Genomic DNA, 57671 nt, shown 5'->3' with positions numbered 1-57671 from the left:
GGATCAAACCCGACGATATCTACGACATGATTCTGTGGGCCCTGCCAGCGGCGTTGATTGCCGCCCGGACCTATTACGTGGTTTTTGAATGGCCCTATTATGCTAAGCATCCTGGTGAGATCATCGCCATTTGGGATGGTGGTATTGCCATATATGGGTCGCTCATTGGGGCTGGTCTGGTCGTCTTCTTCTTCTGTCGGTCACGGTTCATTCCGACGTGGCTGATGTTGGATATCGCGGCACCAACCGTGATTTTGGGTCAAGCCATCGGCCGCTGGGGGAACTTCATGAACCAGGAAGCCTTTGGCCGAATTACCAGTCTCGCCTTCTTACAGGGGTTGCACTTGCCAAGTTGGATCATTAATCAAATGTTGATTAATGGGGCCTATCGACAGCCAACATTCCTGTATGAATCGACGTGGGATTTGTTAGGGTTCATCGTTCTCATGAGTTTGCGTCACGTCCCAGGACTCTTCAAGCAAGGCGAGGTGTTCCTCGGCTACGTGATGTGGTATTCATTGGGTCGATTCTTTATCGAAGGGATGCGGACGGACAGTCTATGGTTATTCCACATTCTTCGAATTTCTCAAGCGTTATCTGTCGTCCTATTCGTGGGGGCACTGATTATCTGGATTTATCGCAGACGTCAGTCAGCACCTCTCGATTACTTGGCGGGCAACCCATTTCAAGAAAAAGCAAAACTTACTAAATAAGGAGAATCCATTACTATGTCAGAGAAAATTGCAGTACTCGGTGCCGGTTCTTGGGGATCAATTCTAGCGAGCGTCCTTGATGAAAATGGCAATGACGTGCGCTTATGGTCCTACAATCCCAAGCAGGTTGAAGAGTTAAATACCGAGCATACGAATTCGCATTATATTAAGGACTTCAAGTTTTCTCCATCGTTAGTCGCTTATTCTGATTTGGCAAGCGCATTGAAGGATGTTCAAACCATTCTTTTCGTTGTTCCAACTAAGGCGATTCGCTCGGTTGCCGGTGAAGTGGCCGAAATTTTAAAGAAGACTGGCCTGCAACCCCAATTGATTCATGCCAGCAAGGGAATTGAACAAAATACTTATAAGCGGTTGTCACAGGTCTTAGCCGAAGAGATTCCAGCTGAGAACCGGCAGGCCATCACGGTGCTGTCCGGTCCTAGTCATGCCGAGGATGTTGCTCGTCATGATTTGACCTTGATTACCGCAGCCAGTGAAAACCTGGACGCCGCAAAGCACGTTCAGAAGCTCTTCATGACGCCATACTTCCGGGTTTACACGAACCCCGATGTGATCGGTGTTGAAATTGGAGCGGCTCTGAAGAATATCATTGCGCTGGGTGCCGGGGCCTTACATGGTCTGGGCTATGGTGACAATGCTAAGGCCGCACTGATGACCCGAGGCTTGGCCGAAATTTCTCGGTTGGGCACGTCATTCGGTGCTGACCCCATGACCTTTATCGGGTTGTCTGGGGTGGGGGACATCATCGTTACCGCCACGAGTTCCAATTCACGGAACTGGCGGGCCGGTGATGAACTCGGCCGTGGTGAGGCACTTGACGATGTTGTGAGCCACATGGGCATGGTGATCGAAGGGGTTGCCACAACTAAGGCCGCATACGAATTATCTAAGGAACGTGGCGTTTCAATGCCAATTACGGAAGCCATTTACCAAGTCTTATATGAAGGTAAAGACATTAAGCAGGCTATCTCAGAACTGATGCAACGTGAGGGCCGTTCCGAGTTTTAAATTTTGTAGGGAACCAGGGAGGATATTTAAAGATGAGAAAAGTTAGAAAAGCAGTCATTCCGGCAGCGGGTTTGGGAACTCGCTTTTTACCAGCAACGAAGGCCTTGGCCAAGGAAATGTTACCCATCGTGGACAAGCCAACGATTCAATTTATCGTTGAAGAGGCTCGCAAGTCTGGGATCGAAGACATCGTGATCGTTGATGGCAAGTCAAAGCGTTCCATCGAAGACCACTTTGACTCCAATCCAGAATTGGAAGCCAATCTGGCTGCTAAGCACAAGGACGAGATGTTACGCCAGGTTCAAGAAACCACGGGCATGAATCTCTACTTCATTCGTCAACCCTACCCACGTGGGTTAGGGGACGCCGTTTTGACCGCCAAGGCCTTTATCGGGGATGAACCCTTTGTGGTCATGCTCGGTGATGATATGACCTCTAGCAAGGTGCCTTTGACGAAGCAACTGATCGACCGTTACGAAGAAACCGGTGCCTCAACGCTGGCCGTTATGCGTGTCCCTCACGAGGAAACGTCCAAGTATGGGGTGATTAATCCCTCCGAAGAGACGGCTCCCGGCTTATACAACGTGACGAACTTTGTTGAAAAGCCAGAACCAGCCGATGCTCCCAGTGATCTCGCAATCATTGGGCGTTACCTCTTCACGCCAGAAATTTTCGAGGCTTTGGAGAATACCCCAGTCGGGTTAGGAAATGAACTTCAACTGACTGATGCGATCGACAATCTCAACAAGACACAGCGCGTCTTTGCCCACGAATACACAGGCAAGCGTTACGATGTCGGTAACAAATTTGGCTGGATTCAGACCAATATCGAATACGGACTGAAGCATCCCGAAACCAAGGCTCCTTTGCGTCAGTACATCAAAGAGCTTGGTCAGAAGTTGGCCAAGGAAGATGAGAAACCTTCCAAGTCGAAATAGGTGACAAACTTCCTTTTTACTAGTAAAGTATCCTAAAGGCTAAGAGCAGAAAGGAGCGTTAACTTTGAAGAACTATGATGTGATTGTGATTGGAGCGGGTCCCGGCGGTATGACCGGTGCGTTGTATGCCTCCCGTGCCAACCTCTCGGTATTGATGTTAGACCGCGGAATTTACGGTGGTCAGATGAACAATACCGCCGCTATTGAAAACTATCCGGGGTTCAAGTCGGTTCTCGGACCAGACTTATCCAAGGACATGTATGATGGTGCCACCCAATTTGGTGCCGAATTTGCATACGGTAGTGTGGAAAACATTGAAGACCATGGTGATTACAAGATCGTCAAGACTGACGATGGTGATTACAAAGCAGGTGCCGTGATTATTGCGACCGGATCTGAATACAAGAAGCTGGGGGTTCCCGGCGAAGATAAATTTGGTGGGCGTGGTGTTTCGTATTGCGCGGTCTGCGATGGTGCGTTCTTTAAGAACCGTGAAGTCGTAGTTATCGGTGGCGGTGACTCAGCCATCGAAGAAGGCCTATACCTCGCGGGGTTAGCCTCCAAAGTAACCATTATTCACCGGCGCGACCAACTGCGGGCCCAAAAGATTTTACAGGACAGAGCGTTCGCTAACGACAAGATTGAATTTGTCTGGAACACAAATGTTACTGAAATCTTGGGTGACGACATGAAGGTCACTGGTGTTGCCACTAAGAACAATCAAACCGGTGAAACCGGCGAGATTGCTGCTAGTGGGGTCTTCATTTATGTGGGGACTTTACCAATGACTTCTTCCTTCACCACCATGGGGATTACCGATGATGCTGGCTGGATTAAGACCGACAACGACATGGCAACCGCCGTACCTGGTGTGTTTGCGATTGGTGACGTTCGGCAAAAGACACTGCGGCAGATTACGACTGCCGTTGGTGATGGTGGGATTGCCGGCCAAGAAGCTTTCAGTTATCTGGAAACTTTGAAGGACAAAACGGCTTCCGCCCAATAAAGGTTAAAGTTAGCGGAAACAACCCTCGAGGTCGTTTCCGCTTTTTTGCGAAATTAAAACTAGAAGGAGTGTCGCAAACATGGGGATGAATCAATTTTTACAGAGTCTGAGTGATTTGGAAACGATTGACCGGGCGCCGGGCTATTTCAAGTTTGAACAACATTCGGTGGCGGCCCACTCGTTTAAGGTGGCCGAGGTCGCGCAGTTCTTGGGAGACGTCGAGGAAAACGCCGGCAACCAGATTAACTGGCGCCTACTTTATGAGAAGTCATTGAACCACGACTACACGGAACGCTTTATCGGGGACATTAAGACCCCGGTGAAGTATGCCACACCACAATTACGCCAGATGCTAGCCGACGTCGAGGATTCCCTGACCGCTAACTTTATTGAAAATGAAATTCCGGAACAGTTTCAGGCTGCGTATACCCGGCGGCTGGGCGAGGGGAAAGACGCCACGTTAGAAGGGCAGATTCTTTCCGTCGCTGACAAGGTTGACCTCTTATACGAATCATTTGGCGAAATCCAAAAGGGTAATCCCGAACCCGTCTTTACCGAGATTTACCGAGAAAGTCTGAGCACGGTGCTGAAGTTCAAACAGTTGGCCTGTGTGCAGTACTTCTTAGCCGAAGTTCTACCGGAAATGCTGGCGGCGGACTTCAGTGATCGACAGAAACTGGCAGCGTTAACCAATGAGTTATTGAAACAGGAGGACTAACATGGCATTAGCAACAGTGTGGAATCAACGATTGAACGGGGTTACGGCCCGGGAGTTAACCCATGACGATGATGAGTTAATTTATGCCTTTCAGGCAGCTCATCCGGCCTATTTTGACCACTTCCAGGATCACCCGGTTACCCGGCAAGAAGCCATTCAGGATGTCACGGATATTCCACTCAACGCCGTGCCAGAACAGAAAGCCTATCTGGGTCTGTTCCAGGACGATGAATTGAAGGTGTTGGTGGATCTTATCGTGGATTACCCACTACCCAGTCTCGCTTGGCTGGGGATGTGGATGGCGGCTAAGGATGTCAGCACTGACCAGTCGGCAGCGTGGTATCGCAGTCTGACCGCCACGCTTCAGGAAGCGGGAGCGGTACAACTTCAGCTCAGCGTCTTCATGGGTGACCGCGTCATGAAGCCATTCTGGGAGGATCTTGGGTTGACTTCCGTTCAGACAACGACGGTTATTAAGGGCGACCGGACCGCCAATGTGACGATTTACCAGGATAAGTTTTAACCTGCAAGCAGGCTACTGGCGAAAGTATGTTCGGTATGGTAAAATATTCGAGCGTGATGGGAAGCGGATCGCTTCCCATTTTTCTGATGAAAAAATAATTTGGTAGGGAGGTTATGCCATGATCGATCGACAAACGGATCGTAAGTTTGACCTGGTGTCTAAGTATCAGCCAACGGGGGATCAACCCGAGGCCATTGCCCAGCTGACAAAGGGCATTAAGGAACACGAGAAGGCACAGATTCTGTTAGGGGCCACCGGGACGGGGAAGACGTTTACGATTTCAAACGTCATCCAGCAGGTGAACAAGCCAACCCTGGTGCTTTCCCACAACAAGACGTTGGCGGGACAACTGTACGGTGAATTTAAGCAATTCTTCCCGAACAACGCGGTGGAATACTTTGTTAGTTATTATGATTATTATCAACCGGAAGCCTATGTGCCTTCGAGTGATACCTATATCGAAAAAGATTCATCAATTAATGATGAAATCGACAAACTCCGACACTCCGCGACGAGTTCCTTGCTGGAACGAAACGATGTGATCGTGGTGGCCTCCGTCTCCTCAATCTTTGGGTTAGGGGATCCAACTGAATATAAGAATCATGTGGTCTCACTACGAGTGGGCCAAGAGCTCGAACGGGATGCGTTGTTACGTAAGCTCGTTAATATTCAATTCGAACGCAATGACTATGACTTCCAGCGGGGCCGGTTCCGGGTTCACGGTGACGTGGTCGAAATCTTCCCAGCTTCCCGGGATGATCGGGCCTTGCGGGTTGAATTTTTCGGCGACGAGATTGACCGGATTCGTGAAGTGGATTCGCTGACGGGTGAAATTGTTGGCGACCGTGAACACGTGGCGATCTTCCCGGCGACGCACTTTATGACCAACGATGACGTCATGACGAAGGCCACGGCCGGCATCGAAGGGGAACTCAAGGATCGTGTCGATGAATTGGAAGGGGCCGGTAAGTTGTTGGAGGCCCAACGGCTTAAGCAACGGACCACTTACGATTTGGAAATGATGCGTGAAATGGGTTACACCAGCGGAATTGAAAACTACTCGCGTTGGATGGACGGTCGTAAGGCCGGGGAACCCCCATACACGCTGTTAGACTTCTTCCCCAAGGACTTCTTGATGGTAGTCGACGAATCTCATGTCACTATGCCGCAGGTTCGGGGGATGTATAACGGTGACCGGGCACGGAAACAACAGCTGGTGGACTATGGTTTCCGTCTGCCGAGTGCTCTGGATAACCGGCCATTAAAGTTAAATGAAGTGGAACAACACATTAATCAAGTGATTTACATGTCGGCGACGCCTGGTCCCTACGAACACGAGCAGACCGATCACGTGGTTCAGCAGATTATCCGACCTACTGGATTACTGGATCCGACGATTACCGTGCGGCCAATCATGGGGCAAATGGATGACCTGGTCGGTGAAATTAACGCGCGAGTCGACGCTAATGAACGGACCTTTGTCACGACGTTAACCAAGAAGATGTCGGAAGATTTGACCGACTACCTGAAGGATTTGGGAATCAAGGTCGCCTATCTCCATTCCGACATCAAGACGTTGGAACGAACCGAAATTATGCGGGATCTGCGACTTGGCAAGTATGATGTCTTGGTCGGGATCAACCTGTTACGGGAAGGGATCGATATCCCCGAAGTCTCGTTGGTGGCGATTCTTGATGCCGACAAGGAAGGGTTCTTGCGTAACGAACGGTCGTTGATTCAGACGATTGGTCGGGCCGCTCGAAACTCTCACGGGTCCGTGATCATGTATGCAGACTCTGTGACGGATTCAATGCAGGCTGCCATGGACGAAACGGCGCGGCGTCGTGAAGTTCAGATTGCCTACAATAAGAAACATGGAATTACCCCAACCACGATTATCAAACCAATTCGTGATCTGATTGCGGTCACGAAGACTAATGATCACGAAGGCGAGAAGGATGACTTCGTGGCAAGTGACTTTGAAGATATGTCCAAGGAAGACCAAGAGAAGTTGATCTCACGGCTTGAGGATGAAATGCGAGCGGCTGCCAAGAAGCTTGATTTCGAACAGGCAGCTTCCTTGCGGGATACTGTCATGGACATGAAGACCGAGATCGGGGACTAGTGAGGAGAATGTTATTTGGCAAACGATAAAATTATCATCCATGGGGCACGAGCCCATAACTTAAAGGATGTTGACGTGACGATCCCCAAGAACAAGTTGGTGGTCATCAGTGGCCTCTCTGGTTCAGGGAAGAGTTCCCTAGCCTTTGACACCTTGTACGCCGAGGGCCAACGCCGTTATGTGGAGAGTCTCTCCTCTTATGCGCGTCAATTCTTAGGTCAAATGGATAAACCGGATGTCGACTCGATTGATGGGTTGAGTCCGGCCATTTCCATTGACCAAAAGACGACGTCCAAGAATCCCCGGTCAACGGTGGGGACGGTTACGGAAATTAACGACTACCTCCGCCTCTTGTGGGCACGAGTTGGCACGCCTATCTGTCCCAATGATGGGACCAAGATTACCAGCCAAAGCGTGGAACAGATGGTTGACCAGGTCTTGGCCTTGCCTGAACGGACAAAGCTCCAAGTCTTGTCCCCGATCGTGCGGGCCAAGAAGGGCCAGCATAAGAAGATTTTTGAAAAAATTCGGCGTGAAGGTTTCGTTCGTGTTCGGGTTGATGGCGACATCTTAGACATCGACGACGTCCCAGAATTAAATAAGAATCAGAGCCATGACATTGCGATCGTGATCGACCGGATTGTGGTGAAGTCGGGGATTCGTTCCCGCCTCTTCGATTCTTTCGAAGCGGCTCTGCGGTTGAGTGGCGGTTACGCCATTGCTGACGTGATCGGCGGGGATCCCTTGGTCTTCTCCGAACATTATGCCTGCCCGGTCTGTGGGTTTACAGTGGGGGAGCTGGAACCACGACTCTTCTCCTTTAACGCGCCATTCGGGGCTTGTCCCGATTGTGACGGGCTTGGGGTTAAGTTAGAGGTCGACTTGGACCTTGTCGTGCCTGACAAGTCCAAGACCCTCCGTGAGGGCGCCTTGGCACCCTGGAATCCAATCAGTTCGCAATACTACCCAGCTCTGCTGGAACAGGCCTGTGCGGCATTTAACGTCGATTTAGACACGCCGTTTGAAGACTTGACACAGGATGAACAGGACCTGGTTTTATACGGTTCCCACGACAAGACCTTCCATTTCCATTATGAAAATGACTTTGGTGGGGTCCGTGACGTGGACGTGGCCTTCGAGGGCGTTGTGCCCAACGTTGACCGGCGTTACAAGGAAACCAACAGTGAGTTTACTCGCGACGTGATGCGGAAGTACATGGCCGAATTGACCTGCCAAACCTGTCACGGTTATCGGTTAAACCGCAAGGCCCTGAGTGTTCAGATCAACCACCAACACATCGGTGCCGTCTCTGACTTACCCGTCGACAAGGAACTGAGTTTCTTTATGGATCTCAGCTTTGGCGAACAGGACCAGGTCATTGCCCAACCAATACTAAAGGAAATTCGTGACCGATTAACGTTCTTACGTAACGTGGGTCTGGATTACCTGACATTGAGTCGTTCCGCTCGGACTCTGTCCGGTGGGGAAGCCCAACGGATTCGCCTGGCTACGCAGATCGGGTCAAACCTTTCTGGTGTGCTCTACATTCTAGATGAACCTTCGATTGGGTTGCATCAACGGGATAACGATCGGCTGATCGCGTCCTTGAAACAGATGCGTGATCTTGGAAACACGCTGATTGTCGTTGAACATGATGAGGATACCATGCGGGCCGCGGACTACATCGTCGATGTGGGGCCTGGTGCTGGGGAGAATGGGGGCCACATCATGGCTGCCGGAACCCCCAAGCAGGTCATGCGTTCGCGGAAGTCTCTGACCGGGCAGTACCTGGCTGGGAAACGATATATTCCAGTGCCATTGGAACGTCGATCCGGCAACGGAAAGATGATTCAAGTGACTGGAGCTGCCGAAAACAACCTCAAGGACATCACGGTTGACTTTCCGTTGGGTGAGTTTGTCGTGGTGACCGGAGTTTCCGGTTCCGGCAAGTCAACGCTGGTCAATACCATTTTGAAGCGGGCGTTGGCACAAAAGTTAAATCGTAATTCGGAGAAGCCTGGGAAGTATAAGACTATCTCTGGCATTCAAAATATCGAACGCCTGGTTGATATCGACCAAAGCCCAATTGGTCGGACCCCACGGAGTAATCCAGCGACCTATACGGGTGTCTTTGATGACGTGCGGACCTTGTTCGCGCAGACCAACGATGCTAAGTTGCGGGGCTACCAGAAGGGCCGGTTTAGCTTTAACACCAAGGGGGGCCGTTGTGAGGCCTGTCATGGTGATGGGATCTTGAAGATCGAAATGAACTTCTTGCCCGATGTCTACGTGCCGTGTGAGGTTTGTCATGGGACGCGGTACAACTCCGAAACCTTGGAAGTTGAATATAAGGGGAAGAACATTGCCGACGTGCTTGACATGACGGTCAGTGAAGCCTTGAAGTTCTTTGAAGCCATTCCTAAGATTACGCGGAAGCTTCAGACGATTCAGGATGTTGGTTTAGGTTACGTCAAATTGGGGCAACCCGCGACAACCTTGTCTGGTGGGGAAGCCCAACGGATGAAGTTAGCAGCCGAACTGCATAAGCAACAGAACGGGAAGAACTTCTACATCTTAGATGAACCAACGACTGGGTTGCATACCGATGACATCAAGCGTTTGTTGGCGGTTCTACACCGGTTGGTGGACAAGGGCAACACGGTCCTGGTTATTGAACATAACCTGGATGTCATCAAGACAGCGGACCACCTGATCGACCTCGGTCCAGAGGGTGGGGAAGCTGGCGGTAACGTTGTGGCTACTGGGACTCCCGAAGAACTCGCTGAGGTCAAGTCGAGTTACACAGGTCAGTACCTGAAGCCAGTTCTGGAGCGGGATAAAGCCCGTACAGAAGCCGACGAGAAACCCGCGTCATCGAAACGTTAACAAATTGTCATTAGTAACGGCTGAACCGGTCTTTCACGGTTTGGCCGTTTTTTTAGGACCAGCAGTCCTTGTGAGAATCCCGCAAAACCAGTACAATAGATAAAAACCGGTCGCCACTTGACCGGAACTGTGAGGAGATGCAGTCAATGTTTAATATGAATCGGACGCGCTGGGGGTTTGACTGGGGAGAGTTCATTCTCGGTATTTTATTCCTGGTGGCTGCTTTTGGCCTGGTACGGTCGCCTAAGATCGGTTTAACGGGATTAGCCATTATCTTTGCCTTTATGGCGCTACTGAGTGGGTTGACCACGATCGCGGGTTACCGTAAGTTACATGAGGTGACGGGGATGCGCGCCAACTTTGCGTTGGTTCTCGGTATCCTGGATATCCTGATTGCGGTCGTGTTCTTTTTTGACATGAACAGTGCCATTGTGACCCTGGGTTATTTGTTTGCCCTCTGGTTTATTCTGGATTCGATTGAACGTCTGATCGTGGCGAGTCACCTGCGTTCCTTCGGTGGTGGCTTCTTCTGGTTCTCCATCATCCTGGACGTCTTGAGTCTAGTTGTGGGGATTCTCCTGTTCGTGCATCCCGTGGTGGCAGCCTTATCCATTAACATGTTGGTTGCCTTGTTCTTTGCCGTCTTCGGGGTTAATGCGATCTGGATCGCCTTTGCTCGAAGCCGTCAGTAAGGTTACTTAATCATCAAAGTAAGGTCTCCGGAATTCTCCGGGGGCCTTTTTCATTGGTGGTAGGGGCATCAATGACTGATATTTCGGGCGAACATCGAATAAATTAGGAAAGACACGCCCGGTGTGTTATACTGCTTGAAGACGTTTTTTCAGGAAGCTGGAGGAGAACCATGACAGAAGAGATTCATTTCGTCATTATTACGGGAATGAGTGGTGCCGGGAAGACCGTGGCCATGCAGAGTTTTGAAGACTTAGGCTACTTCTGTGTCGATAATCTCCCACCCACATTGTTACCAAAATTTTGGGACCTGATCCGTGAATCCGGCAAAATCTCTAAAGTGGCGTTGGTCATTGACCTCCGTTCACGTGCGTTTTACGACGAGATCGTCCGGATGTTAAATGACGTGGCGGTTCATGGCAGCATGAACGCTCAGGTGCTCTTCTTGGACGCTTCCGATGAGGAACTGGTCTCCCGTTACAAGGAAACCAGACGCTCCCATCCACTGGCCCGTAATGGTCGTGTGATGGAGGGGATTCAACGGGAACGGACCCTGCTCGCTTCCATTCGGCAGGCCGCTCAGCTGGTGATCGACACCACGAACCTGAGCCCCCGGAAATTACGTGAAGAAATTTTCCATAACTATGAAACAGAATCGGCGCAAGTCTTCCACATCGAAGTGATGTCGTTTGGTTTTAAGTATGGGTTACCCATCGATGCCGACATCGTAATGGACGTCCGATTCCTTCCAAATCCTTACTATGTTCCAGAATTAAGACCCCAGACCGGGTTGGACCAACCTGTCTACGATTACGTCATGAGTCAACCGCAGACGGAGGAGTTCTATGGCCAATTTCTGAAGTTGCTCACGACGATTGTGCCCGGCTATAAAAAAGAGGGCAAGGCCAATCTGACCATCGCGATCGGCTGTACGGGCGGGCAACACCGTTCCGTGGCCCTGGCGACGCGCATTGGGCAGGCACTAGGGAATACTTATCCCGTACATGTGACCCATCGTGACATCAACAGGCGAAAGGAGTCCACCAACCGCTCATGAGAGATCCGTTACGTACCCGCCGGCCCAAGATTGTGGTGATCGGCGGAGGGACGGGACTGCCGGTTATTTTAAGAAACCTACGAGATCAAGACGTCGACATCACGGCCGTGGTTACGGTTGCCGATGACGGGGGTTCTTCAGGCATCATTCGCCACTATGTCAACGTGGTGCCGCCTGGAGATATTCGAAATGTCATGGTTGCTTTGGCCGAAGTTCCCGCCATTTATAAAGAGTTATTTCAGTATCGCTTTGAAACAACGGACGACTTTTTTGCGGGCCATGCCATTGGCAACCTCATTATTGCCGCCTTATCCGAGATGCGGGGCGGTATTTTTGATGCCGTTCAAGAGCTGTCGCAGTTGATGCGCGTCAATGGGCATATTTACCCAGCTTCTGATGAGCCTCTGGAGCTTCATGCGCAGTTCGCCGACGGGTCTACCCTGAGTGGGGAATCCGAGATTACGGCGGCCCACAAGCTGATTAAGCGGGTCTGGGTTGAGACCAGCAACCATCACGAGCAACCAACGGCGGTGCAACCCGTCATCGATGCCATTATGGATGCCGATCAGATTGTCTTGGGACCCGGGAGTCTGTTTACCAGTATCCTGCCAAACCTGATGATTGATAGTGTCGGGCAGGCCGTTCGTGAGAGTCCGGCCGAAGTCGTCTATATCTGTAACATCATGACCCAGAAGGGGGAAACCCAGAACTTCACCGACGCCGACCACGTTCGCGTCTTGAATCAACATTTACACACGAATTTCATCGATACCGTCCTGGTTAACACCCGGAAGGTACCAGATAAATACATTGATTATCAGCGCTGGGACGAAATGTCTCAGCCAGTTCGTCATGACTTCCAAGGCTTGCGTGATCAAGGCTGCCGGGTGATTTCGACGGACTTTCTTGAACTAAGGGATAACGGGGCGTTTCATAATGGGCAGGAGGTCGTACACGAACTCCTGAACCTGATTGGCCAACCCCGTTACCGGATGAAACGGAGGCCGTAACACATGTCGTATGCCAGCGAAGTCAAAAAAGAACTCACGACGCTCGAAGTTCATCGGGAGAATGCCAAGGCAGAATTAGTTGCCTTGATCCGGATGAATGGGGCGCTGGGGTTGGCAAACCACCATTTTGTCTTGAACGTTCAAACTGAAAATCCCGCCATTGCGCGACGGATGTACCAGCTCTTGAAACAGTTCTACGATTTGGAAAGTGAACTGTTAGTTCGACGTAAGATGAAACTTAAGAAAAACAACCTATACATTGTGCGGGTTAAGACTGGCGCGACGGAAGTTCTGTCCGACCTGGGAATCTTTGACGGGATGCAACTCTTAGAGTCCGTCCCCGACAATATTCTGAATTCCGACATGTCGGTGCGATCATACCTACGAGGCGCCTTTTTGGCCGGCGGGTCCGTGAACAATCCAGAAACCAGTCGTTATCATTTGGAGATCTACTCACTATATGAGGAACACAACCAGATGATTGCCGAGATGATGAATCGTTATGACCTGAATGCCCGGACCATCGTTCGGCGTTCCGGGTACATTACGTATCTGAAGAGTGCCGAGGAAATTGCCGACTTCCTATCCCTGATCGGGGCCACGACGTCGATGCTAAAATTCGAGGATATCCGGATCATGCGTGACATGCGGAATTCCGTGAACCGGCTGGTCAACTGCGAGAATGCCAACTTAGACAAGGTGGCTAACGCCTCGACTCGGCAAATCGATAACATTCAGTTCATTGATGCCACAGTCGGGCTCAGTCAGTTGCCCGTTAAGCTGCGTGAGGTGGCTGAGACGCGGATGGCGCATCAAGAAGTCAGTCTAAAGGAATTGGGCGATCTCGTTCCTGGGGGTCCTATCTCCAAGTCGGGGATCAATCACCGTTTACGTAAAATTAATGATTATGCCAAGCAACTGCGGGGAGAAGCTTCCGCGTAGTTGACCAGCAAGGGCACCGTGACCTCCAGTTGGAGATTGCGGTGCCCTTGTTTGATCAAAAAAACCACATCGCGGCAAGCGTGATGTGGTTCCAAATTAACTTACTTCTTTTGTTCACTACTGTTGGTCATGATGTGGTCGATTAAACCATAATCGACGGCTTCTTGAGCACTCAAGTAGTTGTCCCGTTCAGTATCTTGGTTCAGACGTTCAACGGGTTGACCGGAATTGTCAGCCAAGATTTGGTTGATTAATTGCCGAGTCTTCAAGATCTCACGAGCAGCAATTTCGATTTCAGTCTGTTGACCTTGAGCACCACCGGATGGTTGGTGAATCATCACTTGGGCATGTGGTAAGGCGAAACGCTTACCCTTAGTCCCGGATGAAGCCAAGACACTGGCCATGGAAGCAGCCATACCTAACGTAATGGTTTGTACGTCGGATTGGATGAAGTTCATGGTATCGTAGATTGCCAAGCCGGAAGAAACAACCCCACCTGGTGAGTTGATGTAAAGCGAAATGTCCTTAGTGGAGTCTTGGGCGTCCAAGAAGAGCAATTGCGCAATGATGGCGTTTGCCATGTCATCTTCGATTGGACCAGATAACATGATGATCCGGTCCTTTAAGAGTCGTGAATAGATATCATATGCCCGTTCGCCACGGGATGATTGTTCAATAACTGTTGGTACTAAATTCATGACAAGATAGCCTCCCTTATTAACGTTTGAATGGCTAGCGTTTCGCTAACATATTGTTAGTGTACCGCTATGGTCAAAACAGGTCAAACGATTAGACTCTGTTAATTCCCGCAACCATTTGACTAGAACTATCATACCAGAGTTTGCCCAAACGTCACGTATTCTGTCACGGTATTTTCTGGCGGGAAGCGTCTGGGTAACTGTTGTTGACTAACCACTTGCGGAGCAAACGTGACCGGTTACGGGGAACCTATTTTATTTCTACACACAATATGGTTTACTAGGATTAACGAAAGGGGGTGAGTACTTGAAGATTCGAGTTGAGGTTGATGATCAGTTGGCAGAACCGGAGATTACGATTCGAACACCCGTGGACGTGGGCGTTGATCAACTCGTCACCGCCATTCAAGGGGTAGGAGCCACGGCAACCCGCATGACCTTTAGTCAGCGCGGGGAGAACTATCAGGTGATCTTACGTGACGTCTTGTTCTTTGAGGCCGCAGACCACCAAGTGATGGTGCACACGTCAACTGAGGTATTTTCCACGCGACAGCGGTTGTATGAACTGGAAGAAACGTTACCGGCTAGCTTCCGTCGGGTCTCCAAGTCCGCCATCCTAAATTGTGATCAGGTCTTCTCACTCACGAAGTCCGTCACAGGTAATCTCGTTAAATTTCAGAATTCACACAAGCAGCTCTACGTGTCGCGCCGCTTTTATAAGGGACTCAAAGAAGCGCTAGAGCGAAAGGGGTAATTAAAATGCATAGAAATTGGTTTTGGGGGACATTCTTCGTGCTCGCCGCGGGAATTCTCATCGCAAGTCAACTCGGGGTGCTGAGCTACCACATTGGGTTTTGGACACTCCTGATCGCGATGTTTTTAGTAGCAACGTTTGTTGGGAGTCTCATTCAGGTCAGTGTGACTGGGATGATTTTCTCACTGGCATTTCTGGCCATCATCTTCGCTAAGCCGCTAGGTATCGTGGCCTTAGTTCCCTGGACAATTCTGGGGGCCGCTCTGCTATTGTCGATTGGACTATCAATGATTATCAAGCCCCGTTGGCGTTGGCATCGCAACATCGCCGGTTGGGAAGGCCATCATGGTCGAGGCTGGGATAAGAACTTCCACCACGGCTATGACGACATTAAAACCGTCAATGAATCCGAAACGATCGTTGACGTGAACATGAGTAGCAGTATTCGTTATTTACAATCAACGGATTTTAAGCAAGCCATGATTAAGGTTTCCATGGGGAATGCCAAGGTTTACTTTGATAACGTGGTCTTAGATGAGGGCGGGGCAACCATTGTGGTTGATGGTTCCTTAGGTGGAATTGAGTTGTATCTGCCGCGGACCTGGAAGGTGACGTCGAACGTTAATACTAGCCTAGGTGTTGTCGAAGAGAAGGGCATTCAGGAGTCCGCTGAAGACGGTCCGCAGGTGACGATTCAAGGGGACATTTCACTGGGAAGCTTGAACATTATCTACATTTAGAGCCAAGAGAATACGAGCGATCGTGTTCTTTTTTTGGCAAAAGAAAAGGTCCTAGGCAAACTGCCTAGGACCAACCATTGGTGACGATGATGCGCCCGGAGGGAATCGAACCCCCATTTCAAGAACCGGAATCTTACGTGCGATCCATTACACTACGGGCGCAAATAATGTGAAACAATACCTTAACTACTATAACTGATTATGGATAAAAATACAAGGCAGGATCGGGTTTTATTCGGCAGAAACATGCTATAATAACGGCACTAACTTTTTGTGGAGGTTCTCAGAATGACGCGAGAGAAGACTTTTCGCCTGGTAGTTGATGCCTTATTAATGGCGATCGTGTTACTTCAAAATATTGTCCCATTTTTGGGCTACGTGCCCCTAGGTCCCTTTAGCATGACCTTAATCGGCTTGACCGTGATTGTTGCCGGAACTGCCTTAGATGTCAGAGATGGGGCCCTCATTGGGGGATTCTGGGGATTGATTACCTTTGTACGGGCCTTTGCTTGGCCTTCCAGTCCCGTGGCCCCCTTGATTTTTACGAATCCACTGATTTCGATCGTTCCCCGGTTACTAATGGGGATGGTGGCCGGACTGGTCTATCGTTGGGCCCGGCAGCGCTGGTCAATGCGGGGAGCTATGCGATTGGCAGCGGCTACTGGTGCAGTGATTAATAGCGGTTTAGTTTTGGGCCTGGTGTACATCTTCTACCAAACACCAGCCGTGGCGACAGCCTTTGGGGCCCATGGTAGCCAGACGCTGGGCTATGTCCTTCTAATTTCGGTGGCGACGAATGCGGTGCCCGAGTTGATTTTAGATGTGCTTGTTGCGCCACTCTTGGCAGAACCGTTACGGCGGCGTTGGGATCACATGACCGCTTCAAAATAGGGTAAAAGAAAAGGTCCTAGGCAGCTGCCTAGGACCGACCATTGGTGATGTGATGCGCCCGGAGGGAATCGAACCCCCATTTCAAGAACCGGAATCTTACGTGCGATCCATTACACTACGGGCGCATTGCGCTTGCTCTTCTGAGCACCTAACTACTATACCCGAAGCTGAATATAAATTCAAGGGGCCAGTGAGATTTTTCTGAAAAGGCCGTTAAACACTGGGAGTAATCACGGGGAGACCTGGCTTGCATTGTCCATTGTGAGGGCTTATACTATCAAAGGAAGGTTGGCATTAGTTGACCTCGATTTTTTTGACCAGGGTGGGTCTTGAATAGCCCTCGCTGGTCGATCATCGTCCCACTAGGAGGTAAGCAGGATGCGTGAAGACTGGCAGTGGGTCAATGCAATTGTACCCAAGATGGTTACTAAGCTGACCAGCCGCTTCCGTGTTCTCCAGGCCATTGCGAGTCTGCAACCCGTTGGGCGGCGGACGTTGGCAACCAGCCTAGATTACTCCGAACGGGCCGTGCGAACGACTACGGATGCCTTAGCGGAGCTGGGATTTATCCAAATGTCGGCCAAGGGGATGCAAATGACCCGGGCTGGCCAACAGCTCTTGCACGGTTTGGGACCTGTTATGGAAGAACTCTTGGGGCGTCAGCAACAAGAGGCTGCCTTAGCGAAGAAGTTAGGGATTGCCCATTGTACGATTGTGGCCGGTGATAGCACCGCTCCAACCGGATCACTGATGGGCCTCGCCCGAGCGGCACGACAGGTTTTGGCGGATCAACTGCCCTTAGGCGGAAGTACCGTGGCTGTAATGGGCGGCCATACATTGGCGACCGTTGCCTCGGTGCTAACCCCATCACTAGCGGTGAACCGACACCTGTTGTTTGTTCCTGCTCGTGGGGGCGTTGGCGAGTCACCGGCCATTCAGGCCAATGCCGTCAGTGCCCAAATGGCGCAGCGAACGAACAGTGATTTTCGATCATTGTTTATTCCCGAGCAACTCAACACGGCCACCTACAAACCTTTGTTTGCAGAACCGGCCATCCATGAGGTTCTGGAACTCATCGCGCATAGCAACGTGGTGATTCACGGGATCGGACAGGCATTGGTCATGGCGAAGCGGCGAAACATTGCCCCGCACGTGATTGATGACTTGACTGCGGCCCATGCGGTTGGAGAGGCCTTCGGGTACTTCTTCGACGCCGAAGGGCACGTGGTTAGTAAGTTTCCACGGATTGGCGTGGAGATTGAAGATTTAGCCGCTAAACAGCTCGTTATTGCCGTTGCGGGTGGCGCCGAAAAGGGCGCTGCAATCGCGGCATACATGCATTTAGCGCCAGCTTCGACTTGGCTCATTACCGATGAAGGAGCTGCTGACTTTGTTTTAAAAAAGTGATACACTTAACATGTACTGCTTTTTAAAAAAATTATTCTTTATTTGCTTCCTGAAGGAGGAAATCACAGTATGACTGTAAAGATTGGTATTAATGGTTTCGGACGTATCGGCCGTTTGGCTTTCAAGCGGATTCACGAACTCCACTCAAGTGACATCGAAGTAGTTGCTATCAACGATTTAACAACACCTTCAATGTTAGCTTACTTGTTGAAGTATGATTCAACTCATGGCCGTTTCCCTGGCGAAGTTTCAGCTACGGACAATGGTATCGTGGTTGACGGCAAGGAATACCCTGTATACGCTGAACCTAAGGCACAAAACATTCCTTGGGTTAAGAACGATGGTGTTGACTTCGTCCTTGAATGTACCGGTTTCTACACTTCCGAAGAAAAGTCACAAGCTCATATTGATGCTGGTGTTAAGCGGGTCTTAGTATCTGCTCCAGCCGGTGCCGTTACGACCGTCGTTCCAGGTGTTAACTTGGACGTCCTGAGCAAGGATGACGTGATCGTTTCTGCTGGTTCTTGCACGACCAACTGCTTGGCTCCAATGGCATACTTCTTGAACAAAGAATTTGGCATTAAGGCCGGTACCATGACCACTATCCACGCCTTCACTTCAACTCAAATGATCTTGGATGGACCTCGTGGTAAGAAGATGCGGAACAACCGTACCGCAAGTATCAACACGATTCCTCACTCAACTGGTGCCGCTAAGGCTATCGGTTTAGTAATCCCTGAATTAAAGGGTAAGTTACAAGGCCATGCACAACGTGTTGGTGTTGTTGACGGTTCCTTGACTGAATTGGTTACTGTTCTGGACAAGAACGTTACGGCCGACGAAGTTAACGAAGCTATCAAGAAGCACACTGAAGGTAACGATGCCTTTGGTTACAACGGTGACGAAATCGTTTCAACTGATATCATCGATGACCCTCATGGTTCCGTATTTGACCCAACTCAAACGGAAGTTACCACTGCCGGTGACACCCAATTAGTTAAGACTGTTGCTTGGTACGACAACGAATGGGGCTTCACTTGTAACATGGTTCGGACGTTATTGCACTTCGCTACCCTTTAATAGAGAGTTAGCGGCGTAACGCCAATAAAATTGATTAACAAAGACGCGGCGGAGGAGGGAATTCTCCGACGCGTTTTTCATTGACACAAAGGACAGAAGTTCTTTGAAATTCCCGTGGATTTACGGTATATTGTGACCGTAATCTGATAAATTATTTGAGCACTCAAGGAGGTTTTTCTAAATTGGCTAAATTAACAGTTTCTGATTTAGACGTTAAGGGCAAAAAAGTCCTGATGCGTGTGGACTTCAACGTCCCAATTAAAGACGGTGTGATTGGTAACGACAACCGGATCGTGGCAGCTTTGCCAACGATCAAGTACGTTATCGAAAACGGTGGTAAGGCAATCCTTTTGTCTCACTTAGGCCGGGTCAAGAAGGAAGAAGACAAGCCAGGTCTGTCCATGCGTCCAGTCGCAGAACGCCTGTCTAACTTGTTGAACAAGCCGGTTACCTTTGTCCCAACGACTGAAGGTAAGCAGCTTGAAGACGCTATTGATGGCTTAAACGACGGTGATGTTTTAGTTATGGAAAACACCCGTTATGAAGACGTCAAGGATGGCGAATACGTTAAGCGTGAATCCGGTAACGACCCAGAATTGGGCAAGTACTGGGCTTCATTGGGTGACGTCTTCGTTAACGATGCCTTCGGTACGGCTCACCGTTCCCACGCATCTAACGTTGGTATCGCTTCTAACATGGCCCAAACTGCTGCTGGTTTCTTAATGGAAAAGGAAATCACCTTTATCGGTGGCGCCGTGGACAACCCTGAACACCCATTCGTTGCTATCTTGGGTGGTGCTAAGGTTTCCGACAAGATCGGTGTTATCGATAACTTGTTAGCTAAGGCTGACAAGATTCTTATCGGTGGTGGGATGACCTACACCTTCTACGCTGCCAAGGGTATGAAGATCGGGAACTCTTTAGTTGAATCCGACAAGATTGACCTCGCCAAGGAAATCTTGGACAAGGCCGGCGACAAGCTGGTATTGCCTGTTGACTCAATCGTTGCTGAAAAGTTTGACAACGATGTTGCTCACAAGACGGTTGAAGGCGACATTCCTGATGGCTACATGGCCTTGGATATCGGACCTAAGTCCGTTGCTGAATTCGAAGATGTTCTGAAGGACGCTAAGACCGTCGTTTGGAACGGACCAATGGGTGTCTTCGAAATGAGTAATTATGCAGAAGGCACGTTGGAAATTGGTAAGTTCTTAGGGACCTTGAAGGATGCTAAGACGATCGTCGGTGGTGGGGACTCCACTGCTGCCGTTCAACAACTCGGTGTTGCTGACCAACTTTCCCACATCTCAACTGGTGGTGGGGCTTCCCTCGAATACCTCGAAGGTAAGACTTTACCCGGGATTGCTGCAATTTCTGATAAATAACTTTATAAAGAGCTGTGGTGCCTGTCATCGCGGCTCTTTGTTCTGAGCACGGTCACCGTTGAAGCGTCTTCGCTGGCTTATCTGCCCCCAATTCGGTAAGATGATGATCGTAGTCAATTTATTTTTAGAGAGGGTGGAGTAGGTTGCGAATACCACTCATTGCAGGTAACTGGAAAATGAATAAGACGGTGGCGGAGGCGCAAAGCTTCATTACTGCCATCCAAGGTAAATTACCAGCAGCCGATACCGTAGAAACGGCGATCGCTGCCCCAGCATTGTTTTTACAAACTATGTTGGACGTCAATCAGGAAAATGTCCTGCGTATTGCGGCTGAAAGCTGTTATTACGAGGATGAAGGGGCCTATACGGGCGAAACCAGTCCCAAGGCCCTCCACGCGATGGGGATTCCCTATACGATCGTGGGCCATTCCGAACGACGTCGGTATTTTAACGAAACGGATGATGTGATCAATCGTAAGGTTCAGGCCGTCTTTCGCAACGGTATGACCCCGATTATCTGTTGTGATGAAACGATGGGTCGCCGTGAATCTGGTGAAAGAATTCACTGGGTTGTCAACCAAGTTTCGGCCGCGTTGAAGGGTGTCAGTCCTGAAGATGCCGCGAAGATTGTCGTCGCCTATGAACCAAGTTGGGCGATTGGCAGTGGCACCACAGCCTCATCCGATCAAGCTGAGGAAGGTTGTTACCTGATCCGGCAGACGTTAGCCGACATCTACTCAGATGATTTGGCTAACGGCGTCCGGGTGCTCTATGGTGGGAGTGTTAAGCCAGATAACATTGCTGGTTTAATGAAAAATGCGAACGTCGATGGGGTACTGGCCGGGGGTTCTAGCCTCGACGAACAGTCCTTTGTCGAATTAGCAAACTACCAAAATATGTAAATAGGTAAAATTGTGATTGAAAGTTCAAAGTTAAACTTATAAAATAAAGCATGGGATGGTTGTCTTGTTCCCGTGAAGCCAAACTTTCATAAGGAGAGAATACAAAAAATGTCTATTATTTCTGATATTTACGCACGCGAAGTCCTAGATTCTCGTGGTAACCCAACTGTTGAAGTTGAACTCTACACCGAAGCCGGTGCAATGGGCCGGGGGATCGTTCCTTCTGGTGCCTCTACTGGTGAACACGAAGCCGTTGAACTTCGTGATGGCGACAAGAGTCGTTTCATGGGTAAGGGTGTTACTAAGGCCGTTGACAACGTTAACAACTTAATTGCCAAGGAAATCATTGGCTACGATGTTACCGACCAACGTGCTATTGACCAAGCCATGATCGACTTGGACGGTACGCCAAATAAGGGTAAGTTAGGTGCCAACGCCATTTTAGGTGTTTCCTTAGCCGCTGCCCGTGCCGCTGCTGACGAATTGGGCCAACCATTGTACAACTACATTGGCGGGTTCAACGGTCACGTATTGCCAACGCCAATGATGAACGTTATCAATGGTGGGAAGCATGCCAACAACAAGGTTGATTTCCAAGAATTCATGATCATGCCTGTTGGTGCTAAGTCCGTTAAGGAAGCCGTTCGGATGGGTTCAGAAACGTTCCACAACCTGAAGGCTTTGCTCAACGAAAAGGGCTACTCAACTGCCGTTGGTGACGAAGGTGGTTTCGCTCCTGACTTGAAGAACAACGAAGAACCATTCGAAATCTTAGTTGACGCTATCAAGCGTGCCGGCTATGTTCCTGGTAAGGACATTGCTATTGCCTTTGACTGTGCCGCTTCCGAATTCTACAATGCTGACACCAAGAAGTACGAACTTAAGGGTGACGGCAAGGATTACACGGCTGACGAATTCGTTGGTTTGTTGGAAGAAATCGTTGACAAGTACCCAATCGTTTCCATCGAAGATCCTTTGGACGAAAACGAATGGGCTGACTGGCAGATGGCTACTGAACGCCTTGGCAAGAAGGTCCAAATCGTTGGTGACGACTTATTCGTTACGAACACGGACTACTTGGCAAAGGGTATCAAGATGGGTGTTGCCAACTCTATCTTAATCAAGCTGAACCAAATCGGGACTTTGACTGAAACTGTTGAAGCCGTTGAAATGGCTAAGCAAGCTGGTTACACGGCCGTTATCTCTCACCGTTCTGGTGAAACTGAAGACACGACTATTGCTGACTTGGTTGTGGCCTTAAATGCTGGCCAAATCAAGACTGGTTCAATGAGCCGTGGCGAACGGATCGCTAAGTACAACCAGTTAATGCGGATCGAAGACCAATTAGGTAAGACTTCCGAATACAAGGGGATTCACTCCTTCTACAACTTGGACGAAGATGCCCGTTTGGCCATCATCAACAAGTAATTCAAATTAAGCTTTCGAAATCGGTCGACCTTTAGGGGTTGACCGATTTTTTTGATCTCGCGTCGAATTTTTCCAATTGTTTTCCGGAGTTAACTTTAACGAAGGGGGAATTGGATGATGAATTTACGGGTAAAGCTGGCTCTAGGAGCTATGGTGATTGGGAGTCTTGGTGGCAGTGTTGTGACAGGGTATGCTGCGGCTGGGGAGCCAGTTACGGCGAAGGTGCGACATATCGTTGGCGCAACCGATGATGACGGTAATCACGTGGATTGGCTTTATCAACAAGAATCACAGAGCGGAATGATTGGTGAAGCTTTACATCCCAATGCTGAGTTGTCGTCATTCTTGCATTATTCATTCCGTTTTTTCGGTGAGGATTCGGAGGTTGACTGGGGTTATCGCAGCAGTGTACCAGCTCATGTATTAGTGACTTACATTGCTGATGGCCAAAAAGTTGGCGGATACGAGTCTACCGGTAAATTAACGAAAGGCGGTCGGGTGAAGTTGGTCGCACCAGCGGGTTACGCGTTGTTGTCTGGTAAAGCAGTATTGAAGATGGCTACAAAGAAAGATGATAGTTGGACGATTTCTGTCGTGGCAATTGGAGGTACAACTGAGGGAAATGAGCCGGTCGTTGATAAGAAGCCCGAGAAGCCCGAGAAGCCCGAGAAGCCCGAGAAGCCCGAGAAGCCCGAGAAGCCCGAGAAGCCCGAGAAGCCCGTCACTGAACAACCGTCAGTATCGGTGCCGCCGGTTGTTCCGGCGTTACCACCAACGACTAATATTCCACACCCACAACCACAACCACAACCACAACCACAACCACAACCACAACCACTTCCAGAAGCAGTTGCAGATAAGAAACCGATACCACCAGTTCATCCGCTACCAGACTGGGCCGAATCTATTGACCATGAGATAGCGCCAATTACGACTGTGGATGAAGATCGTCCGGTGAGCGGGGAGGGAGATTCAGAGTCACCAGCAAAAACGAGCAAAAAGGGCCCACAAGCTAAGCCGGCTCACAGGCGTTCTCACCGTTCCCGTTCGGTTAAGGAACAACTCCCCCAAACTAACGAGAAACGTGGCCTATCGGGCTGGTGGGGGCTTATCATGGCGACCATTCTGGTTAGCCTAGCCAGTCTTCGCCGGCTTTTCCGTTAAATCCCTCCAAAACTGTGATAAACTAATTAGTAGACAAAAAATCACAGTGGAGGGATTGGCTAATGAAGCAGAAGCGACAAACACCGCATGATTTAACCCGGTTGAATGCTATTCTATTTGGAGCCCTGGTGGGACTTTTAGCCGGTGCGGTAGTTAGTATTTTTCGCTTAATCATTGAACACATGCTAACTGGTATTCAGGTAATTTATGGTTGGCTTGGCCAACATCCCCTCTGGCTCATTCCATGGGCGATATTGATGGTGGTCCTTGCCATTATTATTGGTCATTGGATTAAGACGACCCCAATGATCAAAGGATCTGGGATTCCTCAAGTTGAGGGGCAATTAGCTGGCGAGATCGATTACGCCTGGTGGCCAGTTTTTTGGAGGAAGTTTGTCGGGGGGATCTTAGGGATCGGCTCTGGACTCTTCCTTGGACGAGAAGGTCCTTCAATTCAATTAGGTGGGACGGTAGCACAGGGATTGGCCGATCGTTTAAGTTTTACCGGGACTCGCCGGCGGTTAATCATCGCTGGTGGTGCCGCTGCGGGGCTTTCTGCAGCGTTTAACGCGCCAATTGCGGCAACCCTCTTTATTCTAGAAGAGGTGTACCATAACTTTTCAACACTGGTGTGGCTGACGTCACTGACCAGTGCCGTCATGGCTAACTTCGTTTCTAACGAAGTCTTTGGCCTCACACCCGTGTTACATATTCTCTACGAACAAGCCTTACCGTTGAAATACTATGGCTTATTATTACTCCTAGGGGTCTTGCTCGGCATCTTGGGCTTTGGTTACCAGTGGATTACCTTGCATGCCAGTGACTGGTATGCCAAGATCAAATGGTTACCAGATCACTTGAATGGCATCATTCCATTCCTATTGGTCATTCCAATTGGGCTATTCTGGCCGATTACACTGGGTGGCGGGAACCAGATGATCGTGACCTTCGCTAAGCAAACGCCACTGATCTGGCCACTGATTGGCTTCTTCGTTCTTCGATTTGTTTTTTCTATTATTAGTTATAATTCTGGACTACCTGGTGGGATTTTCTTGCCAATTCTTGCGTTGGGAGCCTTACTCGGTGCCATTGGTGCTCGTGGCTTTGTGAGTTTGGGTTGGTTACCGCCAATGTTTGTGGCAAACTTTATTATTTACGCCATGGCGGGGTACTTTGCGGGGATTTCCAAGGCCCCCTTTACGGCGATCCTCTTGATTACCGAAATGGTGGGGACCTTGCAACATTTGATGCCACTGGCTGTAGTGGCCATTGTCGCCTATATTACGGTGGATGTTCTAGGTGGTGCCCCAATCTATGAGGCCATGTTACAGCAATTGGTTACACCAGCTGCGCCTGACGCCGCGGGAATTACCGATCGGGTCGAGTATTCGATTGGCGAGAATTCTGGCTTTGTGGACAAACAAGTCCGGGATCTCTCGTGGCCAACAGGGTCCTTGTTGGTTGCGGTCCGTCGTGGTGAACGTGAAGTCATTCCTCATGGGGATACGCTCTTGCGAGCAGGGGACACACTAATCGTTCTGACCTATCACCGTAACCGGGCCTATGTCCGTCAGCGATTAGGAAGATTGAACGATTTGCCAGAATGATCGCGAGATTAGGCCGGAGACTGGTAAAAACCCGGCGACTATGATAAATTAGACAGAGTATAGTTAGACCTATTAGACCTATTCGATAGGTAGGAGGCAAATTTGTGTATAATTTTTTAATGACCTGTATCTTAATTGTCAGTGTGTTGATCATCATCGCTGTTATGATGCAACCCGCTAAGACCAATGATGCATTATCTGCATTATCTGGTGGTGCCGATGATTTATTTGCCAAGCAAAAACCCCGTGGCTTTGAAGCCTTTATGCAAAAAGTTACGGTAATTTTGGGAGCCATCTTCTTCGGACTGGCATTGGCTTTAGTATATCTATCTTCACACTAGAAGAGATTAAGCCTCCTGTTTGTTCGTTACAGGGGGCTTTTTTACAGACTATCTCAACATCGTGGAAAGTGGTGGTTTGACATGATTCGAAAACCAGTCCCACTCTTCTTTGAAGGGGGACCACAAGCAGTTATTCTGCTCCACGCCTATTCGGGTAGTTCTAACGATATGCGTCTATTAGCACGTTATCTTCAGGGCCAGGACTACACGGTTCTGGTACCCATCTTTACCGGTCACGCGACGGGCGATCCCGCAGATATCTTACGCGAGGGATCACCCCAGCGGTGGTGGCAAGACACTCAGGATGCGATCGCCTTTTTACGACAGCGAGGCTATCAGCGTATTGCGATCTTTGGGTTATCACTTGGTGGCCTGTTTGCGACTCGGGCCTTACGCGAGGACCCCACGTTGGTGGGGGGCGGGACGTTTGCTTCTCCGGTTATCTTTCGGGGAACAACTCACGTACCGGAAGCGTTTGTGCGAATGGCGCAGACGGTCTATCGGCGAGCAAACCTCTCTGATGAGGAATTCAAGGCCAAGATGGTCTGGATTCAAGACCATCTCCCGGCACAACTCATGGCAATTCAAGCGTTTGCGGATACGACCGCAACGCATTTAACCCGGATTAAGCAGCCCATCTTCATCGCCCAAGGAACGGCTGATGAGATGATTGACCCCCGATCGGGTCAATGGTTGGCGGCGGCTTTTCCGGCTACTCAGATTGATTTTCACGAATATGTGGGTGCGAGTCACGTGCTAACCGTGAACAGCGCACACCATGCTTTGGAAACAGACTTACAGACTTTTTTACACACAATCTTTTAAAATAACGAGGAATCGATAGTGCAAGATAATTTAAAGAATGATTTAACCGCGTTCTTCCGGGCACACTCGGACGAGAACTACACAGTAGAAGATATTTCTGACGCACTCCATTACCATGGATCAGCGGCTTTTAAGCTGATCGTACAGGAGCTGGCACAATTAGAACGAGACGGCTTGGTTCAGGTTACTGAACACGGCCATTTTCAACTTGACCCAAGTCAACGAACGTTGACTGGGATTTTCCATGGGAACGATAAGGGCTTTGGTTTCGTCGCTTATGACGAAGATAAAATTGAACCAGATGCCTACATCGCGCCTAACAATACGTTACGTGCTCTAAACGGCGATACCGTCAAAATTGAAATTGTTCGTGCCGGTGACCCTCGTACGGGTAAGGGTCCTGAAGGTAAAGTTACGGAAATCGTGGAACACCACTACGAACAAGTCGTGGGTGAGTTCATGCAGACCGATGACGATGCCGGGTACTTGGGACAAGTGCGTCTAACCGACAAGAAGATCATGAAGTACAAGTTCTACGTGACTAACGTGGGCTTGAACCCAACACCAGGTGAAGTGGTTACCGCTGAAATTACGGAATTTCCGAATGAAGCGCACCCCGATGCCATGGTGGGGATTGCTAAGCAAGTGATCGGGAGTGTCGACGATCCTGGGATTGATATCTTACAGATTGTCTACCAACACAACATTCCATCAGAATTCCCAGAAGAGGTCATGCAGGCCGCCGATGAGATTCCGGATCACGTTTTACCTGAGGAATTAAAGGGCCGTGAAGACGTCACCAAGCAAAACTTGGTCACGATTGATGGGGAATCCTCTAAAGACTTGGATGACGCTGTGACGGCGTGGAAGTTACCTAATGGGAACTTCCATTTAGGGGTTCACATTGCTGATGTTTCCCATTACGTTAAGGAAGACTCAATTCTCGACAAGGAAGCCTACAAGCGTGGAACCAGTGTCTACTTGACCGACCGGGTTATTCCAATGTTGCCACGGCGCTTATCCAACGGGATCTGTTCTCTTAACGAGGGCGAATTGCGTTTGTGCATGAGCTGTGACATGGAAATTGACCAAGAAGGCCACGTGATTAAGCATCGGATTCACCCCTCATTCATGCGCTCTAAGGCACGGATGACTTATACGGCGGTTAACCAGATCTTGGAGGCTCACGATCCCGTTACCATGAAGCGTTACGATGAATTGGTTCCAATGTTTGAAACAATGGGCGAACTTCACCGGATCCTGGTTAAGCAACGGAAGCGTCGTGGGGCCATTGATTTCGATGACCGCGAAGCAGAAATCATCGTGGACGACAAGGGTCACGCCATTGACGTGAAGTTGCGGACACGGGGGATGGCTGAACGGATGATCGAATCCTTCATGCTGGCTGCTAACGAAACGGTTGCGGAACACTACTTCCGTGCCAAGGCACCATTCCTGTACCGGGTCCACGAAACGCCAGATGGCGATCGTGTGAAGAGTTTCTTCGAATTCTTAACGGCCTTCGGGATTAACGTTAAGGGTGATCCGAACCACTTGCGTCCTAAGATGCTGCAAGGTGTCTTAAAGCAAGTTGCCGGTCAACCTGAAGAAACCATGGTTTCAGTGATGATGTTACGGAGCTTGAAGCAAGCTCGGTATGCTGACCAATCATTGGGTCACTTTGGACTGGGTGCAGAGTTCTACACCCACTTCACGTCCCCAATTCGTCGTTACCCAGATACCATGGTTCACCGGATGATTCATTATTACGAAGACCATGGGATTAACGACGCCAGCAAGGAAAAGTTTGCACCAATTTTGGAAGAAATTGGGGTTCACACTTCCGAAGCTGAACGTCGGGCAATCGATGCCGAACGTGACACTAATGATATGAAGATGGCTGAATACATGGCCGATCACGTTGGTGAAGAGTTCGATGCTGTCGTGGCTTCAGTCTTGAAGTTCGGGATGTTTGTTGAATTACCAAACACCATCGAAGGGCTGATCCACATCAGTCGAATGAAGGATGACTACTACGAATACGTCGAGAAGTTCATGGCCTTAGTCGGTCGAAACACGCGGCGGACGTACCGAATCGGTCAAGAGATTCGCGTTAAGTTAATCCACGTCGACAAGGAACAAAGTGAAATTGATTTTGAATTACTCAATCCGGAAGCTGCTCCGGTCAGTGATCTGTTACCACACCGCGAACATCGTTCACGTGGGGGCAACTACCATGGCCGTTCCAACAACCGCGGGGGTAATAACCACAGCAATAACCAGAACGGCGGTCACCGCAATGGTAACCACCGGAATGGGAATCAACGATCAACTAATCAGCGAGGCAACAATGGGAGTAACCGCCAGAACAACAATGGCGGTCAACACCGCAACAACTCGCAAGGTGGTCGGCACTAAACGAGGTGACGAGACTTGGCTAAAACAAAATCCAAGAAAACACCAGATAATCTTTTGGCGCAAAATCGTAAGGCGCGACATGACTATCGCGTTACCGAAACGGTGGAGGCTGGCTTGGTTTTAACTGGGACTGAAATTAAATCGGTACGTGAGCGACGGATTAACTTGCAAGATGGGTTCGCCCAGATTCGCAACGGTGAAGCCTGGTTAATGAACATTCACATTAGTGAATACGTTCAGGGCAACCGGTTTAACCACGATCCACTTCGTAATCGGAAGCTACTTCTGCATAAGAAGCAGATTCATCGACTAGGACTTGCCACGCAGAACAAAGGGGTCACGTTGATTCCGTTGAAGGTGTATCTCAAGCATGGGTTTGCGAAGGTTCTCCTCGGCGTTGCCGAAGGGAAACGTGAGTTTGACAAGCGTGAGACCATCAAACGACGGGAACAAGACCGCCAGATTGCACGTGTGATGAAACGCTATTAGACCATGAGAGTGATCGACAGAACTTGTCGGTCACTTTTTTTGATCACTTTGGAGTTGCAATCTATTGGTAGTTTCGGTACACTAGAAAACAATTCAGCTAAAAAAACTGAATGCAAGGAGATGATCGACGATGATGGCATCGTTATTTGTACAGAAGAGTGTTGGCTGTTAGCGACACTTTTCTGTAATACCTTTCAGAGAAGTGTCTGGTTTAAATCTGAAAGGAACTTTATCCATGGAAACAACAATAACTGCATACAACTATAGTGATATCACCCAGAAGGTCAATACGCTCGTCAGTGCTTATCTCTCAGTCAACGACAGCCGCATGCGGCGGGTCATTCGAGACAGCACGATTGCCGAGATTCAGGCCATTTTGCCAGCGGAAAATCCGATTACAGAGGCGTTCGTAGAACGACTGAAGCCGGATAGATTAACGCGAGAGGCCGCGGCAGCATTGTTGCCAACCTTAGAACCGTTGGTTGAACCTTTTCCAGATCTGACGCCGAAGCAATTGAGTAAGCTGTTCCGGAAGGTCAAAAAGCTGAAACAGCCTGAATGGGCGTCGGTTAACCGACATCAGCTCACGTATCTGGGCTGGAATGATGGGGGTAACCAGAAGAAGTATCTGGTAGCACCCTATCAAGGCAAACTGATCGGTATTCAGGGTGATATGGGTCCCAAGACCGTTAAGAATCTGTGTGCCATCTGTCATACGATTGGGAACGTCTCGCTCTTCGTCACCACGACGAAGGCAGGACTGGAAACCTATACGCGTAATGGTAATTATATCTGCCGTGATAGTGACCAGTGTAATCGGCAATTGACCGATCCACAGGGCTTAGCAGAGTTCATCGAAACCGTTCGTTCAAAACGGTAACCTTGATTAAATCTAAACTTTAAATAGAGTCGTTATCCTCGTTTGTTGAGGATAACGACTTTTTTGCGCCGTGAATTTGACGTAACTATCAGAAAAAAGCGATGATAACTATTCGAAAATGAAATTTTAATTTCAACCTATGAGGAAGCCTGATGTGGAGAGGCTGCGCGAGTCCCGACTTTGTGAATTTTAGAATTTATGGTGCAGATGCCGAACCAAATGGGACGTTTTTTGCCAGCCAATGCCGGGAAGAGTAGTCAAGCTTAGGCGAACGATGGTATTATCATTTCCAAGATATGAAGTACGAAACTTCACATAATATAAAAAACGAAAGCTGAGGAAACCACCATGAAGAAATGGCAAGCAACTCTCTTATTCACGAGTCTCGTCCTTGGAATTACCCAACCTATTGCTGTATTAGCGACACCCAATACCCAATCAATTGTAACGGCTAAGGCTGCAACTGCCCAATCCGAAGCAACGCAGTCCGATTCAACTAAGGGCGATGTTGTGGCTGAAGGGGACTACGGCGTCCATTGGTACCTGACGGCGGCTGGCGAGCTGCATTTAGGATCGGGAACCTTAAAGGATACGCCAATTCCACCAGCCGTTGGTGAGGGCTCGAACAACGGTCAGTTATCGACTCAGATTGCGGAACAACAGGGCATTACCAATCCGACACTGACCCAGTTACAAGAGGCCGGGGAACAAGTTACTAAAGTTGTTTTGGATGGCCCAGTAGCAACCTCAGCCAACGCGGCGAACCTCTTTGCCCAGTTCGGTCACGTGAGTGAATACGTCAATCTCGATCAGCTGGACACGTCGGCCGCAACTTCAATGAAGGGGATGTTCTATTCAGACCAAGCCTATGTGGACCCGGAAGATGACGAAACAAAGCATGGGAATAACGTGTTGAAGTCCCTCGATGTCTCCCGCTTCAATACCAGCAACGTGACCAACATGACCAACATGTTCTGTCAGTTACGCCAGATCTCAAGTTATGACTTATCAAGCTTCAACACTGACAAAGTGACGGATGCCGGTTCGATGTTCCTCGGAAACTCGTCACTGAAATCACTCGACATGTCGCACCTGACTTTTGCTAATCTGAAGGTTGTGGCCTTTATGATTAGTGGGAGTGCCGTAGAGACGCTCCGTCTGGATTCATTCGCGCCACCAGCTAACTTTACCGGGTGGGCAATGTTTGGCGGAAATTCAACACTTCGCCAATTAACGCTGGGGCCGAAGACGACGTTAACCGGGGATACTTACCTGACTGAGGCCAATGCAATCGAAGACGAGGCATTCCTTGACAACTGGCAGTCTGTGGGTAGCGGGAAGGTTCAGAACCCCTTAGGTGAGAAATATGACACTAGCAGGGCTGTGACGAAGCTGTATGCCGGTGAGGGTAAGCCGAGTGCAGTGGAAACCTATGTTTGGGAACCGGTTAAGCGGGAGGTTGAACCAACCCCAGCGCCTGTTGAACAAGGCCAACCGGTTACCGTGAAGCATTTGGATGCCAAGGGCAAACGCCTGGCAGCAGATCAGGTATTAACGGGGAACGTCGGTGAACCTTATAAGGTAGAGTGTCTGATGATCAACGGTCACAAGCTCCACAAGGTTGCCGGTGATGCTAAAGGAACCTTTACGAGTACGCCAACCACGGTGACTTTCCACTATGTCCCACACCAAACGACCGGGGGAGAATCAGATGGGTCCGTGCCGGTGAACGGGGTGGTCTACGCCAAGAAGACCATCAACCTGCACAGCAACAAGAACTTTACGGATAAGACCCCTAAGGCCACGTACCAGAAGCAGAAACGGGCCAACCGACCAGTATTTGCGGTCACGGGTTACGCGACGAGTAAGCAGGGCTACAAACGCTACAAGGTGCGTGATGTGAACCAGAATTCAAAGACGGCCGGTAAGACGGGTTACATTACGGCGAAATACGACTATGTTTCCTCAGCTTACTATGTCTTGAACCAGAAGAAAGTGAAGGTTTTGGGAGCTAAAGGGATCAACGGCTACAAGCAAAAGAATTTGAAGGATAAGGTTCGACACTACAAGAAGGGCCAAACCCTCAAGATTAAACGAATCATCAGTGACAACAAGATTACGCGTTTCCAACTGACCAATGGTCAATATGTCACTGGGAATAAGAAGTTAGTTATCGCTGAATAGTGACATCTAGTATCGTGAGACAGTGCGCTCACGATACTTTTTTACATATGAAAGTAAATCCGGTTCACCAATAATAGGATGTTTGCTTTTGACGATGTCGTTTACTCTGTTGCACAAGGTCGAGGGTGATTCTATATAATTCAAACGAAGATGTGCTGTTACCGTAAATCCCGCAATAAAGGGCAAAACGAGTGATATAAATCCATCAATCTCAAAATATGTGAGATAATAAAGGGGGTAAGATGGGAACTTTTTTGGCAATGTGTGTAAGAAAATGCTGGCGGAAACCCATTAACGGTGTTATTATATTCAACATAAAAGTAAGCGATTCCACAATGGTAAAATTTTTTGAAAGTTGAGGAGACCAACATGAAAAAATGGCAGGCAACAATTTTACTCACGAGTCTCACCTTAGGGGTGACACAGCCATTAGCCACGCTAGCTGCACCAAGCTTGCGGACAACTGTGGTGGCACAGGCAGCCACGACATCTGACACGACTAAGTCAGACATTGCCGTCGAAGGGGACTACGGGGTTCACTGGTATTTGACGACATCAGGCGAGCTTCATTTGGAAGCTGGAACATTAGCAGAACCGACAAGTTCTGAAATTACTGGGAATAAGGGACAATTGGTCTCACAGATTGCGCTTAAAGAAGGCAACTCGGATCCGACTGAAGCAGACTTGAACAAGGTTGGTGAGCAAGTGACCAAGGTTGTTCTGGATGGCCCGGTAGCTACGTCGTCAAATGCTACCAATCTCTTTGCCCAATTTGGCTTTGTCAGCGAATATGTCAATCTTGATAAGTTAGATACCTCGGCAGCCACGACCATGAAAGGGATGTTTCTTTCGCTTCAATCTTACGTCGGTGCAACAGGTGGTCGGACTGGGAACAATGTTTTACAGTCACTAGATGTCTCTCATTTTGATACGAGTCACGTGACCGACATGTCATTTATGTTCTATCAGCTCAGAAAAGTTTCCAATTTAGACTTTTCGCACTTTAATACGGATAACGTTACCACTACGATGTCAATGTTTGTAAATGATGCTTCGTTACAGGAATTAGATATGTCTAAACTCACTTTTGCCAGTTTGAAGAGTGCTTTATACATGTTTAGTGGCAGTAACGTACAGATCTTGCGACTTGATTCGTTTGCGCCACCAGCTGACTTTAGTGGCAGTTCGATGTTTAATGGGAAAACGAACCTCTGGCAGTTAACTCTCGGGCCCAAGACGATTTTCAAGAGTACCTCCACTTATCTTAACGATCCCAACACCATGGACGATGATGAATTTCTTCACAGTTGGGAAGCTGTTGGTGAAGGGACGGTTCAGAATCCGCTGGGTGAGCGTTATGCCAAGGGAGCTGAAGTGGCGGCACTCTACAATGGTGACCACAATCCGGCATCCGTGGAAACTTACGTCTGGGAGCCCACAGAGCGGGTCATTGAACCAGTAACGCCACCGGTAACACCACCCGTCACGCAACAAGGGCAACCTGTCACCGTGAAGTATGTGGATGCAAAGGGCAAGAAACTTGCAGATGACCAAGTCTTAACAGGAACCCTTGGGGCAACCTATACGGCTGAACGTCTAGCAATTAGTGGCTATAAGTTGAGTACAGTAACCGGGGATGAGAGTGGGACTTTCGGAAGCACGCCAACCACGGTCACCTTCCACTATGCCGCCGACCTCTCAACCGGTGGGTCCGGAGCAACGGTCGTGCCAATTACCGGGGTGCTTTACGCCAAGAAGACTATCAACCTTTATAGTAGCAAGAACTTCTCGAAGAAGACCAAGAAGGTCACTTACCGGAAGCAGAAGCGGACTAATCGGCCAATGTTTGTCGTGACCGGGAATGCCAAATCCAAGCAGGGTTACCGTCGTTACAAGGTTCGAGACGTCAATCATCATTCCAAGACGGCTGGTAAGACGGGATACATCACGGCTAAGAGTGCTTACGTTTCCTCGGTCTACTATGCTAAAAAGCAGAATAAAGTGAAGGTCCTGAATGCCAAAGGGGTTAATGCATACAAGCAGAAATCCTTAAAGGGCAAGGTTCGTCATTACAAGAAGGGCCAAACACTGAAGGTTAAGAAGATCGTCAGCTACAAGAAAACAACGCGATTCCAATTGACCAACGGCAAGTACGTCACGGCTAATAAGAAATTAGTGATTGCTCAGAAGTAACCATGCTAACTAAATAAACTCAAAAAAACGTCCTCCAAATGGTTACCTACCAATTTGGAGGACGTTTTTTTGATGTTACAGGTTATCCAAAAAGCTGGACATCCTAAAAAAAGATGACATATAACACCGAAAACTGGTATATGGTATAAACGGATGAATAGCTATGAACTGCGGACCTTGGCAGCTTTAAAAATGCCGCTACTAGTGAGCTTTGATGATTATATAACCAAAAAGTAGGCTAATCAGCATGGACGAATTGCCGTTTTTAGATAAGTGTGGAAAAAAATCCTTCCCTTTTATAATTGTAGGTGTTACTATATACATATCGAAACGTATTAGCAAAATACTTATTTGAAATAATTCTTACTAGGGAATTATTATGGAGGAGGAAGTATTCATGAAATGGCAAGCAACGGCACTATTATTTGGATTAACTCTGGGGGTTGCACAACCGGTTAGTGCGGTTGTTTTACCTAATTTTGCACCGGTGGTTACGGCGAAGGCTGCGACGGATGCAGATACGACATCAACGGATACCGATGATGCCGACGAAATTCAAGGGAATTTTGGAACGTCGCATTTTTATATGAAGTCTGATGGCGTCTTGCACTTTGGCGCTGGGACTTTTGATGAATCAAGAGTCGTTGATGAGCGTACCAACATAAACTCGGTAATGGGGTACTTACTAGTTACCGATGATAATGGTAAGTACAACGGTACGCCGACAACCAGTGCGCCGGTTATTGCAAACGCTGCTAATGCAGCTGCCAAAAAGATTACGAGAATTGTCTTTGATGGGCCCGTTACGGCACCAGCAAATTCGAAAAATCTATTTGGGAATTTGTCCAATCTTACCGGTATTGATAATCTTGACCTTTTGAATACCAGTCATGCAACGGACATGAGTTACATGTTTTCAAACTTACCTCTGGTCACTTCACTCGACACTTCAAAATTTGACACCAAGCAGGCAACCACATTCTTTGATATGTTTGCCAGTGACAAGCAATTAAGTTCTGTGGATGTCAGTAATTTTGAAACGCCTAATGTGATCGATGTGGGCCATATGTTTAGTCGAGATACTGTATTAAAAGAAGTTAACTTTGCTAAAGGGACCTTTACCTCAAACACGACAGCGGGAAGTCTTGTCTCGTACTCTGGAGTTGAAAAGGTCAATATGGGTCAGTTCCCAGGTAAAGTTGCCGGGATGTTTGTTAGTGATAACAATCTGAAGCAATTGACGATGTCCGTTAGTGATACCCAGGGGCTCGGCAGTAACTTGACCAGTGCCCAGACATCTGATATTTACACAGGCAAATGGCGTGCTGTTGGCAAGGGGACAGTTGGAAATCCGCTAGGGGAGACCTTCAATAGTGGATCTGATGTGACCGACCAGAGTAAAAATACGATTGTGGGTATGGAAACCTACGTCTGGGAACCCGTCACACCAGTCATCGAACCCACGACGCCCGATGTTGATCCCACAACGCCAGTAACACCAACCGAAAGTGCGCAACCAGTCACGGTCCACTACGTTGACAACGACGGTAAAAAGCTGGCGGATGATGTGACCTTAACTGGAAAGTTAGGCGCAAGCTACCAGGCTGAAGAATTAGGTTTTTCTGGTTACAAGCTGGCGTCAACCGATGGTCAAGCCAAGGGAACCTTCACCAGCAACAGCCAATCCGTGACATTCCACTATGCCCAAGACTTAGTTTCTGGTGGGGATGCTGACACGATTGCACCGTTGACCAGTGTGGTTTACGCCACCAAGAAGATTAGCCTTTACAGTAGCAAGAACTTCTCTAAGAAGGCTCGCAAGGTAACTTACAGCAAGCAGAAGCGAACGAATCGGCCAATGTTTGTGGTTACGGGTTACGCTAAGTCTAAGCAAGGCTACAAGCGTTACAAGGTTAAAGACGTTAACCATGAATCTAAGACGGATGGTAAGACGGGATACATCACCACGAAGCATGCTTATGTGGTTCCCGTTTACTACGCGGTTAAACACAATAAACTTAAAGTTATCAACCCTAAAGGGGTTAACAGTTACAAGAACAAGGCTTTGAAGACCCACAAGGTTAAGCACTACAAGAAGGGCCAAACCTTGAAGGTTAAGAAGATTGTGTCTTATCACTTGACGACACGTTACCAGTTAACGAATGGCAAGTATGTCACCGCTAACAAGAAATTAGTTATGGCGAAATAGTCTCTGAGGTCAATGCGTTCAGCGCGTTGGCCTTTTTCTTTGCCGAAATTTGGGTAAGTAAAAAGGATTGCGAACTCACTTGAGTTTCACAATCCTTGGTTAAGTAATTTTTTTCGAGAAATTGTGAAGGGGACAACGCCCGATTGCAGGCGCTTGGGTCCCCAAGCTCTCTTGGGGAGAAGGGCGCCTTGCTGGTGCTTGGCCCATCGATCGAGAATGGCTGCTAGACAAATGATAAGGGGCTCGTTGTCCATTTGATCCACCACGAGCTCCACGGTTTCACCACCGGATCCGGCCACCGTGGTAATGGTGGCGATGCGATCACGGCCGTGGAAGATTCGGAAGTGGCCACTGTTGAGATTTCCCATGATGACCCAGTTAAGGCCACGGACGAAGAGAACTTCGCGGATCACGCCGAAAGTTTTGCTGACGCGGCCGACTGTTTGACGATGGTAGATCAAGCGAAATTTTGGTAGTAGGCCGAGTGATTCTTGCTTAACCTCGGCCTCCAAAGCTCCCGCAATGGTATAGACGGAGAGAACGTCGGCGCGCAGGCCCCACTTACCAACTAACAGGTAACAGGACTGATTCTGGTCGTCACGAATGACTGACGTGGCCTTGGCCGACAGTGCCGCCTCATTTAAATAGAGTGTTCGCAAAGAGACCCCTCCTTTCTCCAGATTTCCTAGACCCATTCTACCATGTTTTGGGGTTCTGGTTGGACAATATCATTTGTGAGGGTCTTATGCTAAAATAAACCTTGAGGTGTTGGGAATGAAACCGTTTATTCACAATGATTGGTGGCCGGTGCTGGAACCCGAATTTGAGCAGGCGTATTATCAACAGTTACGTCAGTTTTTAGTCGAGGAATACCAGCATCATGAGATTTACCCAGACATGTATCATATTTTCACAGCGTTTGAGTGGACGCCTTTTAGTCAGGTCAAGGTCGTTATCTTGGGACAAGATCCTTATCACAACCCTGGTCAGGCCCATGGGTGTAGCTTCTCGGTTCTACCCGGGACGCCGATTCCACCATCGCTCAAAAATATTTATAAAGAACTTCAGAGTGATTTGGGGATTGCCCCAGTCAACCATGGCTATTTAGAGAAATGGGCGAAGCAGGGGGTTCTGTTGTTGAATTCCGTGCTGACGGTTCGTTATGGTCAAGCCTTTTCCCATAAGGGACATGGTTGGGAGCGTTTGACGGACGTGGCGATAGCCAAGTTGTCGGCGCGTAAGGAACCCGTGGTCTTTATCTTATGGGGCAATGCGGCCCGGTCTAAGATTAAGTTGATTGATACCAAGACCAACATCGTCTTGCAGTCGCCGCACCCGAGTCCCTTATCGGCCAACCGGGGATTCTTTGGGTCCAAACCATTCTCAAAAACCAACATCGCTTTACAGTCCTTGGGGGAGGCTCCCATTGATTGGCAATTACCCGCAGAGGTAACGGTTGCGGATCCAAAAGGGTCATCCAACCAGACGTCGGAACAGAACTGAATCGTGGGATTATTTTATGGAGGTCTTCAACTATGGAACTTTTTGATAGTCTTAAGCAAAAGATTAATGGTCAAAATAAAACAATTGTGTTTCCTGAGGGTGCCGATGTACGGGTTCTCGGAGCCGCTAGCCGCCTCGCAGCGGATGGCTTGATTACGGCAATTGTGCTTGGAGATAAGATTGATATTCAGGCGACAGCTACGAACCACGCGATTGATTTGACACCGTTGACGATTCTCGATCCTGCCGACATGTCGACAGCTGACCATGAGGCTATGTTGGACGCCTTAGTCGAACGCCGTAAGGGCAAGAATACTGTGGAACAAGCCGAAAAGATGTTGACTGATCCCAATTACATTGGGACCATGATGGTCTACATGGGCCAAGCTGATGGGATGGTTTCTGGCGCGGTCCACCCAACCGGGGACACCGTTCGGCCAGCCTTACAGATCATTAAGACCAAGCCAGGTGTCCGTCGGATCAGTGGGGCCTTCATCATGCAAAAGGGTGACGAACGCTACGTCTTTGCCGACTGTGCCATTAACATCGAATTAGATGCTGCCGGGATGGCTGAAGTGGCTGTCGAAAGTGCACATACCGCCAAGGTCTTCGACATCGATCCTAAGGTTGCTTTGTTGAGCTTCTCAACTAAGGGTTCCGCTAAGGGTGATATGGTCACCAAGGTTCAGGAAGCCACTCAGCTGACTCATGAAGCCGCTCCCGACTTGGCCGTTGATGGTGAGTTACAGTTTGACGCCGCCTTTGTTGCCAGTGTTGCCGCTCAGAAAGCCCCAGACTCCAAGGTTGCTGGCCATGCGAACGTCTTCGTCTTCCCTGAATTACAGTCTGGGAACATTGGCTACAAGATTGCCCAGCGTTTCGGGGGCTTTGAAGCCATTGGACCTATCCTGCAAGGCTTGAACAAGCCAGTCTCGGATCTTTCACGGGGTTGTAACGAAGAGGACGTCTACAAGGTCGCCATCATCACGGCCGCCCAGTCCTTGAACTAAAAATTTTAAACTTAAATCAAACTAAGAGTGCCCGGATTGCTATTTACTAGCAGTCCGGGTATTATTTATAGCGACGAGTTTTAGTGATCAGTGGCTGTTATGGCAGTTGCTGACGAGATTTTTTAGATAAAGGGGAACGAACAATGTTTACTGTCACGGTCAAGAGTCCCGAAGCCACAATGGCGCTGGGCAAGCAGTTAGCACCAGAACTTCGGCCGCGGGACGTGATTTTATTGGATGGCGATCTTGGTGCCGGTAAAACGACATTTACCAAGGGATTAGCTGCGGGTTTGGGCATTACGCGTAACGTGAAGAGCCCGACGTTTACCATTATTCGTGAATACCAGGGTGGTCGAATTCCACTCTACCACATGGATGTCTATCGCTTGGAAGATGGTAGCGGGGATGAATTGGGCCTCGACGAATACTTCAATGGGGATGGCGTCAACGTGGTGGAATGGTCTAAATTCATTGCCGATGAATTGCCAGAAAACTATCTGCGAATCGTTTTCAAACGCGACGATGATGCCGGTGAGAACCAACGAACGCTGAGCTTCGATCCACGAGGAGAACACTTTATCCAGCTGGTCAATCAATTGGCAGGTGCTGACCATGAGTGAAGATGTTCTGATTCGCATGCCCAACGCTGCGGATGCGCCTAATTTATTGGGACTGTTAGGTCGACTGCAGCTGGAAAGCGATACGTTTAGCCTGGCCGATGCGGACGATCCTATCAGTGCCGCGCAGGAAGCCGATCAACTGGAGCAAATCAAGGATAGCCCTCGGCACCTGTTGTTGGTCGCCAGTCTTGGTGACCAGCTCTTAGGTGTCCTGTCGGTTTCACCAACGCCACAAGGTAATGTGGGGGAACTGGGGATTGCCGTCGAGAAGGCCTACTGGCATCTCGGAATTGGGACGGCCTTGGTTGATGAAGCGCTGTACTGGGCGGAGACGGCCAGTGCCTTACAGGCCATTGGTCTCATCGTCCAGACCCGCAACGTGCCCGCTATGAAGCTCTATGAGAAAATGGGCTTCGCCAAGACGGCGACCCCACCTACAACGGTCACCGATGACGACGGCGAATGTGTCGAAGCCATTGAGATGGTGTATCGTTTGGGGATGACCTCGGAGAACAAAACTGAATAACTGACATGAGTGTTGTCGACGGAGGTTGGCAGCACTCTTTTTGGATTCAGATTAAATGAAAAATCGGTAAGTCCTACTTGGCATATGCTGAGTAGGACTTACCGATTTTATTGTTATTGATTATAAGGTTGTTGTAAAACACGATCTTAGCCGGAGGAGGCCAGGGATGGAGCCAGCCGTGGTGGTGATGTTAGACCGAGTGATTTTTCTCGGCCTTACATCACGGGTGACTTTGAAGACTCGTGACTTTGGCGAGGCTTCAAATCGAGCGATAAGCCTGGTTCCCAGGCTGAAGCGTCCCCACAGCAGGCGTAATCCCTGGCAGCCGCAGGCGGTCGTTCATACCAAACTAAGCGTTCACAGTTACAAAATTCTTCAAGGGCTGTGTGCCAAAGTGATTGGCTTCGTACAACAGAATGTTAGCGCAGGCCAGACTATCGTCGAGTGCGTTGTGATGGTGGTGTAAGTCGATATCGAGTTCGTCACAAACCGTGTTTAATTTATGATTAGGGAACTCGGGGAAGAACTTACGACTGGTCTTGACGGTATCCAGTGTCAGGTACCGTGCCGTTGGCAGGTTGTAGTGTTCCAACGTACTGCGCAACACACCGTTGTCGAATGGGGCGTTGTGGGCGATAACTAAGCGATCGCGCTGAAACAGGGGAGAGATGTGCTCCCAAACTTCTGGAAATGTCGGGGCATTGGCCACGTCGCGTTCATGAATCCCATGAATTTGAACGTTGCGCCAGAAGAAGTCCGTGTCGGGTTTGATCAAGGTATAAAATTCATCGACAACCTGACTGTTGCGAACGATGGTTAGGGCGAGAGAACAGGCACTATAGCGTTTACCACTGGCGGTTTCGAAATCCATTGCGACAAAGTTCAAGAGGGCATCTTCCTTTCTTAGACGGTTAAACCGTCCACATTGAGTTCCACCGGACAATGGTCGGAACCCATGACTTGGTCTAGTATTTTAGCGTCTTTCAACTGATCCTGCAAGCGATTGCTGGTGATGAAGTAGTCAATCCGCCAGCCAGCATTGTTGTCGCGGGCGTGGAACCGGTAGCTCCACCAAGAGTAACGACCGGTAGCTTCCGGATTGAAATAGCGGAAGGTATCGGTGTAGCCAGTCCCAAGTAGTGCCGTCATCTTTTCACGTTCGTCGTCGGTAAATCCGGCATTGTGATGATTTGACTTGGGATTCTTGAGGTCAATCTCAGCGTGGGCAACGTTCAGGTCACCACAGAAGATGATGGGTTTCTTGGCATCGAGACTTTGAATAAAGGACAGGAACGCTTCTTCCCAACCCATCCGGAAGTCTAAACGCTTGAGGCCACTGCCAGAATTTGGTGTATAGCAGGTGAGCACGTAGAAGTCTGGATACTCCAGGGTGATGGTTCGACCCTCGTGATCGAAGTCGGGAGCATTAATCCCGTAGATCACATTGAGCGGCTTGTGCTTGGTAAAGAGCGCGGTTCCGGAGTAGCCCTTTCGTTCGGCGTAGTTCCAATATTGGTAATAGCCGGGAAGGTCCAGGTCGATCTGACCAGCCTGTAGCTTGGTTTCCTGAATGCCAAAGAAATCGGCATCTAGTTCGTTAAATGTCTCAACAAATCCTTTTTTCACGATGGCCCGGAGACCATTGACGTTCCAAGAAATAAATTTCATGACGGCACCTCCAAAAGACTAATTCCAGTATACCAGAAAAATAAGTTTTGGCTGTGAATGGCGCGTCCCCGTGTCGTTTACGACCATTTCATGCTAAAATAATCCTATGACTGTTGTTTTCATGATTAACATCGTGAGAGCACATAAATTTTGTGAAACGAAGGGAATAATCATGATGGAAGACATCGTAACGGTATTTCCAGCAGTTACCATTCTGCGGAACGAGCCCTTGGCTCACTATACCCATACTAAGACGGGCGGGCCAGCGGATTTCTTGGCTTTCCCAACCAACATTCAGGAAACAAAATCCTTATTAGCCTATGCCAATCAGGAGAAGTTGCCGGTAACGGTTGTGGGTAATGCCAGCAACCTCATCGTGCGTGACGGCGGGATTCGTGGCCTCGTGATGATCTTAACGAAAATGAACCACATTACCACGGACGGCCAGACTGTGACCGCAGAATCGGGGGCGGCTTTGATTGAGGCAACGAAAGTGGCCCAGGCTCACAGCCTGACCGGTTTTGAATTTGCGGCTGGAATTCCCGGTAGTGTCGGTGGGGCGATCTTTATGAATGCCGGGGCTTACGGTGGTGAAATCAGCGAAGTGGCTATTTCCGCCGAGGTGCTGACGCCCGAAGGTGAGATTCGGACACTGAACCAAAAAGAACTCGACTTTGGCTATCGCCACAGTTCCGTTCAGGATTACCATGATATCATCCTCACGGCAACCTTTGCGTTGACCCCTGGGGATGGGAAAGCCATCCAAGCTAAAATGGATGATCTGAATGCTCGGCGTGCGGCCAAACAGCCACTCGATCTGCCATCCTGTGGGAGTGTTTTCAAGCGACCTAAGGGCCATTACACCGGTCAATTGATTCAAGAAGCCGGGTTACAAGGCCTAAAGTGGGGCGGCGCGCAGGTTTCAACGAAGCACGCTGGGTTCATTGTGAACATCGACCACGCCACGGCCACGGATTACCTGGAATTGATTCACCACATCCAGGCAGTTATTTTGAAGGAAGATAATGTTCAACTCGAAACCGAAGTGCGCATTATTGGAGAAGAACCTACCGCCAAATAAAGAAGGGGGAACCCTATGTGCCTATAATTGAAGCAGTGATTCTGTTAATCGTTTTGGTTCTTTTATCCAATATTATCAGTCACTACCTCACGTTCATTCCAGTCAGTCTGATTCAAATTGTTCTGGGGCTCATTGTGGCCCTGGTTTGGAAATTTGAAGTGCCATTGGAGACCGACTGGTTCCTGCTCCTGTTTATCGCGCCGTTGCTCTATAACGATGGGCGGCGTTTCCCTCGTCGCGAACTTTGGCGATTACGGGGGCCGATCTTTGCCAATGCTATCTGGTTGGTCTTTCTAACCACGTTACTGGGTGGTTACCTGATCTACGCGCTGATTCCCAAGATGCCGCTGACCGTGGCGTTTGCTTTGGCCGCGATTCTGTCGCCAACCGATCCGGTGGCGGTTCAGTCGATTGCCAAGCAGGTTAAGCTCCCGGCCAGTCTGATGCATTTGGTCAGTGGGGAAAGCCTGATCAACGATGCCAGTGGTCTGATTGCGTTTAAATATGCGATTGCGGCCACGGTGACCGGTGCCTTCTCGATTGGGACGGCGACTGGTGATTTTATCTACATCAGTATCGTTGGTTTCATTTCTGGGTTAATCTTCATGACCGCCATTCAACTCCTGATGGATATTCTCCGTCGCCAGGGGATTGACGATGTGATTTTTAACACCGTGCTTCAGATTGCCACGCCATTTGTTATTTATCTGGTAACTGAAGAGATTACCCACGCTTCCGGAGTAATCGCAGTCGTGACGGCCGGGGTCCTGTATCACGCTCGTGAGAACCGGATCGTAGAAGATACGCCGGAACTCAAACTCGTGACGGAAAAGGTGTGGGACATCATCATCTACTCCTTAAACGGGATCGTCTTTGTGATTTTAGGAATCGAGTTACCGGTCGCGACCTCGCAGGTAATTAAGGGTGGTCAGTTTAATACGGGCCAGGCAATCTTCTTTGCCTTCATGGCTTGGGTCATCCTGGTGGCTATCCGAACGTTCTGGACGTACGGGTACATTCTGTTCCAACGATTGACCAAGAGTCGTTCCCAAGAAAAGCCAAGCTTCCGAATGGCCGTGTTATCTGGGCTGTCTGGAGTGCGTGGTGCCGTGACGATGGCCGGGGTGCTTTCAGTACCTGCGACCATTGCGACGGGGGCCAGTTTTCCGACGCGTGCCCTGATGCTCTTCGTGGCTTCCGGGGTGATTATCATCAGTTTGGTTGCGGCAACCATCATGCTACCGTTAATCTCGACTGATAAGCAGCCCTTACAGACGCGGGCCAGTGTCAGCGATGAGATTGCCAATGACATTGATTTGGATGATGAGGCTGAGGAAGAATTTCCTGAGGAACCTGTCCGGCAAATCAGTGAAGAGGAAGCCAGAGCCTATATCATGCGACTGGCAATTTCGAAGATTGAGGAACTTAGACGGCCCAACAACCAGCGGGCGGCCTACGACTTAATCCTGGATTACCAGTTCATCATTCGACGTTTGGAAATGAGCTATCGCGCCGATACGGCGATGCAGAAGGTCTTGGACGACGAAATCAAGTTACGTGAAGTGGCGATTACCGGTGAACGTGAATCTTTGGAATCACTATTGGAGGGTGAGAAGATCACCCAGACCAGCTATGTCGGCGCCCTTCGGCGAATTGAAAAGCTAGAATCGCGTTTGACGCAGGTTTCCGGGCGGACAATGCCAGGGGTCATGCACTACTGGGTACTGTTCTTCCGGCACATGTGGCGGAATACGCGTTACTGGTTGCATTCCGAAGATACCGACCGGTTGCATGCCGAGAACAATCTGATTGAACGTGAGACGGCAAAGAACGCTATCAAGGCTTTGTCACAATATCTGGCACGAACCGACGTCGATGAGACCCAGTTCGACAACCAGGCGGTTTACCACCTGCTCGTGCATTACCGTAACCGGATTGAACGGGCCAAAGCAGCCACCGCGCCGAGCCATGAGGATGATTATCAACATCAACTCAACAAGCTCAGGGTACGGGCCTTGGGGGCCGAGAGAAACGGAATTCAAACGTTGTTGGAAGCTGGTAACATCAGCTGGACCAAGGCCACCCATCTCCGTCAGTACGTGAACTATGCGGAAAACGTGTTGGTCATGTCCCTCAACAGCGAGGAAGGCGAGTAGCCAACGATAATTGAAACTTGTTTAAGTGTTGCTGACTGTCGTGGAGATTTTCGCCTTACCGGTCGGTCGAGATGGGCTGGAACGGTGCGAACACAACTTGAAGCCTCGAAAATCACGAGTCTACAAGCTTGGTTTTCTCCTAAGCTAGTGAGAAAGACACTCACTGACTAAGGAGAACGACGCGCCTGAGCCCATCTCGACCGACCTCACGGCTGATATGGCAGGTTTCACGCTACGGTTGAACGAATGGCCACAAATTTAGAGACATTGAAAAACAGTAGGTATCGTTTAGCGTAGGCTATACGGTAGCTGCTGTTTTTGGGTGTTCAGGGTATGCAATCGATCTTGGGTATCAGTAGGATTGAGGCAATGACTGGAATGGAACGGTTTTTGTTAGCTGTTGTTGCGGAATCCGTCGATCTTAGTCGGAGGAGGCCAGGGATGGAGCCGGCCGTGGTGGTGATGTTAGACCGAGTGGTTTTTCTCGGCCTTACATCACGGGCGACTTTGAAGACCCGCGCCTCTGGCGGGGCTTCAAATCGAGCGAGAAGCCCAAGGGGCTGAAGCGTCCCCACAGCAGGCGTAATCCCTGGCAGCCGCAGGCGGCTAATTCTAATCACATTAAAAGGGTCCCAACGACAAAGCCGTTAGGGCCCTTCAGCATAAGATTTAGTTAGAATTAGAAGGCATGGCTGAGTTGCTCATGATGAGATAGAGAATCCAGTAGCTGAATAGCTGTAAGAACGTCATCAGGATCACAAAGATCCACATGTTTGGCGTCCACATCGAGAGAATCGGATTAATGAACTGTTCCGGATTAATGAAGAGGTAGACGGTGTGAATCCGCAGAAAACGGCCAATGTAAAGGCCAACCGAGGACAGGAAGGTCAGGAGCACTACGATGGTGAGGCGTATCCATCGATTACCCTTGGCAACTCGGGTGCTAATCGTCTGACTGACGTAATTGAGGCTCCAGAAGCCCAGGAATGAACAGCTAACGGCGCTGACCATCATATAGGTAAAGTAGATCCAGAGATGCGGTGTGACCCTTAGAAGGCCACTCAGCGCATATGGCTGGAGGAGCGATAAGTGGAAGAGGTCGGTCAGTAAGTAGGGGGCATTGGGGTAGAAGAGTAGCCACAACACCACCATGGGCCAGAATAACCAGCCACTGCGCGGTGTGACCTTGCCCAGATGAAAGCTAATCTCAATAGGCAGATAGCCTAGGAAGGTGTTTAGCACCAGAAAGGAGAAGGGATCCTTGGCTCGGAAGTAGAGAAACACTAGCCAGATGGCAAAGAATATTCGGATTTCCCAACGCGCTCGCCGATTCATCGCAAGCCCTCCTTTCAAGTTAAAATAGTGAGGTCCGTTCGTCTTTATTTTGTTAAAAAGTGAAGGACAGAACTCACTCTTATTTTACCGCCCATTACCCAAAAACGAACAGAATATGACTTCTAGTTTACCAGAATGAATCCATGAAGGTAGCGACTGGTGGGGACCTTAATAATTCTGTAAGTTTTGTGACATGATGAACTGGAATTAGCTGGATAATCGGTAATCAGGGCGCAATGTTGGCGGGGCCGTGCTATAATAAAATCTGAATTCGATTTGGAGGGAAAGTCATGAACCTGGATTGGGGCAATCTCCTTACATTGGGGAATTTAGTCAACTTACTAGACATCTTAGTGGTCTGGTTTGTCATTTATGAATTAATCGTGATGCTCCGAGGAACGAAGGCTATCCAGCTCTTCCGGGGGGTTATTTTGATTCTGCTGGTGAAGTTCGTGAGTGCCTATATCGGACTGAACACCGTCTCTTGGTTGGTGGATCAAGTCATCAACTGGGGGGTTATCGCGATCATCATTATCTTCCAGCCGGAAATCCGGCGGGGACTGGAACACTTGGGTCGGGGTTCACTCTTTGTGCGGATTCGCCACGAAAATGAGGCGGCGAACCGCATGATCGAGGGCCTGGACAAGGCGATTCAGTACATGTCCAAGCGGCGAATTGGGGCCTTGATGACGATTCAACGCGATACTGGTCTGGAAGACTACATTGAAACGGGGATTGACTTGGATGCCGAACTAACCGGTGAACTCCTGATTAATATCTTTATTCCCAATACACCACTGCATGATGGGGCGGTCATTATTCGTAATAACCGCATTGCCGTCGCCGCGGCCTACCTGCCACTGTCGGAAAGTAATCTGATTCCGAAAGAGTTGGGAACCCGTCACCGAGCCGCCGTCGGCATTTCCGAAGTCACCGACGCGCTCACCATCGTTATTTCTGAAGAAACCGGGGAAGTCTCGATTACCAAGAATAATGAACTTATTCGTGGCTTGACGCAGGCTGATTACATGAAATTTCTCCGTAATGAACTGGTGAATGAGGAAGCCGCCGATAATAACAACGTGTTGGTTAAGACCCTCGATTGGTTTGACCAACGCTTTAGAGGAGGGCGCCGTAAATGAAAAATCAACGCTATACGACTTGGCTTTACCGTATTCTGGCGCTCATCCTGGCAATCTTGCTTTTCTTCTATGTGAATAGTACGAAGTCGGCCACGAGTTCCCAGTCGAGTAGCTCGACGGGAACGACATCGCTCACGGCGACCAAGACGGTTACCGTGTCCGTCCCGCTTCAACTTAACGTCAATAGTAATAAATACTTTGTGACCGGGTATCCCCAGAAGGTGAAAGTTAAGCTTCAGGGACCTTTAGCTCTGGTGACGACGACGGCCAATACGCAAAATTTTAAAGTTTATGCCGCACTGAGCGACTTGGGTGTGGGCAAACATAAGGTAACCCTGCACCAAGAAGGCCTGAATCATGAGATTGAATCCACGATCTCACCCGCCAAGATCACGGTGGATATTGAGCCACGGCGGACGGTGTCCTTCCCAGTGAAGGTTCAATATAACAAGCAAAACATCGCCCCGGGGTACTCTGCCGGTAAGGCAACTTCCGATGTGACGAGTGTTAAGGCAACGGGTGCGGCCAATGAGATTTCTCGGATTACCAGTGTGGTGGCCCAGTTAACCTTGGCTCAGAACGTGAAGAAGACTGTGAATAGTCAAGCGGTCATTGAGGCCCTGGATAAGAATGGTAAGACGGTGAACGTGATTTTGACGCCATCAACGACCACGGTTAACTTGCCGATCACTTCCGATGGGGAGAGTAAGAAGGTCAGTGTCAACCTGAATGCAAAGAATGGCTCGTCCGGAACGACGTATAAACTAAGCAGCAACGTTTCCAAGGTGACCGCCTATGGGAGTGCCGCCCAATTGAAGGCACTCCAGAGTGTCGCCGTGGACGTTGATGTGAGTGATGTGAAGAGCCAGGCCACCAAGACGGTGACGCTGGATACCAGTGATAACGACGTGACGGCATTCGATCCCACCACGATTAAGGTGACGGTCAAGGCCAGTGCGGATTAACGAAAATTTGTTTTAGAAATGAGGAGTTTGACAATGAAGTATTTTGGTACTGATGGTGTTCGGGGAGTTGCTAATCAAGAACTGACGCCCGAATTAGCTTTTAAAGTTGGCCGGTTTGGCGGCTATGTTTTAACGCAACACGCTGATAGTGAGAATGCTCATCCCCAAGTCTTAGTGGCACGGGATACCCGAATTTCCGGTCAATTACTGGAAAATGCCTTGGTTGCTGGACTTCTGTCTGTCGGCATCGAAGTGCTCCGGCTAGGCGTGATTACCACGCCATCCGTGGCTTACTTGGTTCGGACGCAGGGTGCTGCCGCTGGGGTCATGATTACGGCCTCACACAACCCAGCCGAATATAACGGAATTAAGTACTTCGGTAACGATGGCTACAAGCTTTCCGACGAAATGGAAGAAGAAATTGAAGCCCTGTTAGACGCTGCTGATGACAACTTGCCTCGGCCAACGACTGATGGGTTGGGAACCGTTGAGGACTATTCCGAAGGTAGCCAAAAGTACATTCAATTCCTGGAACAGACGATTGCCGATGACCTCGACGGTTTACATATTGCGGTCGACTCCGCAAACGGGGCCACGAGTGGTCTGGTTTCTCGGCTCTACGCCGATCTAAACGTGGACTTTGAGACGATCGCGACGACCCCTAATGGGTTGAACATTAACGATCAAGTTGGGTCGACGCATCCCGAACAATTACAGAAATTTGTCGTTGACCAGGGTGCCGAAATTGGCTTGGCCTTTGATGGTGACGGTGACCGGTGTATCGCGGTTGATGAGACCGGTAAACTGGTCGATGGTGACAAGATCATGTACATTTGTGGGAAGTACCTGGCCGAACATGGTCGCCTGAAGAAGGACACCATTGTGACGACGGTTATGAGTAACCTGGGGATGTACAAGGCCATGGAGGCTCACGACCTGAAGTCGGTTAAGACCAAGGTCGGGGACCGTTACGTCGTTGAAGAAATGCGGAAATCCGGTTACAACCTGGGTGGCGAACAATCTGGACATATCGTCTTCTTGGACTTCAACACCACTGGTGACGGCCTCTTAACTAGCCTACAACTGCTCCACATCTTAAAGGTGACGGGGAAGAAGCTTTCCGAATTAGCAGCCGACGTCCAAACTTATCCACAAAAGTTAGTTAACGTGAAGGTCGCCGATAAGCAGGCTGCCCTGGAAAATCCTCAAGTTCAGGCCATGATTGCCACCGTTGAAAAGGAAATGAACGGTGACGGTCGTGTGCTCGTTCGGCCTTCCGGGACTGAACCTTTGCTCCGGGTCATGGCAGAAGCCCCAACGGAAGAAATCGTTGCCGGCTATGTCGACCGGATCGCGGACGTGGTTCGGGCCGAAGTTGGCGTGAAGTAAGTTAAATCGATAATTTAGTGGAGCTCTGGGGATGGCCCAGGGCTCTTTTTTTGAGGAATTGTTGGTTGCCACGTGGCTCTCATGGAAGCCACGTGCCGTTGCGATAAAGAGTGATTATTTTCATGAAAACGGAGTCGTAAAGGGACGATAGACCAGTTGCGGTTTTTATAGTTGACAACCCCTAAGGAAGGCTGTAAAGTATAGTCATCCGGAAACGTTATGAAAGGCGTTTCAGTCTATACCAATTTATAAGAAAGCTGATACATTTCTAAAAAAATCAACCGACCCTCCCGACTAACGGGGGCGGCGTCGAGAAAAGGAAGACTAGTTATGTGTGGAATTGTTGGGGTTACTGGAAATGACAATGCCGTTAAGATCCTATTGAACGGCCTAGAGAAGTTGGAATACCGGGGGTACGATTCAGCCGGTATCTACGTCAACGACCAAAAGGGTCAGGATTACTTAGTTAAGACTAAAGGTCGGATCTCTGAATTACGGTCTAAGGTGACGCCTGACGTTCACGGGTCAACTGGGATCGGTCATACGCGTTGGGCAACCCATGGGGTGGTTAGCGTCGATAACGCACATCCACATTTCTCCAATGACGACCGGTTCTACCTGGTTCACAACGGGGTTATTGACAACTTCCAAGAACTGAAGGCAAAGTATCTGAGTGATGTGCCTTTCAAGAGCCAAACGGATACCGAAGTTGTCGTTCAATTGATCGACAAGTTTGCCGTTGAAGACAACTTGGACGCTAAGGCAGCATTCTTGAAGACGTTAAGCCTATTAAAGGGTTCTTCATACGCCTTCCTGATGATGGACCGCGAACAACCAGACACGTTATTTGTTGCTAAAAACAAGAGCCCCTTATTGATTGGGGTCGGTGATGGTTTCAACGTCGTTTGTTCCGACGCCTTGGCGATGCTCAAGGAAACCCATGACTTCTTGGAATTAATGGACGGCGAAGTCGTGACCATTACGCCGGGCAAGGTAGCCATCCAAGACGCCGACGGCAATGCCGTTGAACGCAAGCCATTCCACGTTGACATGAATGCCGACGAAACGGACAAGGGAACCTACCCATTCTACATGTTGAAGGAAGTCGACGAACAACCTAACGTGATGCGCAAGTTGGCCCAAACCTACTTGTCAGAACACGGCGAACCTCAGATTAATGACAAGCTGATCGCCGCCATGGAAGCCGCCGATCGTCTGTACATCGTGGGTGCCGGGACCAGTTACCATGCCGGTTTAGTTGGGAATCGGCTATTTGAAAACTTAGCTCACATCCCAACGGAAGTTCACGTGTCGTCTGAATTTGCCTACGAACAACCAATGCTGTCAAAGAAGCCGTTCTTCATCTTCTTGACGCAATCTGGTGAAACGGCGGATAGCCGTGAGGTACTGGTCAACGTTAACGATGCTGGCTACCCAAGCTTGACGATCACCAACGTGCAGAACTCAACGTTGTCCCGTGAGGCAACCTACACGTTGTTACTCCATGCTGGTCCAGAAATTGCCGTGGCTTCAACCAAGGCTTACACGGCGCAGATCGCGCTAGAAGCGATCTTGGCAAAGTCATTGGGTGAAGCAACTGGCCAAATCGTGGCGCAGAACTTCAACATTCGCCAACAACTCGGTTTAGTTGCCACGGGGATGCAGGCTATCGTCGACGAAAAGGATAAGTTGGAACAGTTGTCTAATGACTACCTGATGAAGTCCAACAAGGCCTTCTACATCGGCCGTGGGATTGACCACGCGGTTTCCATGGAAGCTGCCTTGAAGCTGAAGGAAATTTCCTACGTTCAGGCCGAAGGTTTTGCCTCTGGAGAACTCAAGCATGGGACGATTGCCTTGATCGAAAAGGGCACGCCAGTGATTGGTTTCATTACGCAGGCCAAGACCGCTGGCTTAACGCGGAGTAACTTGCAAGAAACCGTGGCTCGTGGGGCCAAGACCTTGACGATTGTTCGTGAAGGCTTAGCTATCGAGGGTGACAATCTGATCTTGCCAGATGTTGACGAGATGTTGATGCCATTGCTGAGCGTTGTGCCGGCCCAACTGTTGGCTTACTACACCAGCCTGAACAAGGGCCTGGATGTTGACAAGCCACGTAACCTGGCTAAGAGTGTGACGGTTGAATAATTTAAAATGAGTTTTGGAAGCGTTCGGGAATTTTCCGAACGCTTTTTGTGTGATTGCGATCCAAGGCGACACGACGCGTCTAACTTGCGAAATGCCGGTTTTCGTTGTATAGTACACTTACGAAAAGTTATGAAAACGCGAGGTGAAAACGATGAAATATACGAAACGGGTGGATTCCCACAAGAACCAAAAGCAACGCGACGCAACGTTTGAGAAGTTTCGGAAACAACAGAATGAATTAAGTGCCAACCGGCGAGGTATTCGTCGGAAATAGGGCGATCACTGCTTGGACAGTGGCCGTCCTTTTTTGTTGGTTTACGGGAAGTTTTTCTGAGCAAAAAGCTTGCAAGATTGGTCTAGATCTTTTATCATTGGACTATACCATTAGAGAGGGAGATTTCGGGTGATGACACAACTTACAAGTAACAACATGAACATTCAAATCGTGAAAGATCAGGCAGCTGGCGGCCGTGCCGGGTTTCAGATTTTCCAACATGCCTTACAACAGGGGGCCAAGGTTCTGGGACTAGCGACCGGAAGCACACCAGTGACGATCTATGATGAACTCGTGGCCAGTGACTTGGATTTCAGTCACATGACCTCGGTTAACCTGGATGAATATGTGGGCTTAGGGGCCGACCATCCAGAGAGTTACCACTATTTTATGCAACACCATTTATTCAATCGCAAACCATTTGCCCAGTCATTTGTGCCAGATGGGATGAACGCGGATGCTGCGGCCGAAACCAAGCGGTATGACGACGTGATTGCACAACACCCCGTTGACCTACAATTGTTAGGTCTGGGACAAAATGGACACATTGGGTTCAATGAACCTGGGACTGATCCAGCATCGACCACGCACAAGGTGGCCCTGACTGCGTCAACTATCGAAGCAAATGCTCGATTTTTTGACAATGCTGAGGATGTGCCACGATATGCTTACTCCATGGGAATTGGCTCGATTTTACAGGCCAAGGAGATCCTGATCGTGGCCTACGGAGCAGCCAAGGCAGACGCTGTAGCCGCGATGATTCAAGGGCCTGTGACCCCTGAGGTTCCGGCTAGTTATCTCCAAACTCACCAAAATGTGCAAATCATTCTCGATGAGGCGGCTGCTAGTCAGCTGGCCTAACGAACCTTGAATTAGCGCGAGTTATCCCCATTTTTACTTCCAGTAAAGCGTCAAGTTATGTTATTCTTGACGTGAAAGCGATTTTAAGGGGGAAACCGAGAATGAAGCGAAGTAAACGATGGCTACTAGCCGCACTCCTGCTGGGGACTGCGTTGGGTAGCGTCAGCGGGACCGCCCATGCGGCAACGACGAATCCCCAAGGTTTTATCAGCGATTTGAAGAGTCCCGTCACGTCAGTTGCAAATCAGTATAAACTGTATCCATCCGTGATGATGTCTCAGGCAGCGTTAGAGAGTGCTTGGGGAACAAGTCTCCTCACAACCCAAGCCAACAATTACTTTGGCGTGAAGGGCAGTTATAAGGGGCAATCTGTCGCGATGGCGACGACGGAATACGATGCCAACGGTCAGCTCTATCACACGACCGCTAACTTTAGAAAGTATCCCAATGCTAAGGCCTCAATGACGGATAATGCGACCCTGCTTCGTGGGGGAACCAGTTATAATCCCAAAATTTACAGTGGCACTTGGCGTGAAAATGCCAAGACCTATGCAAGTGCGGCTAATGCCTTGACCGGCGTCTATGCGACGGCGCCGACCTATGGGAGCTCACTGATCAGCATTATTAAAACTTATAGTTTAGATACCTTGCTTGACGGTTCTGCACCAGATGTGGCGACACCGGCTCCCAAGGTCTACTCCAAAGCCAAGTATTATGGCACCTCGGGCAATCAAACGGCCACGCTCAGCAAGGATTACGCTTCCGTGCGGTTGTATAACCACGTGAAGGATACGCGAGCTAACATCACCAAGACGGCCTGGAGCAAAGTTAAGGCGACTAAAGGGAAGAAGGTCTATCTGGATATGCGAGCCGTGAGAACGGCGACTAAGTCTGGAAACAAGACTACCTGGTATCGAATTCGATTTGAGAAGAGTAAGTCGGCTACTCGGTACTGGGTTTACGCCAGTGCCATCAGTTTCCCCCAAGTGACCTATACCGATGGGAAAGCGACCGTGAAGGTGAACACCAAGGCGGGGGGAAGCACCTATAACCATGTCTATAATTCGCCTTACCTAGCCCAGGAACAGACGGCGGTGAAGAAGCTGACAGCTAAGTCCTATACGGCGGACAACGAAGCCGTGAAGACGCAAGACGGCGTCAAAACCACCTGGTATCGGATCAAGGTCGGCAAAGATAAGACTTGGATTGCCGGGATGGTGGCTCAGCCACAGTACGCCCAAGTTTTCTATACCGCGGCGAGTGGCAAGAAGACCCTGAGCAGTAAATTTAATAAGTACAATGTTTATAATCACGTCACCACGACCCACTTCAATCAACAGACGTTGAAGTGGCCCAAGGGGAGCAAGAAGGGAACCAAAGTGACCGTCAATCTTTGCGGTTTCAAGGCTTCCAACAAGTCAACCTGGTATCGGATTCGATTTAGTGGCAGTAAAACCAATTACTGGGTAGACGCACGTGCTTTATCCTAAGCGGTTTGACGACTGGTTATAAGAAAATGGTAAAGCTACCGGAATTTTTACCCATTCGGTAGCTTTTTTTGTTATAATACAACAGATTAGGCCGGGGAGACCTCGGTGCGTTAGAGTGCGTTAATATTTGAGTTAGGAAGTTTAATTCATGGATAATTCATATAAAATTAAAGTAACAAACGTTACAAAAGAGTATGACTTGTACAAGACCCAATCCGAAAAATTGCGGTCCTTCTTTTCCCTAAGCAATACTAAGGTGCCACATTTCTGGTCCTTGATGGGGATCTCACTCGAGGTTAAGTCGGGTGAAACCCTGGGTTTGATCGGGGTCAATGGTTCCGGTAAGTCGACACTATCCAACATCATTTCTGGGATTATCCCACAAACGACTGGGACGGTGGATGTGAAGGGGGACACCTCGATCATCGCCATCGGTGCCGGGTTGCGAGGCAACCTGACCGGAGTCGAAAACATTCGACTCAAGGCATTGATGCAGGGGCTGACTAATCCCGAGATTGATGGATTAATGGATGACATTGTGGCCTTTGCGGATATTGGTGACTTTTTATACCAACCCGTTAAGAGCTATTCTTCAGGGATGAAGTCGCGGCTGGGCTTTGCCATTGCCGTGCACGTCAACCCTGACATTCTGATCATTGATGAGGCCTTGTCCGTTGGTGATGATACCTTCTACCAAAAGTGTGTGGACAAGATTGCTGAATTCAAGGACCTGGGGAAGACCATCGTCTTTGTCAGTCACTCCTTGAAGCAAGTTGAAATCTTGTGTGATCGTGTGGCCTGGATTCACTATGGGGCACTGAAGGCCATCGGACCTACTGAGGAAATTGTTCAGGATTACCGTGACTTTACCAAGTGGTTTAAGAAGCAGACCAAGAAGGAAAAGAAGCATTTCCAACGGACGATGAAAGAAGGGCAAAAGTCCTTTGATATCGATGCTTATCAGGCCCAAGTTACCAAGGAACGCCAGGCGGTAGCGCCGGACGATGCCCACGTTGCCGATCAAGTGAAGAAGGACTTCTACGGGTCAGTCATCAGTGAAAAGATGAGCTGGCGTAATCGAATTCTGACGGGTGTGGCTATTGTTGCGATGCTCTTCGCCTGTGTGGTCAACATTTCTGGTCATTCAGTTACTGATGTGATCTCAAATCCAGCGCATATTGTGCATCCGGAAACGGTACTGCATGATCCCAACGCGACCAGTAGTGTTAAATAAAAATTAGAAAATGATGATAAAAGGGATAGATTTTTATCATTTAGCGTGGTATCTTTAAGTTACCATTTATTTACCCCTTTATCTGATTTCCCAATGAATCGAATAAAGGATCTATCTCTCATTTGGTGAAGACTAAATGGCGGGGCCGGGAGGGCATGCTTCCCGGTCTCTTTTTTTGGTTTTTTTAGCCGCGATTAGTTACTGGCCAGCCTCATTTAGAAGAATAATGGTCAAAAGTAATAATTATTTCTGTGAAAGCATTGACAGCGCTTACAAATACCGGTATATTATTAGTCGTAAGGTATTAATAATTACCTTCTAATCAATTCTCTTTCTCTCTTATGCCGACCACTACCATTCCCTGGTAGTGGTTTTGTTTTGCCCTAAAACCTAGTATAATTGGGGAGATGGCGTTAGGGGACTATCGCCCTAACGTTGACTGAGGAGGCATTTGGGATGAAGAGTCATGAAACATTTACCTTGATTGAAGAAATTACCCGACTGGACGGGAGCAAGTACATGGAAATTAGTAACATGGTCCAGAATGGTCGGGCCGAGCTAGCGGTTGAACGTGGGCTCATCAAACAGGTTCGGATTCTCCAGTTGAACATCGCCCATACGCCGCACGTTCAGGCTTATGAGGACTACGTGAATGAGCACTATGCGATGCCAGAGGAGGACTTTACCACCTTTGATGAATGGAAAAAGCCGGAGGATGTGCAACAGGAAGTTAATGCGATTCTTCGTGAAAATCATATTGGTTAATGTCAGTTAAACCGTCTAGTCGACGAGAGGTCATCGACTAGACGGTTTTTTTTACACTCACTGTTCACCTGATAAATGAATGGATATTTAATTTGTTTTAGATGTTAAGTATTAATCATGGAATGGATTTCGAAACAGTGCTACGATGAAAGCGTATTCATTGATGGTATCATTAAAATTTTTGGGAGGAATTAATGAGGGAGATTGCAAGAATTATCCGAACACTTATTAGAACCTCATCTGTTCCCAGAAGACCTCTAATGGTGTACGCC

Annotated in this window: 50 protein-coding genes and 2 tRNA genes (1 of these 52 running past the window's edge); 45 read left to right on the top strand and 7 right to left on the bottom strand. The window is 49.1% G+C overall.

The window, feature by feature from the left end; genetic code table 11:
- From lgt to whiA, 12 genes are all read left to right on the top strand, one after another.
- On the top strand, positions 1 to 713 hold the 3' portion of the coding sequence (gene lgt, locus OCU14_RS05845) for a prolipoprotein diacylglyceryl transferase (RefSeq protein ID WP_261810204.1). 148 nt of this gene lie to the left of the window's left edge; only the last 713 of its 861 coding nucleotides appear in the window; its start codon lies beyond the left edge, outside the window; it ends in the stop codon at positions 711 to 713.
- A gap of 15 nt (positions 714 to 728) precedes the next feature.
- Positions 729 to 1742, top strand: coding sequence for an NAD(P)H-dependent glycerol-3-phosphate dehydrogenase (locus OCU14_RS05840; protein ID WP_261810203.1), 1014 nt, complete (start codon positions 729 to 731; stop codon positions 1740 to 1742).
- Positions 1743 to 1774: 32 nt separating this feature from the next.
- A complete protein-coding gene (gene galU, locus OCU14_RS05835; RefSeq protein ID WP_261810202.1) occupies positions 1775 to 2680 on the top strand; it encodes a UTP--glucose-1-phosphate uridylyltransferase GalU in 906 nt (301 codons plus the stop codon).
- A gap of 64 nt (positions 2681 to 2744) precedes the next feature.
- A complete protein-coding gene (gene trxB / locus OCU14_RS05830) occupies positions 2745 to 3686 on the top strand; it encodes a thioredoxin-disulfide reductase (protein WP_083488549.1) in 942 nt (313 codons plus the stop codon).
- A 79-nt stretch (positions 3687 to 3765) separates the two neighbouring features.
- Positions 3766 to 4404 carry a YfbR-like 5'-deoxynucleotidase gene (locus OCU14_RS05825; RefSeq protein ID WP_261810201.1) on the top strand — a complete coding sequence of 213 codons (639 nt, stop codon included), beginning with the start codon at positions 3766 to 3768 and terminating at the stop codon, positions 4402 to 4404.
- 1 nt (position 4405) lies between these two features.
- Positions 4406 to 4927 (top strand): acetyltransferase, encoded by a 522-nt coding sequence (locus OCU14_RS05820; RefSeq protein WP_261810200.1) that lies wholly within the window; start codon positions 4406 to 4408, stop codon positions 4925 to 4927.
- Positions 4928 to 5045: 118 nt separating this feature from the next.
- A complete protein-coding gene (gene uvrB, locus OCU14_RS05815) occupies positions 5046 to 7052 on the top strand; it encodes an excinuclease ABC subunit UvrB (protein ID WP_261810199.1) in 2007 nt (668 codons plus the stop codon).
- Positions 7053 to 7067: 15 nt separating this feature from the next.
- Complete coding sequence (gene uvrA / locus OCU14_RS05810; protein WP_261810198.1) at positions 7068 to 9938, top strand: excinuclease ABC subunit UvrA; 2871 nt, start codon at positions 7068 to 7070, stop codon at positions 9936 to 9938.
- A 146-nt stretch (positions 9939 to 10084) separates the two neighbouring features.
- Entirely contained in the window at positions 10085 to 10630 is a 546-nt protein-coding gene (locus tag OCU14_RS05805) for an HdeD family acid-resistance protein (RefSeq protein ID WP_057878711.1), read from the top strand.
- Positions 10631 to 10800: 170 nt separating this feature from the next.
- A complete protein-coding gene (gene rapZ, locus OCU14_RS05800) occupies positions 10801 to 11685 on the top strand; it encodes an RNase adapter RapZ (RefSeq protein ID WP_261810197.1) in 885 nt (294 codons plus the stop codon).
- Positions 11682 to 12695 carry a gluconeogenesis morphogenetic factor MgfK gene (gene mgfK, locus OCU14_RS05795; RefSeq protein ID WP_261810196.1) on the top strand — a complete coding sequence of 338 codons (1014 nt, stop codon included), beginning with the start codon at positions 11682 to 11684 and terminating at the stop codon, positions 12693 to 12695. The genes rapZ and mgfK overlap by 4 nt, the downstream gene beginning before the upstream one ends.
- Before the next feature lie 3 nt (positions 12696 to 12698).
- Positions 12699 to 13637, top strand: a complete 939-nt coding sequence (gene whiA, locus OCU14_RS05790) for a DNA-binding protein WhiA (RefSeq protein ID WP_261810195.1) — start codon at positions 12699 to 12701, stop codon at positions 13635 to 13637.
- A 101-nt stretch (positions 13638 to 13738) separates the two neighbouring features.
- Here the strand turns inward: whiA and clpP are convergent, their stop codons facing one another.
- Positions 13739 to 14335, bottom strand: a complete 597-nt coding sequence (gene clpP, locus OCU14_RS05785) for an ATP-dependent Clp endopeptidase proteolytic subunit ClpP (protein ID WP_048732353.1) — start codon at positions 14333 to 14335, stop codon at positions 13739 to 13741.
- A gap of 307 nt (positions 14336 to 14642) precedes the next feature.
- Between clpP and OCU14_RS05780 the strand changes: the two genes are divergently transcribed.
- Positions 14643 to 15089: a LytTR family DNA-binding domain-containing protein gene (locus tag OCU14_RS05780; protein WP_261810194.1), complete on the top strand. Its 447-nt coding sequence runs from the start codon at positions 14643 to 14645 to the stop codon at positions 15087 to 15089.
- A 5-nt stretch (positions 15090 to 15094) separates the two neighbouring features.
- Positions 15095 to 15829 (top strand): LiaF transmembrane domain-containing protein, encoded by a 735-nt coding sequence (locus OCU14_RS05775; RefSeq protein ID WP_261810193.1) that lies wholly within the window; start codon positions 15095 to 15097, stop codon positions 15827 to 15829.
- A 90-nt stretch (positions 15830 to 15919) separates the two neighbouring features.
- Here OCU14_RS05775 and OCU14_RS05770 read toward each other — a convergent pair.
- Positions 15920 to 15991 (bottom strand) — tRNA-Arg (locus OCU14_RS05770).
- A 126-nt stretch (positions 15992 to 16117) separates the two neighbouring features.
- Here OCU14_RS05770 and OCU14_RS05765 point away from each other — a divergent pair.
- Positions 16118 to 16720, top strand: a complete 603-nt coding sequence (locus OCU14_RS05765) for an ECF transporter S component (RefSeq protein WP_261810192.1) — start codon at positions 16118 to 16120, stop codon at positions 16718 to 16720.
- Positions 16721 to 16773: 53 nt separating this feature from the next.
- On the opposite strand, the gene OCU14_RS05760 is transcribed toward OCU14_RS05765, so the two are convergent.
- Positions 16774 to 16845: transfer RNA gene (locus OCU14_RS05760), tRNA-Arg, on the bottom strand.
- A 253-nt stretch (positions 16846 to 17098) separates the two neighbouring features.
- Here OCU14_RS05760 and OCU14_RS05755 point away from each other — a divergent pair.
- The 15 genes from OCU14_RS05755 (at position 17099) to OCU14_RS05685 (ending at position 37232) form a co-directional block, all read left to right on the top strand.
- Positions 17099 to 18127, top strand: coding sequence for a sugar-binding transcriptional regulator (locus OCU14_RS05755; protein WP_261810191.1), 1029 nt, complete (start codon positions 17099 to 17101; stop codon positions 18125 to 18127).
- A 69-nt stretch (positions 18128 to 18196) separates the two neighbouring features.
- Complete coding sequence (gene gap / locus OCU14_RS05750; protein ID WP_261810190.1) at positions 18197 to 19207, top strand: type I glyceraldehyde-3-phosphate dehydrogenase; 1011 nt, start codon at positions 18197 to 18199, stop codon at positions 19205 to 19207.
- Positions 19208 to 19389: 182 nt separating this feature from the next.
- Positions 19390 to 20592: a phosphoglycerate kinase gene (locus tag OCU14_RS05745; protein ID WP_261810189.1), complete on the top strand. Its 1203-nt coding sequence runs from the start codon at positions 19390 to 19392 to the stop codon at positions 20590 to 20592.
- Positions 20593 to 20735: 143 nt separating this feature from the next.
- Positions 20736 to 21494 carry a triose-phosphate isomerase gene (tpiA, locus tag OCU14_RS05740; RefSeq protein ID WP_261810188.1) on the top strand — a complete coding sequence of 253 codons (759 nt, stop codon included), beginning with the start codon at positions 20736 to 20738 and terminating at the stop codon, positions 21492 to 21494.
- A gap of 108 nt (positions 21495 to 21602) precedes the next feature.
- The gene (gene eno, locus OCU14_RS05735) at positions 21603 to 22922 is read left to right on the top strand and encodes a phosphopyruvate hydratase (RefSeq protein ID WP_261810187.1); all 1320 of its coding nucleotides are present in this window, start codon (positions 21603 to 21605) and stop codon (positions 22920 to 22922) included.
- A 117-nt stretch (positions 22923 to 23039) separates the two neighbouring features.
- Positions 23040 to 24086: a hypothetical protein gene (locus tag OCU14_RS05730; RefSeq protein ID WP_261810186.1), complete on the top strand. Its 1047-nt coding sequence runs from the start codon at positions 23040 to 23042 to the stop codon at positions 24084 to 24086.
- Positions 24087 to 24148: 62 nt separating this feature from the next.
- The gene (locus OCU14_RS05725; protein ID WP_261810185.1) at positions 24149 to 25693 is read left to right on the top strand and encodes a ClC family H(+)/Cl(-) exchange transporter; all 1545 of its coding nucleotides are present in this window, start codon (positions 24149 to 24151) and stop codon (positions 25691 to 25693) included.
- Between the two features lie 104 nt (positions 25694 to 25797).
- The gene (gene secG, locus OCU14_RS05720; RefSeq protein ID WP_057878697.1) at positions 25798 to 26034 is read left to right on the top strand and encodes a preprotein translocase subunit SecG; all 237 of its coding nucleotides are present in this window, start codon (positions 25798 to 25800) and stop codon (positions 26032 to 26034) included.
- A gap of 81 nt (positions 26035 to 26115) precedes the next feature.
- Positions 26116 to 26859 (top strand): alpha/beta hydrolase, encoded by a 744-nt coding sequence (locus OCU14_RS05715; RefSeq protein WP_261810184.1) that lies wholly within the window; start codon positions 26116 to 26118, stop codon positions 26857 to 26859.
- Between the two features lie 18 nt (positions 26860 to 26877).
- Complete coding sequence (gene rnr, locus OCU14_RS05710) at positions 26878 to 29277, top strand: ribonuclease R (RefSeq protein ID WP_261810183.1); 2400 nt, start codon at positions 26878 to 26880, stop codon at positions 29275 to 29277.
- A 15-nt stretch (positions 29278 to 29292) separates the two neighbouring features.
- Positions 29293 to 29766 (top strand): SsrA-binding protein SmpB, encoded by a 474-nt coding sequence (gene smpB / locus OCU14_RS05705; RefSeq protein ID WP_125573311.1) that lies wholly within the window; start codon positions 29293 to 29295, stop codon positions 29764 to 29766.
- Positions 29767 to 30001: 235 nt separating this feature from the next.
- On the top strand, positions 30002 to 30646 hold the full coding sequence (locus OCU14_RS05700) for a FusB/FusC family EF-G-binding protein (protein ID WP_261810182.1): 645 nt from the start codon (positions 30002 to 30004) through the stop codon (positions 30644 to 30646).
- Between the two features lie 348 nt (positions 30647 to 30994).
- Positions 30995 to 32830 (top strand): DUF5776 domain-containing protein, encoded by a 1836-nt coding sequence (locus tag OCU14_RS05695; RefSeq protein ID WP_261810181.1) that lies wholly within the window; start codon positions 30995 to 30997, stop codon positions 32828 to 32830.
- A 369-nt stretch (positions 32831 to 33199) separates the two neighbouring features.
- Complete coding sequence (locus tag OCU14_RS05690) at positions 33200 to 35023, top strand: DUF5776 domain-containing protein (RefSeq protein ID WP_261810180.1); 1824 nt, start codon at positions 33200 to 33202, stop codon at positions 35021 to 35023.
- Positions 35024 to 35420: 397 nt separating this feature from the next.
- Positions 35421 to 37232 (top strand): MucBP domain-containing protein, encoded by a 1812-nt coding sequence (locus OCU14_RS05685; RefSeq protein WP_261810179.1) that lies wholly within the window; start codon positions 35421 to 35423, stop codon positions 37230 to 37232.
- Between the two features lie 86 nt (positions 37233 to 37318).
- Here the strand turns inward: OCU14_RS05685 and OCU14_RS05680 are convergent, their stop codons facing one another.
- Positions 37319 to 37891: an LURP-one-related/scramblase family protein gene (locus tag OCU14_RS05680; protein ID WP_261810178.1), complete on the bottom strand. Its 573-nt coding sequence runs from the start codon at positions 37889 to 37891 to the stop codon at positions 37319 to 37321.
- Between the two features lie 115 nt (positions 37892 to 38006).
- Here OCU14_RS05680 and OCU14_RS05675 point away from each other — a divergent pair, with 115 nt between their 5' ends.
- The 4 genes from OCU14_RS05675 to OCU14_RS05660 all read left to right on the top strand — a co-directional run bounded on the left by OCU14_RS05675 (position 38007) and on the right by OCU14_RS05660 (position 40891).
- Complete coding sequence (locus tag OCU14_RS05675) at positions 38007 to 38735, top strand: uracil-DNA glycosylase (protein ID WP_261810177.1); 729 nt, start codon at positions 38007 to 38009, stop codon at positions 38733 to 38735.
- Between the two features lie 32 nt (positions 38736 to 38767).
- On the top strand, positions 38768 to 39745 hold the full coding sequence (gene pta, locus OCU14_RS05670) for a phosphate acetyltransferase (RefSeq protein WP_261810176.1): 978 nt from the start codon (positions 38768 to 38770) through the stop codon (positions 39743 to 39745).
- Positions 39746 to 39888: 143 nt separating this feature from the next.
- On the top strand, positions 39889 to 40365 hold the full coding sequence (gene tsaE / locus OCU14_RS05665) for a tRNA (adenosine(37)-N6)-threonylcarbamoyltransferase complex ATPase subunit type 1 TsaE (protein WP_261810175.1): 477 nt from the start codon (positions 39889 to 39891) through the stop codon (positions 40363 to 40365).
- Positions 40358 to 40891, top strand: coding sequence for a GNAT family N-acetyltransferase (locus OCU14_RS05660; RefSeq protein ID WP_261810174.1), 534 nt, complete (start codon positions 40358 to 40360; stop codon positions 40889 to 40891). The genes tsaE and OCU14_RS05660 overlap by 8 nt, the downstream gene beginning before the upstream one ends.
- 349 nt (positions 40892 to 41240) lie before the next feature.
- Here OCU14_RS05660 and OCU14_RS05655 read toward each other — a convergent pair whose 3' ends face one another.
- Both OCU14_RS05655 and OCU14_RS05650 read right to left on the bottom strand, forming a co-directional pair.
- Positions 41241 to 41777: a 3'-5' exonuclease gene (locus tag OCU14_RS05655; RefSeq protein ID WP_261810173.1), complete on the bottom strand. Its 537-nt coding sequence runs from the start codon at positions 41775 to 41777 to the stop codon at positions 41241 to 41243.
- Positions 41778 to 41794: 17 nt separating this feature from the next.
- Entirely contained in the window at positions 41795 to 42559 is a 765-nt protein-coding gene (locus OCU14_RS05650) for an exodeoxyribonuclease III (protein WP_261810172.1), read from the bottom strand.
- 169 nt (positions 42560 to 42728) lie between these two features.
- Between OCU14_RS05650 and murB the strand changes: the two genes are divergently transcribed.
- Both murB and OCU14_RS05640 read left to right on the top strand, forming a co-directional pair.
- A complete protein-coding gene (gene murB, locus OCU14_RS05645) occupies positions 42729 to 43640 on the top strand; it encodes a UDP-N-acetylmuramate dehydrogenase (RefSeq protein ID WP_373875074.1) in 912 nt (303 codons plus the stop codon).
- Positions 43641 to 43657: 17 nt separating this feature from the next.
- Positions 43658 to 45796: a cation:proton antiporter gene (locus OCU14_RS05640; RefSeq protein WP_261810170.1), complete on the top strand. Its 2139-nt coding sequence runs from the start codon at positions 43658 to 43660 to the stop codon at positions 45794 to 45796.
- A gap of 669 nt (positions 45797 to 46465) precedes the next feature.
- On the opposite strand, the gene OCU14_RS05635 is transcribed toward OCU14_RS05640, so the two are convergent.
- Positions 46466 to 47131 (bottom strand): DUF1361 domain-containing protein, encoded by a 666-nt coding sequence (locus OCU14_RS05635; protein ID WP_261810169.1) that lies wholly within the window; start codon positions 47129 to 47131, stop codon positions 46466 to 46468.
- A 290-nt stretch (positions 47132 to 47421) separates the two neighbouring features.
- Between OCU14_RS05635 and cdaA the strand changes: the two genes are divergently transcribed.
- From cdaA to OCU14_RS05590, 9 genes are all read left to right on the top strand, one after another.
- Positions 47422 to 48273: a diadenylate cyclase CdaA gene (gene cdaA, locus OCU14_RS05630; protein ID WP_261810168.1), complete on the top strand. Its 852-nt coding sequence runs from the start codon at positions 47422 to 47424 to the stop codon at positions 48271 to 48273.
- The gene (locus OCU14_RS05625; protein WP_261810167.1) at positions 48270 to 49238 is read left to right on the top strand and encodes a CdaR family protein; all 969 of its coding nucleotides are present in this window, start codon (positions 48270 to 48272) and stop codon (positions 49236 to 49238) included. Before cdaA ends, OCU14_RS05625 begins: the two co-directional genes overlap by 4 nt.
- Before the next feature lie 33 nt (positions 49239 to 49271).
- Positions 49272 to 50627 (top strand): phosphoglucosamine mutase, encoded by a 1356-nt coding sequence (gene glmM / locus OCU14_RS05620; RefSeq protein WP_261810166.1) that lies wholly within the window; start codon positions 49272 to 49274, stop codon positions 50625 to 50627.
- Positions 50628 to 50957: 330 nt separating this feature from the next.
- Complete coding sequence (glmS, locus tag OCU14_RS05615; RefSeq protein ID WP_261810165.1) at positions 50958 to 52775, top strand: glutamine--fructose-6-phosphate transaminase (isomerizing); 1818 nt, start codon at positions 50958 to 50960, stop codon at positions 52773 to 52775.
- 151 nt (positions 52776 to 52926) lie between these two features.
- Positions 52927 to 53049 (top strand): hypothetical protein, encoded by a 123-nt coding sequence (locus OCU14_RS05610; RefSeq protein ID WP_125544371.1) that lies wholly within the window; start codon positions 52927 to 52929, stop codon positions 53047 to 53049.
- A gap of 156 nt (positions 53050 to 53205) precedes the next feature.
- Positions 53206 to 53910, top strand: a complete 705-nt coding sequence (locus OCU14_RS05605) for a glucosamine-6-phosphate deaminase (protein WP_261810220.1) — start codon at positions 53206 to 53208, stop codon at positions 53908 to 53910.
- A gap of 101 nt (positions 53911 to 54011) precedes the next feature.
- On the top strand, positions 54012 to 55400 hold the full coding sequence (locus OCU14_RS05600) for a glycoside hydrolase family 73 protein (RefSeq protein ID WP_261810164.1): 1389 nt from the start codon (positions 54012 to 54014) through the stop codon (positions 55398 to 55400).
- Between the two features lie 148 nt (positions 55401 to 55548).
- A complete protein-coding gene (locus tag OCU14_RS05595) occupies positions 55549 to 56634 on the top strand; it encodes an ABC transporter ATP-binding protein (protein WP_261810163.1) in 1086 nt (361 codons plus the stop codon).
- A gap of 456 nt (positions 56635 to 57090) precedes the next feature.
- Positions 57091 to 57399 carry a hypothetical protein gene (locus OCU14_RS05590; protein WP_057878673.1) on the top strand — a complete coding sequence of 103 codons (309 nt, stop codon included), beginning with the start codon at positions 57091 to 57093 and terminating at the stop codon, positions 57397 to 57399.
- Positions 57400 to 57671 lie beyond the last annotated feature (272 nt).

This window comes from Levilactobacillus humaensis (assembly GCF_024345185.1).
Lineage (GTDB): Bacteria > Bacillota > Bacilli > Lactobacillales > Lactobacillaceae > Levilactobacillus > Levilactobacillus humaensis.
This window is presented reverse-complemented; position numbering and strand designations above follow the sequence as displayed.

What these genes read in the sequence shown, in the direction of transcription:
- OCU14_RS05840 (WP_261810203.1), top strand. Translation starts at nt 729, where the DNA reads ATGTCAGAGAAAATTGCAGTACTCGGTGCCGGTTCTTGGGGATCAATT.
- galU (WP_261810202.1), top strand. Translation starts at nt 1,775, where the DNA reads ATGAGAAAAGTTAGAAAAGCAGTCATTCCGGCAGCGGGTTTGGGAACT.
- OCU14_RS05825 (WP_261810201.1), top strand. Translation starts at nt 3,766, where the DNA reads ATGGGGATGAATCAATTTTTACAGAGTCTGAGTGATTTGGAAACGATT.
- OCU14_RS05820 (WP_261810200.1), top strand. Translation starts at nt 4,406, where the DNA reads ATGGCATTAGCAACAGTGTGGAATCAACGATTGAACGGGGTTACGGCC.
- uvrB (WP_261810199.1), top strand. Translation starts at nt 5,046, where the DNA reads ATGATCGATCGACAAACGGATCGTAAGTTTGACCTGGTGTCTAAGTAT.
- OCU14_RS05805 (WP_057878711.1), top strand. Translation starts at nt 10,085, where the DNA reads ATGTTTAATATGAATCGGACGCGCTGGGGGTTTGACTGGGGAGAGTTC.
- rapZ (WP_261810197.1), top strand. Translation starts at nt 10,801, where the DNA reads ATGACAGAAGAGATTCATTTCGTCATTATTACGGGAATGAGTGGTGCC.
- mgfK (WP_261810196.1), top strand. Translation starts at nt 11,682, where the DNA reads ATGAGAGATCCGTTACGTACCCGCCGGCCCAAGATTGTGGTGATCGGC.
- whiA (WP_261810195.1), top strand. Translation starts at nt 12,699, where the DNA reads ATGTCGTATGCCAGCGAAGTCAAAAAAGAACTCACGACGCTCGAAGTT.
- clpP (WP_048732353.1), bottom strand. Translation starts at nt 14,335, where the DNA reads ATGAATTTAGTACCAACAGTTATTGAACAATCATCCCGTGGCGAACGG.
- OCU14_RS05775 (WP_261810193.1), top strand. Translation starts at nt 15,095, where the DNA reads ATGCATAGAAATTGGTTTTGGGGGACATTCTTCGTGCTCGCCGCGGGA.
- OCU14_RS05765 (WP_261810192.1), top strand. Translation starts at nt 16,118, where the DNA reads ATGACGCGAGAGAAGACTTTTCGCCTGGTAGTTGATGCCTTATTAATG.
- OCU14_RS05755 (WP_261810191.1), top strand. Translation starts at nt 17,099, where the DNA reads ATGCGTGAAGACTGGCAGTGGGTCAATGCAATTGTACCCAAGATGGTT.
- gap (WP_261810190.1), top strand. Translation starts at nt 18,197, where the DNA reads ATGACTGTAAAGATTGGTATTAATGGTTTCGGACGTATCGGCCGTTTG.
- eno (WP_261810187.1), top strand. Translation starts at nt 21,603, where the DNA reads ATGTCTATTATTTCTGATATTTACGCACGCGAAGTCCTAGATTCTCGT.
- OCU14_RS05730 (WP_261810186.1), top strand. Translation starts at nt 23,040, where the DNA reads ATGAATTTACGGGTAAAGCTGGCTCTAGGAGCTATGGTGATTGGGAGT.
- OCU14_RS05725 (WP_261810185.1), top strand. Translation starts at nt 24,149, where the DNA reads ATGAAGCAGAAGCGACAAACACCGCATGATTTAACCCGGTTGAATGCT.
- OCU14_RS05715 (WP_261810184.1), top strand. Translation starts at nt 26,116, where the DNA reads ATGATTCGAAAACCAGTCCCACTCTTCTTTGAAGGGGGACCACAAGCA.
- OCU14_RS05700 (WP_261810182.1), top strand. Translation starts at nt 30,002, where the DNA reads ATGGAAACAACAATAACTGCATACAACTATAGTGATATCACCCAGAAG.
- OCU14_RS05695 (WP_261810181.1), top strand. Translation starts at nt 30,995, where the DNA reads ATGAAGAAATGGCAAGCAACTCTCTTATTCACGAGTCTCGTCCTTGGA.
- OCU14_RS05690 (WP_261810180.1), top strand. Translation starts at nt 33,200, where the DNA reads ATGAAAAAATGGCAGGCAACAATTTTACTCACGAGTCTCACCTTAGGG.
- OCU14_RS05685 (WP_261810179.1), top strand. Translation starts at nt 35,421, where the DNA reads ATGAAATGGCAAGCAACGGCACTATTATTTGGATTAACTCTGGGGGTT.
- OCU14_RS05675 (WP_261810177.1), top strand. Translation starts at nt 38,007, where the DNA reads ATGAAACCGTTTATTCACAATGATTGGTGGCCGGTGCTGGAACCCGAA.
- pta (WP_261810176.1), top strand. Translation starts at nt 38,768, where the DNA reads ATGGAACTTTTTGATAGTCTTAAGCAAAAGATTAATGGTCAAAATAAA.
- tsaE (WP_261810175.1), top strand. Translation starts at nt 39,889, where the DNA reads ATGTTTACTGTCACGGTCAAGAGTCCCGAAGCCACAATGGCGCTGGGC.
- OCU14_RS05660 (WP_261810174.1), top strand. Translation starts at nt 40,358, where the DNA reads ATGAGTGAAGATGTTCTGATTCGCATGCCCAACGCTGCGGATGCGCCT.
- OCU14_RS05650 (WP_261810172.1), bottom strand. Translation starts at nt 42,559, where the DNA reads ATGAAATTTATTTCTTGGAACGTCAATGGTCTCCGGGCCATCGTGAAA.
- OCU14_RS05635 (WP_261810169.1), bottom strand. Translation starts at nt 47,131, where the DNA reads ATGAATCGGCGAGCGCGTTGGGAAATCCGAATATTCTTTGCCATCTGG.
- cdaA (WP_261810168.1), top strand. Translation starts at nt 47,422, where the DNA reads ATGAACCTGGATTGGGGCAATCTCCTTACATTGGGGAATTTAGTCAAC.
- OCU14_RS05625 (WP_261810167.1), top strand. Translation starts at nt 48,270, where the DNA reads ATGAAAAATCAACGCTATACGACTTGGCTTTACCGTATTCTGGCGCTC.
- glmM (WP_261810166.1), top strand. Translation starts at nt 49,272, where the DNA reads ATGAAGTATTTTGGTACTGATGGTGTTCGGGGAGTTGCTAATCAAGAA.
- glmS (WP_261810165.1), top strand. Translation starts at nt 50,958, where the DNA reads ATGTGTGGAATTGTTGGGGTTACTGGAAATGACAATGCCGTTAAGATC.
- OCU14_RS05610 (WP_125544371.1), top strand. Translation starts at nt 52,927, where the DNA reads ATGAAATATACGAAACGGGTGGATTCCCACAAGAACCAAAAGCAACGC.
- OCU14_RS05605 (WP_261810220.1), top strand. Translation starts at nt 53,206, where the DNA reads ATGAACATTCAAATCGTGAAAGATCAGGCAGCTGGCGGCCGTGCCGGG.
- OCU14_RS05600 (WP_261810164.1), top strand. Translation starts at nt 54,012, where the DNA reads ATGAAGCGAAGTAAACGATGGCTACTAGCCGCACTCCTGCTGGGGACT.
- OCU14_RS05595 (WP_261810163.1), top strand. Translation starts at nt 55,549, where the DNA reads ATGGATAATTCATATAAAATTAAAGTAACAAACGTTACAAAAGAGTAT.
- OCU14_RS05590 (WP_057878673.1), top strand. Translation starts at nt 57,091, where the DNA reads ATGAAGAGTCATGAAACATTTACCTTGATTGAAGAAATTACCCGACTG.